Genomic DNA, 46978 nt, shown 5'->3' with positions numbered 1-46978 from the left:
CACGCCGCGCGAGCGCGTCGTTCTCGATCCGGGCGACAGCTGTCCCGACTGCGGCGGCCCGCTGCGCTTGGTGGGCGAAGACAGCGCCGAGATCCTGGAACTGGTCGCGGCCAAGCTGAAGCAGATTGAGACGCGCCGGCCCAAGAAGGCATGCCGGCGCTGCGAGACGATCCACCAGCACCCCGCACCGACCCGGCCGGTCGAGCGCGGTATGGCCGGCCCGGGCCTACTGGCGCACATCCTGGTCAGCAAGTACGACGACCATTTGCCGTTGTACCGCCAGGGCGAGATCCTGGCGCGGATGGGCGCGGACATCCCGCGCTCGACACTGATCGACTGGTGCGGCCAGGCCGCGACGGTGCTCAGTCCGCTCACCGAGCGGATCAAAGCGCACGTGATGGCGAGCGACCGGCTGCACGCCGACGACACGCCGATCCGGGTGCTCGATCCGCAGGGTCGGAAGGCGAAAGGCCGGCCGCGCCCCATCAAGGAAGGCCGGATCTGGGCCTACGTCCGCGATGACCGGCCGTGGGGCGGCGCCGATCCGCCCGGGGTGGCGTACTACTTCTCGCCCGACCGCAAGGGCGCGCATCCCCAGCGACACCTCGCCGCGTTCGAGGGCATCCTGCAGGCCGACGCCTACGCCGGGTTCCGCAAGCTCTACGAGCCGGGGCTGGACGACGCGTCGACGATCCGGGAGGCGGCGTGCTGGGCCCACCTCCGGCGCGACTTCCACGATGTCTGGAAGGCGACCGGCTCGGAGATCGCGCGGGAGGCGCTGGCGCGGATCGGCGTCCTCTACGACATCGAGCGCGCGATCAACGGTCAGGCCGCCGAGGCGCGGCGCGCCGTGCGCCAGGAGAAAAGCGCGCCGGTGGTCGAGGGGTTCCGTGCCTGGTGCGCACACCAACTGGAACGCATCCCTGGCAAGGGCGACCTCGCCAAGGCGATGCGCTACGCGCTGCGCCGCTGGGCGGCGTTCACCCTGTTCCTCGACGACGGCCGCGTGGCGATCGACAACAACCCGGCCGAGCGCGCGCTGCGGCCAGTGGTCCTTACCAGGAAGAACGCGCTGTTCGCGGGCTCGGACGCCGGCGGCGAGACATTCGCCGACGCCATGACGCTGATCGAGACGGCGAAGCTCGCCGGTCTGAACCCGGAAGCCTACCTCGCCGATCTCCTGGCCAGGATCAACGACCATTCGAACAAGCGGCTGGACGATCTGCTGCCGTGGAATTGGCAGCCAGCGGCCGCCTGAGCTCGCCAATTTCCGCGGCATCCAGCGATCGCAGGAGGGCGGTCTTGGCCGGCCGCTTACGATAATCGCTTCATCGCTCTCGTGGAAGCACTGCGGACGTAGTCGCGCTTGAAGGTTTTCACGAATGCTTCGCAGAGGCCGTTGGATTCGGGGCTGGCGACCGGCGTGAAGCACGGCGCGAGCTTGAGCGCCGCGGCGACGCCCAGCGTGTCCTTGGCCGTGTAGGCGCTGCCGTTATCGGACAGGTGCTCGATCGCGTGCGGCGCCCGCAAGGTTCCGAACCGGCTCTCCACCGCCTGCAGCATCATATCCCGCGCGTCTGAGCTGCTGATGCCGGCGCCGGCGCCGGCCATCCAGACCAGGATCTCGCGGTCGCAGGCGTCGATGATGAACGCCATCCGCACGATCCCCCCGTTCCAGCAGGTGAATTCCAGGCCGTCCGGGCACCAGCGGCGGTTCGAGCGCGTCACTCCAAGCGTCTCGGCCACCCGGCTCATCGGGAGCCGTCCTTCGGCAGCGATGACAGCCGCCAAGTCGGTTTTTTTTGACTCCGCCTTGTCGAGGGCGCTGCGTGAGTTGTCGTATTATCTTGCTCGAAATCAATTCATGTCAGGGATTTTTCGCGAGTTGCCCTGGATCGTGCATCCCACAAAATTGTGTCTCAGGGACCGCGGATAGACATTCGAAGGACTGGCTAGTGGCGGCAAAATCATCTGTATCGAAAGTGGTACTGGGGTCCGCGCCACTATTGGGTTGAAATAAGGAGGAAACGAAGACCTGCGGCAGGTGCGCAATGGCGGATTCCGAGAGTAATTTTTCCGCTGCAGGCGGCGACCGGGAACTTCGTGAAGCCGTTGGCGTGTTCCACGACGAACGCACGCTGGTCGACGCGGTGGACGAGCTGTTGGTTGCGGGCCTGGACCGTTCGCAGATCAGCCTTCTTGCAGGCCATAAGGCCGTTGAGGAAACCCTGGGCCATTACTTCAAGAAGGTTTCCGAGATCGAGGACGACCCTGATGTGCCGCGCATGGCCTATGCCGGGCCGGATTCCCGCACGGAGTTCGAGGCGTTTCTGGGCGGCGGGCTGGCTTATGTCGGGGCGGTGACGGCGGCCGGCTTCGTCGTAGCAAGCGGTGGTGCGGTCGGCGTGGCCATCCTGGCGGCGGCGCTGGCGGGTGGGGCGGGCGGCTTCGCCGGGGGTTTCCTTAAGCGCTTCATCGACCAGCACCACGCACACTATCTGCAGGATCAACTCGACCGCGGCGGCATCCTGCTATGGGTCCGTCTGGGCGACGCTTCGCAGGAGGATAAGGCCCTTTCGATCCTGCGCTCGCATTCGGCCGACGACGTGCATGTGCACGACCTCGGCCACCTCGACATCCCGACAACCGGCGGCGTTTCCTATGACATGAGCTTCATGAAGCTGCTGGGCCTCTGATTCGGTCCGGTCGGCGCAAGCAACCGGCCGCATCCCTTGCGCGTTCCAAGTGCACAGGCGGAACCGGCAGCCATCGCGCATTCCGCCTGAGCGACAGGAAGAGCGCAAGGAGGCGGTCATGAGAGCCGGGCAATATCTTGCAGCAGGGGGCATCGCGCTAATCCTGGCGGCTGCCAACATGTCGGCGCGCGCCGATACCACCGACGTCAAGGCATGGGACGTGCTGCGCATCGAGAAGACCGGGACGCATTGCGCCGACGATACCAACTGCATGAACCGCCTTCACCCGGCGATCGAACCGGTCGCGTTTGCCAAGCCGGGCCAGCACCTTGTCTTCGAAACGCGGGACGCCCTGGATTCCGACTTCGACCTGAACTCGCAGCCCGAGGACGTCACGGCGGCCGACCTGAATCTCGTCCATCCCATGACGGGTCCGGTCCATATCGAGGGCGCCAAGCGCGGCGACGTGCTGGCGGTGACGCTGCTGGACATCAAGCCCGACCAGTACGGCTATACCGTGATCGTGCCGGGCTTCGGCTTTCTGCGCGACCGCTACACCGAACCCTTCATCGCCAACTGGAAGCTGACGCGGGTGGAGGCGGTTTCCGACGAGATTCCCGGTGTCGCCATTCCGTTCAACGGCTTCATGGGCTCTGTCGGCGTTCTGCCCGGCGAGCCGGAACTGGAGAACATCCTGGCGCGCGAGGCGGCGTTGCAATCGGCGGGCGGCGTCGTCTTGACCCCGGAGCCGACAAGCGCCTTGCCCAGTGAGGTCTGCGGCCCCGAGGGCACCCATAAGGATGAGTGCCTGCGAACGATCCCGCCGCGCGAGAACGGCGGCAACATGGACGTGAAGCAGATGCAGATCGGCACCACGTTGCTGCTGCCGTGCTTCGTCGACGGTTGCGGGCTGTTCATCGGCGATGTGCATTACGCCCAGGGAGACGGCGAGGTCTCCGGCACCGCCATCGAGATGGGTGCCGAGGTCACGGTGGCGACTGAGATCCGCAGGGGCGAGGCCGCCCAGGTCAAGGTACCGCACTTCGAGGGGGGCGATGAGCTGAAGCGCCTGGCGCCGTCGGAATTCTATGCGACGACGGGTTTTCCGCTGAAGGAGCAGGGGGAGGTGCCGGTGTTCTCCACCTATCTGGACGGCGAGAAGATCGGGCCATTGGAAAACCTGTCGGAAGACCTGACGCTGGCGGCGCGTAACGCCCTTGTCGCCTTGATCGATTGGATGGTGGAAGAGAAGGGGCTGACACCGCAACAGGCTTACGTCGTGGCCAGCGTGGCCGCCGACCTCAGGATCGGGCAACTGGTAGACGTGCCGAACTACACGGTCTCGGCCATCATTCCCACCACGATCTTCCGCGAATGACGGGTCACATCAAGCTTGCGCCTGCAAGCCGGCGGGCCGTGCTGCGTCTTGCCCTTGGCGGGCTGATCGCGTTGCCGGCAACGGGCCATGCGCCCTATGGGCAGTGGGGCGTCTATCGAAAGCGCTTCCTGCTGATCCTGACGACGAAGGTGGACCCGCCGTCGTTCGCCTTGGGCCAGCGCCTTGCCGAGGTGCTGGCTGAGAGGCTGCCGGACAGCCGCGCGCGGGTCAGCCGGGCGCCGCACAAGGCACGCGTGGCAAGCTTGATCAGCACGGGACAACTGGACCTTGCCCTGATGCGCCCGGATGACGCCGCGGCTCTTCGGCGTGGCCTGCCCCCATTTGCCGATTACGGTCCAGTGCAGCTTCGAAGGCTCGTCGGCCTTGGTGATTTCCTGCTTGTTTGTCGGGCCGATTTTCCGGCGCGGCATGCGTGGTTGCTTGCCAGAACGATTGCTGAAGCGATTCGCGACCTGCCGGCACCGCTCACGCCGGTGCCAACCCTCGCGCAGAAACCGGATTCCAGTGTTCCGTTACACAAAGGCGCACGGGCATATTTCACTGGGGAGCCGATGCCCGACCGCGAACTCGAAGATGGCGCCGGTCATGGTCACGAACATGAGGCCGGTGGCTAATTCGCCTTTCGTCGCTTTCTTTACGTTCCTTGGCGTGCCGCGCATTCATAGATGTCGTTGATAGAAAAATTCGTGACGAAAATTCATATTGAATAAGGGCTCATCGCTTTGCTTCAGGTTCGCCTGGATGTGGTCGGCGTTTCATCGACCTCGACCGTGCCCGTCAGCGGAGGGTCCAGATCCACCATCGCCCGTCGCAGCTTGTGCGGCATCAGCCAAGCGCCCTTGTAGGGGCTCAGTCCCACCGTCGGCCAGAGTTGTATGGCCAGCACCCTCTCCAGGACCACTTGCCGCTTCCCAATTGCGAAGGCACAAGATATGGCGCTGTCTGATTGTAAAGGATGAGCTGTTATTTTATTATATCAGCACTATAATTTATAAAACTCTAATAATATTGAGCTATTTCGACATAAGGTGCGTATTGCACCAGTACATTCATGTCATTTATCTGGCCACCGTGAACTTAGGCGGAAGGGGAGCCGCCTTTGCTTGCCGCTCGGTGTCGACCATGTAGTCTCGTGTTATCGGGACGGCATCGATGCGCCGTGTGATCTGCATCTGGAAGACCATGTTTGTTCGCCGCCGGAAGCCGATCTCACAAAGCACGAGATAAAACTCCCACATGCGGCAAAAGCGCTCGTCGTAGAGCGCCGCGACCTCTTCCCACCGGTTCATGAAGCGCACGCGCCAGTGGCGCAACGTCTCGGCATAGTGCAGCCGCAGGATCTCCACGTCGGTGACCCAGAGGCCTGTCCGCTCGACTGCCGCGAAGACTTCGGACAAAGATGGCAAATCCGCGCCTGGGAAGATGTACTTGCGTATGAAGGGATTGATCGGCGCCGGATCGTCGGCATAACCGATCGAGTGGATCAGCGCGATGCCGTCGTCGCTGAGAAGCTCGCGGACCCGAGTAAAAAATTCGATGTAGTTTCTCTTGCCGACATGCTCGAACATCCCGACCGATACGATCCGGTCGAAGGGACCTTCCAACTCGCGGTAGTCCTGTAGCTCGAAACGCAAACGCGTGCCAGCCGGCGATTGCGACGCCCGCTCCATGCTAAGGCGGTGCTGTTCAGCGCTGAGGGTAACGCCGGTGACTGTGGCCCCGCAGGTCTCGGCGAGATAGAGGCCCAGGCCGCCCCAGCCGGACCCGATGTCCAGCACCTTCAATCCGGTCTGGTCCAGGCAGAGCTTCGCGGCGATGTGCCGTTTCTTGTTCTCCTGCGCCTCTTCCAAGGACTCGTCGGCATCTTGGAAGTAGGCGCACGAATACTGCCGGTCGCAATCGAGGAAGATGTCGTACAGTGCAGACGAGAGGTCGTAATGATGCGCCACGTTGCGCCTCGCCCGCCCAACGGGGTTGGCCTGCTTCAGCCTTTTGCCGAGCCGCTCGAGAAAGGCTAACCATGGGCTTGCCGTGGTGTCGTAGTTGCGTGCCATAACGTCCAGGAAGTCATAAAGGGTGCCTTCCTCGATCACCAGCCGGCCATCCATGTAAGCTTCACCGACCGAAAGCGCCGGATTGAGGGCGAGGGTGTATTCACTCGCCTTTGAGGTCAGCCGCAGTGTAACTTCCGGAGCCGAACCGTCGCCAATCGTCCGCCGCCGACCGGCTGAATCGATCACGCAAAGACTACCGCTGCGAACGATGGAACTGAGAAGCGCCGTGAACATCGTGAACCACCTCCTCCGCCTTTCCAGCGTCGAACAGGCCGGATTGACCGCGTGTCAATGTCGCGACGCATCTGCGTGGTCTATCCCACACAGGAGCATGAATACAGGATCAAGGAATTGCTGTAGTGCGTCAACAAAAGTGACCGGAGGGCGACAACCAGGATGGCCGGATTGAGGCTGCTGCGGTCGGCTGTCGTGGTGACGTCAGCCTCGGTGTGCCGGCGGTCTTAACCGTCCGTGTATCCCACCAAGACTTTAGAAGAGTAGAAGAGTTGTAATGTTCGCCTTGGGCGCGCTTCCGTCGTACAGCGTCGGCGGAGTATGCTACCGGTAATCCAGCCGAAAGATGCCGATTAAATGAACGCGATTGCAACCGGGCTGGCGGAGATCGCGGTAAGGGGACCATCCATGTGTCACGTTTTTGCGTCGATAGATCGAGGTGACTACGAAGGCGTGCCGCGCTCGCTCCGGCTGGGCGGGCATGTGACCAGTATTCGGCTGGAGTCGATCTTTTGGGACATCCTGGACGAGATCGCGGCCGCGCAGGACATGTCGACGCCGCGGTTCATCTCCCGCCTCTACGACGAAGTGCTGGAGACCTATGGCGATGTCGTGAACTTCACCTCGCTGCTGCGTATCGCCTGTCTGCGCTATGCCCAGGACCGCGAGCGCACGATGACCGCCTGCGCCCGCGAGGCGGCTGTCGTGGAGCAGGTCTAAGGACGTCCTCATAGATCTTCCGGGTGCCTGTAGTACCTATGTACTACCCACCTCATGCCCGCCCGTCCTAGCCTGCGATCAGGCAATTCATCGCGGACAATGAGGATGGGCGCATGGCGAAGGCCATTCATATGATGATCCGCGTCGTCGACATCGATCGTTCGATCGCCTGGTACGACAAGGCGTTCGGTCTGAAGCCGGCGAAGCGGATCGAATTCGAGAGTTTCGACCTCGTCTACCTGCGCAATGACGAGAACGACTTCGAGCTGGAGCTGACGGCCAACAAGGGCCGCACCGAGCCGTATCAGCACGGCGAGGCTTACGGCCATTTCGCCGTGTGCGTGGACGACCTGGACGCCGAGCACAAGCGCTTTCAGAGCGAAGGGCTGCAGCCGAAGGACATCAAGCAACTCGACCACAACGGCGAGAAGCTGGCCCGGTTCTTCTTCGTCGAGGATCCGGACGGCTACAAGTGTGAAGTGCTGGAGCGTTACGGCCGCTATCAATGAACGGCCGGGATCAATAAATGGTCGGTCATCCGGCCGAGAACGATATGGCAGATGGGAAAGGGAGAAACGCGATGTGGGGCAAGGCTTGGCCGGCTTCGGCCATGGCGGCCGCGCTTGCCGGCGTTCTGTTCGCCGGGACAGCGGCGGCGCAGGTGCCCGAGGGCGCGAAGATGCCGGTCGCCGAGGAGCACAACACCGTGACCCTTGGTGAGCCGGGCGATCACCGGGTCTATGTGCTTGATCCGGTGTTTCCGCATCTGATCGCGGGCAAGGTCTACGTCGTCGACGGCGACGAGCAGCAGGTCATCGGCACGATGAACGCCGGCTACGTACCCAACCTCGTGCTGGGTAAGGGCGGCAAGGAGCTGTATTTCGCCGAGACCTTCTGGTCGCGCGGCACGCGCGGCGAGCGCACCGACGTGGTGACGACCTATGACGCCAGCACGCTGTCGCCCACCGGCGAGGTGAAGCTGCCGCGAGGCCGTTTCCTCGTCGTCACCAAGCGCTGGGACGCAATTTCCACGCCCGACGGCCGCTTCCTGCTGTCCTACAACATGGACCCGGCCACCTCGGTCAGCGTCGTCGACCTGGAGAACGACGAATACGTCGGCGAGATCGAAACGCCGGGCTGCGCGCTGATGTATCCGATGGCGGACCGCCGCTTCGCCATGCTGTGCGCGGATGGCTCGCTCCTGACCGTGGATTTCGACGAGAACGGCGAGGCGGAGTTGTCGCGCGGCGAGCCGTTCTTCGATGCCCAGAACGATCCGGTTTTCGAGCACGCGGCTGTGTCCACCTCGGCGGAGATGACCTACTATATCTCCTATAACGGCATGGTTTATCCGACAGACATGAGTGGCGAGACGCCCGAGGTCGGCGATGCCTGGTCGCTGGTCAGCGAAGAGGACAAGGCCGAGAACTGGCGGCCGGGCGGCTGGATGCCGGCAAGCTATCACCCGGGCAGCGACCGCCTGTTCGTCCTGATGCACCAGGGCGGCGAGTGGACGCACAAGAACGCCGGCAGCGAGATCTGGGTGTTCGACGCCAGCGAGGGCAAGCGGCTGGATCGCATCGAGCTGGAGGAGCATGCCGCGTCGGTGGCGGTGACGAAGGACGACGAGCCGCTGCTCTATGCCCTGACCGAGGCCGCGAGCCTCAGCATCTTCGATGCCGCGAACGGCTATGCGCACAAGGGCACGATGGGTCAGCTGGGCGATTCCCCGCTCGTTCTGATGGTTCACGGCGAGTAAGCCGGAGAGACACGGAGGTACGTCGTGTCCATACTCGCCGATCCCACGCTCACCTGGATCGCGCGGCTGGTGCTGGCGCTGGTGCTGGGCTGGGCCGCTGTGGCCAAGCTCCGCTCGCTGGAGGAGTTCGTCGGGGTGGTCGGTAACTATCGGCTGTTGCCGGAGTTCCTGGTTCGCCCCGTCGCCTACCTCCTGCCGCCGGTGGAACTGGTGCTGGCCGTCGGCCTGATCGTTCCGGCCACCCAGACCCCGGCGGCCGTGGCGACGGCGGCCCTGCTTGTTGTCTTCGCGCTGGCGATGATCGTGAACATCAAGCGTGGCCGCACGCAGATCGACTGCGGCTGCTTCGCCTCCAGCCTGAAGCAGTATCTGAGCTGGACGCTGGTGGCGCGGAACCTGGTGCTGGTGGCGCTTGCCGCGCTTGCGGCGGTGCCCGCCGGCGGCCGCATGGTCACGTGGCTCGACCTCGCCACCATGGTCCTTGCCACCGTGGCCATCGCGATCGTGTACGCGACGATCAGCCGGTTGGGCAGCTTCGAGCCGGCCGGCGGTCGTCGGAAGGAGGCTTAAGCCTATGTTGGAAGCACTCGCCATCTCCCAGGCAGTCCTGCTGCTCCTGGTGATTGGCCTGGCTGTTGCGGTGTTCGGGCTGGTGCGCCAGATCGGCGTTCTGCACGAACGCGTCGCGCCGATGGGGGCGTTGATGACCGACCGCGCCGTCAGCGTCGGCGACGCCGCGCCGTCCTTCGACCTGAAGGACCTGAACGGCCAGGACGTGCATATCGGCGGCAAGCGGCCGCGCAGCCAGATGATGCTGTTCGTCTCGCCAAGCTGTCCGGTGTGCAAGAAGCTGTTGCCGCTGGCCAAGTCCGTGGCTCGCGGGGAACGCGGCGGCCTGGATCTTATCCTGGTCGGCGACGGCGATATCGCCGAGCAGAAGGCCTTCGTCGAGAAGCAGAACCTTCAGGACGTGCCTTACGTCGTCGCCGCCGAGGTCGGCATGACCTATCAGGTCGGCAAGCTGCCTTACGCTATCCTGGTCGACGATGAGGGCTTCATCCGGGCCAAGGGCCTGGTGAACAGCCGCGAGCATCTGGAAAGCCTGCTGGAAGCCAAGGAAACCGGCTACGGCTCGATCCAGGACTACCTGGACGCCCATTCCACTGGCCGCGCGCCCGCGCGCCCGAACGGCGCCGCCGAGGGCGAGCACGCCGGCGCGGGCACGCAGTGACACGATACGACAGACGGGGAGGATAAGAGATGAGCGACGTTCATTCCCAGGTGCTCGACCGGGTGTTCGAGCGCATGAGCCGCGCCATGGCGAACCATACCTCGCGGCGCAGCTTCCTGGCCCGCGTCGGCATGGCGCTGGTCGGCGGCGCGGTGCTGCCGATCCTGCCGGTGGACCGCACCGGCCGCACCAAGGAGGCGCAGGCGGCAGAGTTCGCCAAGACCGCGCAGACCGACGATCCCACGCAGTGCAACTACTGGCGGTATTGCGCGATCGACGGCTACATGTGCGGCTGCTGCGGCGGCGGTCCCAGCACCTGCCCGCCGGGCACGCAGCCCTCGCCGACGTCGTGGGTGGGAAGCTGCATAAACCCGGACGACGGCAAGACCTATCTGCTGGCCTACCGCGACTGCTGCGGCAAGGATAGCTGCGCGCGCTGCGCCTGTCTTGCCACCGAGGGGGAGATGCCGATCTACCGGCCGCAGCTCAACAACGACATCATCTGGTGCTTCGGCGCGCCCAGCATGGTGTACCACTGCTCCAGCGCAGCCCTGATTGGCGAGGCCTGATGGGCGTCTGGCGCAGGATTTCGCTTCTCCTGGCAACCGCCGCGGTCTCGCTGACGGCCGCGGCGGCCCAGGGAGCAGAGGAAGGACAGGCAGCGTTCGAGGCGAAGTGCGCGGCCTGCCATCGGCCGAACGGTCAGGGAGCGCCCGGGCTTTACCCGGCGCTGCTCGACCGGCTCGGCGGGTACGTTGAGCTGGAGGAGGGAAGGGACTATCTGGTCCAGCTTGTCTCCTACGGCATGTACGGCAAGGTCAAGATCGATGGCGTCGGTTACAACGGCATCATGCCGGCCTTCGCGAGCTGGCCGGACGGCAAGGTGGCGGATGTATTGAACTATATCCTCGACACCTTCAACGCCGACACGCTGCCGGCTGACTTCGAGCCCTTCACCGCCGAGGAGGTTGCCAAGCGGCAGGAGCCCAAGCGCACCCCGCGCGAAGTGCGCACCCAGGCGCGCGCGGCCTTGCTGAAGGCGCTTGAGGGCAAGCAGAGCGCGGCGGCCCATGTCCCCGTCATCAAGGGCGCCGTCGACGGCTTCGCCCGCAACTGCCAGGGATGCCACCGGGCCGATGGTGAGGGGGCCAGTGGTTCGGTGCCGCGCCTGACCGATTTCGTCGGCTATTACACGCAAATCGAAGGCGGCCGCGAGTACATCGCCAGCATTCCGGGCGTCGTCTACTCGATGCTGGACGACGCGGAATTGGCCAACGTGATGAACTGGATGCTAAAGACGTACGGAGAGGGGGAGCTGGCCGCCGACTTCAAGCCTTATACGGCGGCCGACATCGCCCGTTTCCGAGCGGACCCGATCGAGAACGTTCGCACGAAGCGGGCCCAGATGGTCCGGCGGCTCCAGGTTGCCGGCCTTATTCCGGAAAACGAAGACGGTCTCAACGACCGCTGATCTCCGCAACGTCGTGAACTGAGATTGCCCCGGACCAGTCATGGCCCGGGGCTTTGTTTTTGCGGTCGCGTCCCAGCCCAATTGCGGCGCGCTTACGCGTCGCGTACGTCAAGTATGCCCATCATGCCTTTGTCGCCGTGCTCGGCGATGTGGCAGTGGTAGACGGTCTTGCCGGTGTAGTGGCTCAGCGGAACCAGTAGCTCCACGGTGTCGCCGGGCGTCAGGTTGACTGTGTCGCGCCAGCACGAGTACGGCCACGGTTGCCCGTTCATCGTAAGCGGCTGGAAGTACCAGGTGTGCATGTGGAAGGGGTGGTCCATCGTCCCGACGTTCGAGACCTTCCAGATTTCAATGTCGCCGCCCCGCCCCACCTGATCGATGCGGTCCGGGTTGTAAGGCTGGCCGTTCAGCAAAAACATCGCCATGCTGATGAAGCGCCGGCGGACTGCGCGTGCGGGATCGGGTGCTGCGAAAGACTGAAGCATCTCCGGCACCGGGATCGAAAGGTGTTCCTCCGGCGGCCGTAGTGTCGCCAGGGTTTGTCGCCGCGAGAGGTGCGGCGAGCGGCGGTCGTACGGAAGGTGCAGAAGCTCGACCTCCGTATCCTTCGGCATTTCCACCAAGACGTCCATGCGCTGTGCCGGCGTCAGGAGTACGTCCTCAGCCGTACGTGTCTTGGCGAGTGTACGTCCATCCGTGGAGATGACGTGCAGAGGCCGCCCGTCCGCGCGGCCCACGCGCATATAGTGGGCATTGCTGGCATTTATCAGCCGCAGTCGCACCAGCGAGGCACGTGCCTGGATCGTCGGCGCGCTCTGGCCGTTGCAGAGGACAAGCCGTCCTTCCTTGCCGTGTGACCAGTCGTTGGGCCAGTGCCTTGTGGGGACGTCGCCCATGAACTCGATATCCCGCAGGAATATCGTGCGGTCATCGGCGGCGCGAAGCTCCGGCATGTCGTCGATACCGCCCTCGACGACGAGGGGGCCCGAGAGGCCGCGCCACATTTGCCTGGCGATCCGGCCGTGGGCGTGCGGGTGATACCAGAACGTCCCGGTTTCGCTTTCCGGGATCTCGAACTCGTAGCGGAAGCTCTCGCCGGGCGGGATATCGATCCAGATGTTGTCGGCCCGGCCCGTCGGCGGGATATGCAGGCCGTGAAAGTGCAGGTTGGTAACTTCCGGCAAGTCGTTGTGAAAGTGGAGCCTCAGGGTTTCCCCGGCGCGCAGCCGCAATTCGGGGCCCGGAAACCCACCGCCATAAGTCCAAAGCTCGGCATCGCGGCCCGCCACGGTGTGCCGGGTGGGCGCCGCCGTCAGATGAGCCTCGACCAGCCCCGGTTCAGGCCGGTGAACCGCGAACGGCCCGTTGCCGGCCCGCAACGGTGAAGCGATTCCGGTCAGCGCGCCTGCGCCGACCAGGGTCAGGAGTTCCCTGCGGTCGAATTTCATGCTTCTGTCGCGCCCATCCGGCGTTGCGTGGGTTGGCAGCTTCCGCCGGTCAAGGCCGTCGTCAATTCCACTTGTCTCATGGGGCGTACGGGTAGCACGATAAGGCCCGTACGTGTAGCCGAGCGGTCGATGCGCCGGGCGGGACACCTTCCCGCAATGCGCGCAGCCCCCTCAGTGCCGCCAATGGCCCGTCACCATCAAGCGCAGGCTGGCCAGATGCGGCGCGGCGGCAAACGCCAGATAGATGTGCACAAGCAGGAATATCAGCACGAAAACGGCTGCCAGCGTGTGTAAGGCCGCAACCGGCCACAGGCCCGCGTAGCCCATGATCGTCTTCGGCAAGGTTTGTGGGAACATGAAGGCTATTCCGGTGCCGAGCAGAACCGGAAGACAGACGACGAGCGTCGCGAGGTACACACACTGCTGCAAGGGATTGAACCGTTGCTCCCGCGCCGTGACCTTGGCCAGGTCCTGCCGCGGCAACCGAAAAGCGTAATAGCGGAACTGCTCGGCGAGGCTGCCAATCAGATGGCGTCGCGGCGGCAGGTAGCGCCGCCAATCGCCACTCGCGGCAAGCCCGGTCAGGCCCAGGGCGTAGATGACCCCGCCGGCAATCCCGGTGGCCTCATGAATGGCGACAACGGACGCAAGCCCATTGCCCGGCACCCATCCTCCGAAATGCACGAGCAGGCCGGTGAGCGTCAGTACGACAACCGTCAGCGCCATGCCCGCGTGCCACAAACGCAGCCAGCCCGGAACATGGACAGAGGATTCGCCGCGCTTATCCGACATTGCGCCGCCTCCGCGGGCGTTGGCGGAAATAGAGACCGAGCCCGCCGTGCGCCGCCAGCCCCAGCGTCACCGCGCCGACCGCCAGATAGCCAAGCCAGTCGATGACGACACTGCGCGTCGCGCCGAAAACGTAGGCGTGGCGCAGCAGGCCGGCATTCGTGAACCCGGCAAAGCCGCCACTACTGTCCTTCGGGTGGTGGCGGAGCAGCTTGGCGTTCAGGATGGTCTCGCGGGCGTGGCAATCGCCACATCGCGCAGGCCGGCCGTTGCGACCGCCAAGCCGGTGCGAGACCGCCGCATCCGCCGGTGCGTGACAGTCGATGCATCGCAGGCCATCAAGATGCAGCGCGGCATGCGGCAAGCCTGCGTGAACGGCTGGAAGCCCGCCTTCCGCCGGCGCCGCCAGGGGGCCTTCCGCCGCACTCTCCACATGGCATTCGCGGCAGATGGCATTCTGGGTTTCGATCAGGGTGGCGATGGGCATGCTGCCATCGGGCGGTTTTACGGCGTGCGGATCGTGACAGCTTTCGCAACGGAAGGCCTCGGGGTGGCTGGTATGGTGGGCGGTGTCGCGGAATTCCGCCCCGATCGCGTCGAAGTCATGGGCCCGATCCCGTTCCGCCGCGCCGCCTTCGCGCGGGTGGCACTCCAGGCAGGTGCGGGTTTCCGTGATTTCCATCGGATGCGGGAAGAAGGCAAAGCCGCGAACGTGGCATTGCTGGCAATCGACTTCGCCATGCTCGGACTGCCGCAGCCGCTCCATGCCGATTGCGATGACGCGGGTCTCGCCCGATTGCCGGTGGAAGGTCACCGGTCTGGCACCGTGGCAGCCCAGGCAGAAGTTAACCGGCTTTCGTGCCGACGCCGCATCGTGGCCGGCCGGGAGTAGCGTCAGGATCAAGTATGCAAGGCATATGATGCGCGCCCCGGACATCATGCAGGGCAGCATATATGAGTGTGCGCAAACCGGGCAACGGGGCCGCCGTCAGCCGCCACCCGTATTCCACAAGTATTTCGGGCGTTTATCCGCTGACTTCCACGCGCACGGGCGCCCCGGCCGAAACGCGGCTCAATTCCCGCACGTCGCCTGCCGCGTCGGCCCAGATGTTGGTTGGCGCGACAAGGCGGATCTCGTCGCCCCGCGAGGCCGGCGTGCGGCCGAAGCCGATGGCGATGGCGCCGCCCTCGACCCAGAGAGCGATCTCGCCGGGCTCGACCACGTCCTTGGCATCCGGCTCGCGCTGCACGTCGACCGGGGCGGTAAAATAGACCTCTTCGCCCCAGGTATTCGCGCTGGCCTCGATGGGGCAGGCAGCAACGATGGCGCGGGCCGTCGGCGTATCGCGGCAGACCGCTTCCAGCGTCACGTCCCCGATGCTGATGCGAACCTTGCTGGCCATGCTCTCGACCTCCCCCTTGTTTCGCGTGGCTTGTCGCGGCCGCGAATGCTGGCAGCCCATTGGACCTATCGGCAAGTCCCGTCGTCATCGCCCCAGTACGATAGCGCCGCGTCCAGTTCCCGGGCGTGCCACTGGCCCGCCTCCGGCCCGCTGTCGGGACCGTCGTAGCGGCCGAGCTGGCGCAGAAGCTGGAAGAAGCCGGGGCGGGGCTGGCCGGCCTTGCCGACGGCCACGGCGGCCAGAAGGGGGCGGCCCTCGGCATGGTCCTCGCGCACCAGGTCTTCCAGGGCCTCCGTCGTCTTGTGGATACTGTGCGGCGGCGGCACGCCGGCCCGCGCGGCCAGGTCGCGGTAGGTGAGGGTGCGTCCCTGGCGCGCGGCCTGCCGCAGGACCGGGCGCAGCAACTCCGCGATCTTCGCCGTTTCGTTGGTCATTTCCCGCCTTGGTCCCGCAGTAGTTCCCGCACGCTTGCCTCGTCCGCGTCGAAGGGGCCGTGCCGCGTTGCCTTCAGGCTGGCCACGGCTGTCGCGAAGCGGCCGGCCGCTGGCGGCGGATCCCCTCTGAGCCGCCGTGCCAGATAGGCCGCCACGAAGCTGTCGCCACAGCCGGTGGTGTCGACCGTCGGCCCGGCATCTACCCGGGGAATGTCGTAGACGCGTTCGCCCACGGCAACAAGCGCGCCGTCCCGTCCCAGGGTGACGATCCCCTCGCCCTGGCACCACAGGGCGACGCGGCGCGCCGCGGCGCGCGGGTCGGCAAGGCCGGTGACCAGCCGCGCCTCGTGCCGGTCGGCCTTCACGATATCGGCCTGACGCAGCAGGGAGGCATCCAGCGCGCGGCTGGGCCGGATGCGGCCGCTTGCCACCCGGCGCAGCAGGCCTTGAAGGTCCAGCGCCAGCCACCGGCAGCGCGCCCGCGCCGCCGCAACCGTCGCCGGGGGAATGTCTCCCGCCGTCAGCGGTCCAAGCTGTATCGCCGTCGCGTTCAGCGCCTGGAAGTCCACGGGCTGAATGGGCGGAGCGAGGCGGGTCGCCTTCTGACTGCGCACGCCATGCCGGTAGATGTTCTCGAAGGCCGTCGTGGCTTGTGCCGAACGGACGGCAAGACGCACGCCCAGCTCCGCCAGCGGACGGAGCAGGTCGGCACGGTCCCGCCCGGACATCCGCGTCAGCAGGGCTGTCGCCAGCCCCAGCCGGGCATGGACACAGGCGGCATAGAAGGCGGAGCCGCCGGGCTGTTCCCTGGCCGGCGCGTCGTCGATCACGATGCGGTCCCGGGTGACGTGACCCACCACGAGAACGTCGGCGCCTCCGGGTCCGTGGATATGCGATCCTGTCATTCGCGGGCGGCCAGCTCGCGCGCAGTGTGGCGGATGCGCTGTACCACCGTGATGGCGCTCAACACCAGGATGAGCGCAAGCGCCTCGACGACCAGGCCGGTCACGAGGCCCAGCACCAGCAGGACCACCCGTTCGCCGCGCGTGGCCAGGCCGACCGCGCAGGCCGCGCCCAGCGCCTCGGCCCGTGCGCGGGCGTAGCTCACCAGCACGCTTGCCAGTAAGGCCAGCATGGTGAGCGCCGTCTCCACCGGCTGGCTGTTGCTGGCGAAGACAGCCGCCAGGGCGGTGAAGACCACGCCTTCGGAAACGCGGTCGAGTGTCGAATCGAGGAAGGCACCGACACGCGAATCCAGGCGTCCCAGCCGCGCCAGCGTGCCGTCCAGGAGGTCGAGCGCGCCAGCCGCCAGGAAGACGAGAGCACCGGCAACAGGTTGTCCAGCCACGATCAGCCACGCCGCAACGATGCTGAGCGCCAGGGCGAGCAGGGTGACGACGTTCGGCGAGACGTTGAGGCGGAGTAGAATGCGGGCGAGAGGGCGCGCCGCGGCTTCCAGCCATGCCTTGCCCGCCGCGCGGGTCCGTTCGATCCACCCTGCTTCGTGCGCGCGCTGGCTCATTCCCCGGCCAGGGCTCTCCGCCGGGCGATGGCGGCCTCGCTTGCCTCCCGGATGAAAACGTCGGTCCGCTCGCGGGCCTCGCTGTCGCGCATCTGCACGGGCGGGTGTTTCATATAATAGGCCGAGACAGCCTCCAGCGGCCCGGCAACGCCCTGTTCCAGGGCCAGCTTCACACACCTGACCGCGTCGATGACCACGCCGGCGCTGTTCGGGGAATCCTGCACCGACAAGCGCAGTTCCAGGTCCACCGGCGCATCGCCGAAGCCACGGCCCTCCATGCGGATGAAGCAGACCTTGTTGTCGCCTTGCCAGGCGACATAGTCGGATGGGCCGACGTGGATGTCCTTCTCCGGCAGCGGCTCGTCGAGCTGCGATTGCACCGACTCGGTCTTGGAGCGGCGCTTGGAGGACAGCCGCTCCTTCTCCAGCATGTTCAGGAAATCCGTATTGCCGCCGGTGTTGAGCTGATAGGTGCGATCCAGGCGCACGCCGCGGTCCGCGAACAGCCGCGTCAGCGCGCGGTGGACGATGGTCGCGCCAAGCTGGCTTTTGATATCGTCGCCGACGATGGGCAGCCCGGCCTCGGCGAACCGCTTCGCCCAGAACGGGTCCGACGCGATGAACACCGGCTGGCAGTTGACCAGCGCGACACCTGCCTTCAGGCACGCCTCGGCGTAGTGCCGCACCGCCCGTTCCGCGCCGACGGGCAGATAGCACAATAGGACTTCGGCGTCGGATTCGCGCAGGATATCGGTGATATCGACCGGCTCGGCGTCGGCGGCGCGGAACGCCTGGTCGTCGGGGTACTCGTCCATATGCCGTGCGATGCCGTCGAGGATCGGTCCCATCCGGACCTCGACGCCGCTTTCCGGGATGTCCGCGGCGAAGGTGCGCGCGCAATTCGGCTTGGCGAAGATCGCCTCCTCCAGGGGGCGTCCCACCTTCCGCCTGTCGACGTCGAAGGCCGCCACGACATCAAGGTCCGCCGGGCGGTAGCCGCCGATATCGGGATGCATCAGGCCCGCCAGTTCGCGGTCGCTGGCGCCGCGATAGGCGTGGATGCCCTGAACCAGGGCGTTTGCGCAGTTGCCGACGCCGGCAATCGCCACCCGTATGTTGCGCATATGCTGTGCTCCGCGACACCCCTGTTGTGACGTCGGCAGCCTTCATCCTGCGTTTAACATACGGACTTGCGACAAGCTGAACAAGTCAGCCCCTGAGACCAGGGAGTTCGTGCAATCAGTCGTTCAGAATACTTTGCAGAGTCTTGAGCTCGGAAAGTGCCTTGCCCGCGCCGCGTACGCCGCACGTCAGCGGGTCCTCCGCGACCGACACCGGCAGGCCGGTAGCGTGACGGACGGCGTCGGGCAGGCGACGCAACAGGGCGCCGCCGCCGGTCAGGACCAGGCCGGTGTCCACGATGTCCGCGGCAAGCTCCGGTGCCGTACGTTCCAGTGCGCTCTTGATCCCTTCGACGATGGCGAAGACCGCTTCGGTCAAGCTCTCGGCGATTTCGGCCTCGCTGACGGAGATCGCCTTGGGCACGCCGCTGACGAGATCCCGGCCGCTGACCTGGACGACCTCGCCTTCGCCTTCATCGGGGATAAGCGCGGCGCCGACCTCGCGCTTGATGCGCTCGGCCGTGGATTCGCCGATGGCCACGTTGTGGACCCGGCGGACATAGGCGTGAATGCCCTCGTCGAAGTCGTCGCCGCCGACCGGCACCGAAACGGCGTTGACGATGCCGCCAAGGGAGATCACCGCGACCTCCGTCGTGCCGCCGCCCAGGTCCACCACCATCGAGCCGCGCGGGCTGGTGACCGGCAGGTCGGCGCCGATGGCGGCGGCCATCGGCTCTTCGATAAGGAACACGTGGCCCGCGCCCGCACCCTCGGCGGCCTCGCGGATGGCGCGCCGCTCGACCGGGGTGGCGCCCTGCGGCGTGGAGATCACCACGCGCGGACGGCGGAAGCCGCGGCGCCGCGCGGCCTGCCGGATGAAGTAGGAGATCATCGCCTGCGCCGCCTCGAAGTCGCCGATCACGCCCTTGCGCATCGGGCGGATGGCGCGGATCGACTCCGGCGTCTTGCCCAGCATCTGGCGGGCTTCCTCGCCGACGGCCAGTACCTGCGGGCGGCCCGCCTTCATGGCGATGGCGACGACCGAGGGTTCGTTGACGACGATGCCCTTGCCCTTGGCATAGACAAGCGTGTTGGCGGTGCCCAGATCGATCGCAAGATCGCCGGCGCGGGCGTTCAGGAAGTCGAATGCCATTGTCTTTCGATCTTTACCGCTTCGTGGTTGAGAGTCGGCCTGCACATGATCGCAGCCGCCACCCGCCCCGCCTCGTCGGCAGTCAATAGCGGTCCGGGCCCGGCGACGTCCAGCCCGAATGCGTGCCCAAGCTTTTCTCCGGCGTGGCGAATCGCGCCGACTCGGCCCACAGGTCGCATCGCGGATCCCCCGGCACGCTGTTCAGGGTGGGATGACGGCGAGACTAGCGCCCCAGCACCGAAAACGTAATGGTCAATTGTGGAGCTTTTTCGGCTTTAACCCGCGTCGAATGCGAAGCTGGCCATCGACAGACTGCCGTATTCGAAGCCGCGATGGAGCGCGCGTCCCGGATTTCCGGCACCGAATCCACCTGCACCGGCTGCCACGAACAGTGGCGTGAAATGCTCCTCGCTGGGATGCGCCATCCGGGATTCGGGGGCTTCGTCCCGCCAGTCCAGCAGGGCATCCAGGTCGCCCGCCTCTATGGTGGCCGCCAGCCAGTCGTCGAATGCTCGTGCCCAGGCAGGCGTTTCGTGCCGGTGCTGCCGCCAGGCGCGGAGATTGTGGACCGCCGTACCGGTTGCCATGACCAGGATGCCCTCACCGGATAGCGGAGCGAGTGCGCGGCCGATGTCGTAGTGCCGGCGCGGGTCCAGGTCGCCACCCAGCGAAAGCTGGATCAGCGGCACGTCGGCCTCGGGATACATCAGCATCGCCGTCTGCCACGCGCCATGGTCGCGCCCGCGCACTTCGTCGAGACGTGCGGGGATACCCGTCGCCCGCAAGCATTCCGCGGCGCGCTGCGCCAATCCGGGCGCACCGGGCGCGGGATAGCTCAGGCGATACAGCTCGGCCGGGAAGCCCATATAGTCATGGATGGTCTCCGGCTCCGCGGCAGCGGTGAGGTTGGGCGCCTGCTCGATCCAATGGGCGGAGATGCACAGGATCGCTTCCGGCCTTGGAAGTTCCTCGGCGATCTCCTTCAGGCGCCGGTTGGCCGCAAGGTCGTCGACGACCATGGTCGGCGGCCCGTGCGAGATGAAGAGGCTGGGGAGGTGCGTGCTCATGGCCCTATATGGAGGCACATGCGCCGCGTTTCGCAAGCTTCGCGTCCGCCGCCGGCTGTGATAGCTGTGTTGACCGGAAAGCTACAATTGCCGACCGCTGTAGGAAAGGCCGGCAGCAAGGACGGAAAGGACAGGCACCATGACCGCAACACTGACACATTTCATCGACGGTCAACGCATCGCGGACCCCGGTGGCCGTTCCGGCAAGGTCTACAACCCGGCCACTGGCGAGGTGGCGGCCACGGTGTCCTTCGCCGACAAGGCGCTGACGGAGCGCGCCATCGCCTCCGCCAAGGCGGCCTTTCCGGCCTGGGCGGCAAAGGCGCCGCTGGCCCGCGCGCGGGTGATGTTCAAGTACAAGGAACTGCTGGAGCGCAACCGGGACGAGTTGGCCCGCCTGATCTCCAGCGAGCACGGCAAGGTGCTGAGCGATGCCAAGGGCGAGGTGACGCGCGGCATCGAGGTGGTGGAATTCGCCTGCGGCATCCCGCATCTGATGAAGGGGGAGACCAGCCCCCAGGTCGGCACCGGCGTGGACAGCTTCTCGATGCGCCAGCCGCTGGGCGTCGTCGCCGGCATCACGCCGTTCAATTTCCCGGCGATGGTGCCGATGTGGATGTTCCCGGTGGCGATTGCCTGCGGCAACGCCTTCATCCTGAAGCCGTCGGAAAAGGACCCCTCCACGCCGCTGCTGCTGGCCGAGCTGCTGCGCAAGGCCGGCGCGCCCGAGGGGGTGCTGAACGTCGTCAACGGCGACAAGGAGGTCGTGGACGTCCTGCTGACGCATCCTGATGTGCAGGCCGTGTCGTTCGTGGGCTCCACGCCGATTGCCGAGCAAATCTACCACACGGGCTGCGCCCACAATAAGCGGGTGCAGGCCCTGGGCGGTGCGAAGAACCACATGGTGGTGATGCCGGACGCCGATTTCGACCAGGCAACCGACGCGCTCATGGGCGCGGCTTACGGCTCCGCCGGGGAGCGCTGCATGGCGGTCTCCGTCGCCGTTGCCGTCGGGGACGCCGGTGACAGGCTGGTCGACCGTCTGGCACCCAAGGTAGGTAATCTCCGGATCGGACCGTATGACGATCCGGAGGCGGACATGGGCCCGCTGGTGACCCGCGAGCATCTGGAGCGGGTGAAGGGCTATGTCGACCTGGGGGTCGAGGAGGGCGCCGAGTTGGTTGTGGACGGCCGCGACGTTCAGCTCCAGGGCTATGAGAACGGCCATTTCATGGGCGGCTGCCTGTTCGACCGCGTCACGCCGGACATGCGAATCTACAAGGAAGAGATCTTCGGGCCGGTACTGTCCGTGGTGCGCGCCGACGACTTCGATCAGGCCGTGGGGATGATCAATGACCACGAGTTCGGCAACGGCACCGCGATCTTCACCCGCGACGGCGACGCCGCCCGTCAGTTCACGCAGGACATCCAAGTGGGCATGGTGGGCGTCAACGTGCCGATCCCCGTGCCGATGGCTTTCCATTCGTTCGGCGGGTGGAAGCGCTCGCTGTTCGGCGACCACGCCATGCACGGGATGGAAGGCGTGCGCTTCTACACCAAATTGAAGACGGTCACCCAGCGCTGGCCCACGGGCATCCGCGCCGGGGCCGAATACACCATGCCGACAATGGGTTGAGGGGGACCATGCGACTTCTGACATTCGAGAAGGCCGGGCGGCCGGCCCTTGGCATCGCCCGCGGCGAGCGTGTCATCGACCTGGGCGCGCTGGATCCGGATACGCCCGCCGATTGGGCGGCGGTGTTCGCGGAAGGCGGGCTGGAGCGGCTGCGCGGGCTGGCCGCTAACGTGCCGGAAGAGCAGACGGTGCCGCGCGACGGCCTGCACCTGCTGCCGCCGATCCCGGCGCCGCCGAAGATCCTTTGCGTCGGCCTGAACTACATGGCACACGCCCAGGAAACCGGCAGCAGGCTGCCGACCGACCCGATCTTTTTCACCCGCTTTCCCTCCACCCTCGTCGGGGACGGCGAGGCGATGGTGTGTCCGCGCGCCAGCGAGCAGTTCGACTATGAGGGCGAGCTTGTGGCCGTGATCGGCCGCGAGGGCCGGCACATCCCGAAGGAGCGGGCGCTGGAGCACGTCGTCGGCTACTCGATCTTCAACGACGGGTCGCTGCGCGATTTCCAGAAGAAGGGCCGGCAGTGGACGCTGGGCAAGAACTTCGACGCCACCGGCGGCTTCGGCCCGGAAATCGTAACCTCGGACGAGCTTCCGGCGGCCGCGTCGGGGCTGTCGATCCAGACCCGCCTGAATGGAGAGGTGGTGCAGGACGGGCGCACCGACGACCTGATCTTCGACATCCCGACGCTGATCGCGACGGCCAGCGAGGTCATGACCCTGCAGCCGGGCACGATCATCGTCACCGGAACGCCGCCGGGCGTGGGGATGGCGCGCGAGCCGCAGCTCTGGATGAAGGCCGGCGACGTCGTCAGCGTCACCATCGAGGGTATCGGCACGCTCAGCAACCCGATCATCGACGAGCACGTGGCGGGTTAGGGCGCGGCCCTGCTGCTCGTCAGCGCGGGCGCGTGGCGGCCTTCGCGATAGGGGCGACGGCCTGCGGCTCGGTGTCCCAGGGGAACAGGATCCAGGTGTCCTGGCTGACCTCGGTGACGAAGGTGTCGACCAGCGGCCGTCCGGCGGGCTTGGCGTAGACCGTGGCGAAGTGCGCCTTGGGCAGGCGGTCACGCACCGCCCTTGCGGTTTTTCCCGTGTCCACGAGGTCGTCGACGATCAGCCAGCGCTCGCCATCGCCGACGTCCTGCTTTACGTCCTTCAGGATCTGCAACTCGCCCTGCGCCATCTCCTCGTAGCTGGCGACGCACAGCGTATCGATGACGCGCAGATCCAGTTCGCGCGCGATGATCGCGGCCGGCACCATGCCGCCGCGGGTGATGGCGATCAGGCCCGACCAGGGCCCACGCTCGATCAGCCGCCAGGCCAGCGCCTTGGAATAGCGGTGGAGTTCTTCCCAGGAGACGGGGAAGGGCTTATAGACCGGCGGTTCGCCGCCGCCGTATGGATTGATGTCGTTCATGGCACCTCGCTTGGCGAGGCGGTTTAGCCCAAGGTCCGGGGGTTCGCAAGGCTGCGAGAACGCACCCCGGCCCGGTGTCCGCCGGGCCGGGGGCCTTGCAACCTACCTGACGTAGACGTGAACCTCGTTCGAGTCGGCACCCTGGCTGGTGGTCGCGGCCAGGGAAACCCGATTCGGCGGTAGACCCATGTCGTTTAGGGAGCGCAGCACCCGCTCCGCATAGCGCCGCGCCTTGGCCCGGTCGAGCGCCGCCTCTGCCTTGTTCCCCGTCTGCGGGGCCACGGCCACCACGTCGAACGCCGCCTGCGGGCGCCGGTCGAGCGCGCGGCTGACAGCGTTGTAGAGCGCCTGCTCGTACTTCACGTTGTCCTGGCCGAATCGGATGACCACCAACGGTTGGCTGCTGCCGACGAGTGAGGCGGGATCACGATTCGAGGACGGCGGCTGCGGCGCGCCGTAGGCCTGATTAGCGAGGCTGCCGCCGTAGAACTCGCCGTTCTTGATGGCGAGCGACAGGGTGGAGAGGTTTTGCCGCTCCCGCCCCAGATAGCTGTTCTGGCGGGCCACGTCCTCCGACAGCTCGTTCAGCAGCCGGTCGATCAGGACAACGGTGCGGTTGGTGGCGTCCTCCAGGATGGCCAGATGCTCGTGGTCGCGTTCGATCGCGCCGGACAGGCTGTAGGCCGCCTGCACCGACTCCAGCAGATAGGCTGCCAGCGCCGAGGTGGAGGATACATCGTTCGCCAGCTCGTTCATCCGGCTGGCGACCTGGTCGACGCGCGCCAGTTCCGCCTGCGCCCGATTCCACTGCTGCACCATCTCCGGATTGCCCGGGGTGGTGCCGATCTGCAGACGTGTGTTCATGGTCGCGACCAGGCCGTGGTAGGCACGCGCCGAGGACCGCGTCTGCCCGCGCAGCTCCTGCAGGCGGCGGTTATGCTGGCTGATGTTGCCGCGCAGCTTGCTCAGATCCTTGCGCAACTCGCCGACCTTGTTGCCGACGAAGGTGCCGGTGGGTTCGAAGCGCGGCAGCTCGCCCGGTTCGAAGACCGTGGTGCCGAGCGATGGGATGCCGCGAGCCGCCCCGCCGACGGCGCCGTTCGTGCCTTGCACGACGCCGGTATCGCCGGACATACCCGTGGTGCGGGCCGATGCGGCGCCGCTCCCGGCTTGGCCGTCGCTGTCCCGCGAAGCCTGCGACTGCTCCGCCTCGTCCGAAGGTGCCTCGCCGGTCACCGAGGGCATCAGTGCGTCTTCCGTAAAGCCGCATCCCCCTAACAAGACGACGGTGGCAACCAGGGCCACCGTTCGACGAATCATCACCATGCGCGTCTCGCCGGTTGGAACGTCATTATGTGTGCAGGCGGCGAATCTCTTTTTTGTGTTATTCCGCAACGGAAAGCACCGCCCGTCCCCCAAATTTGTCGCGCAGATACTACTTGATGCGACTCCCGCGAACAAGTCGAATTCCCCAAGGGATTCCGCGCCTTGCGCCGAGACGTCCCCTTGCGGACGCCTGCGGGCGCACCATTTTGCGGAACATCGCAACCACGCCCTTGCCAAGCCATGGGGCTTTGAGTATGGTCCGCGCGCTTTCGCCGGAGCGCTGTTTCGGCAAGGCCGACTTCGCATCCGCGCGCCGGTAGCTCAATCGGATAGAGCACCTGACTACGGATCAGGAGGTTGGGGGTTCGAATCCTCCCCGGCGCGCCATTTTTCTCCGGTCCTTTCCGGACACAGGGGTAACAGGCTCGGGCCGAATGGGTTGTCTATTGGCTCCAGCCGGCAGCTCTCCTCGTCGAAATATCCCAGATCGTAAGTCATGAAGCTGGCCACGGCCCTGGGCCGCGTCGGCCGCTCGGGCGTCGAGATTGCCAAGCGCGCCGACACCGCGAAGGGCTTCGAGGTTCTGCCGCGGCGCTGGCTCGTCGAGCGCACCCTGGCCCGGCTCAACCGCAACCGACGCCTCGCCAAGGACTTCGAGACCACCATCCCCACCGCCGAAGCCCGGCTCTACCTCGCAAGCGTCCAGCTCATTGCTCGCCGCCCCGCATGAGCTTGAAATGTCCTGGTTCACTCGCGGCCAGAGTCATAAGTCCATGCTCTACCGCCGCGCCCGGAAGAATGCCCTCAGCACCTCGCCGCATTCGGCTTCGTCAATGCCGCCGACGACCTCGGGGCGATGGTGGCAGGTCGGCTGCTCGTAGAAGCGGGCAGCGTGGACCACCGCGCCGCCCTTGGGGTCGTAGGCGCCGAAATAAAGGCGTTTCAGCCGGGCGAAGGAGATGGCCGCCGCGCACATCGTGCACGGTTCCAGCGTCACGTAGATGTCGCAGTCGACCAGCCGCTTCTCGCCCCGCCGCCGCGCCACCTCGCGAATGACCAGAATCTCGGCGTGCGCGGTGGGGTCGGTATCGGCCTCCACGCGATTATGGGCGCGGGCCAGCACCTCTCCGGTCTCGGAATCCACCAGGACGGCGCCCACCGGCACCTCGCCCCGTTCGGCGCCGATGCGCGCCTCTTCCAGGGCAAGGCGCATCAGGTTCCCGTGATCGGCCGTCGGCTGTACGATGGTGCCCTCCCGTGCGGCAATGCCGGCCCGTGCTATCCATCGTGTGTGTGACCGATGGGGGCCGGGCGCGCAACGTTGTTGATCGCAAAGGCCGAACCAAGTAGCAACGGGGCGCCGCGCAGATGAGGAGGAGTGGCCCGCATGCTCGACATGGACCTGGAGACCGTCTGCTGGCTGATCGTCAAGATGCGCGAGTTCGAGGTGGAGGACGCGCTGCCCGTCAACGCCAGGGACGACGACGAAAACCTCTCGCCCGACCAGCTCAGCGAGCAGGAGGAGATCCTCGACAAGTATCTCGAACGCGTGCGCGAGGATCCGCTATATGAAGACGCCAAGCGCGTCATCGACGAGTTGAACGAGGACGCGCAGGTCGAGCTGGTCGCGCTGGTCTGGATGGGCCGCGGCGACTACAGCGGACCGCAGGAGTGGCCGGAGGCCGTGCGCGAGGCACGCGGACGGCGCAACGCCTACACGGCCGATTACCTGCTGGGGAACCCGCTGGTGGCGGATTACCTTGAGGAAGGGCTGTCGCAGCTTGGCCTGTCCTGCGAGGGCACGGACGCCTGGTCGGTGTAGCAAGCCACAAGGAACGAACCATGCGAACACGCCCCGTCATCGGCGTGACCCTGGATAGCGAGGAAGCCGGCGGCTGGTCGAAGCTGCCGTGGTACGCCCTGCGCCAGAACTACTGTGCCGCCGTCGCGGCGGCCGGCGGCCTGCCCGTGGCCCTGCCGCACGAGCCGGAATGCGCGGGCGACTACCTGGAGACCCTGGACGGGCTGGTGGTCACCGGCGGCGCCTTCGATGTGGACCCGTCGCTGTTCGGGGCTGAGACCCGGCACGACACGGTGAAGACGAAGAGCCGCCGCACCGAATTCGAGCTGGCCGTCCTGCAAGGCGCCCTCCAACGCGACATGGCGGTGCTGGGCATCTGCGGCGGGCAGCAGCTCTTGAACGTCGTCCTCGGCGGCACGCTGGTCCAGCACATCCCGGACGAGGTCGAGGGCGCGCTGGCGCACGAGCAACCGAACCCGCGCACCGAGCCCGGCCATGCCGTCAACGTGGTCGCCGGCACGCTGCTGCACCGCGTCTGCGGCGGGCTGGGCGAGCTGCACGTCAATTCGGCGCACCACCAGGCGGCGAAGGATGTCGGCGACGGCGTCATAATCAACGCCACCGCCGCCGACGGCGTGATCGAGGGCATCGAGCATCCAGGCTATCGCTTCTGCCTGGGCGTGGAGTGGCATCCCGAGTTCCATATCAGCGACGGCGACAGCCGCATCTTCGACGCCTTCATCGAAGCGGCCCGTTCCGCGCCCGGACATTAGAGACATGAGCGAACCCAAGGCGGAGCGCGTGGCCAAGCTGATCGCGCGCGCAGGTATCTGCTCGCGCCGGGAGGCCGAGCGCCTCATCGAGCAGGGCCGCGTCGCGGTGGACGGCGAACCGATCGATACGCCCTCGCTGACCCTTGACGATCCGGGCCGCATCACGGTGGACGGCGAACGCCTGCCCGCGCCCGAGCCGGCCCGGCTGTTCCGCTATCACAAGCCGCGCGGCGTGCTGGTGGCAGAGCGCGACCCGCACGGCCGGCCGACGATCTACGACCGCCTGCCGCAATCGCTGCCGCGCGTCATGCCGGTGGGACGCCTCGACGTGAACTCCGAAGGGCTGCTGCTGCTGACCAACGACGGCGAGTTGAAGCGACGGCTGGAATTGCCGGCAACGGGTTGGATCCGCCGCTATCGCGTGCGCGTCTTCGGCGAGGTGGACGAGGCGGCGCTGGCGTCTCTCAACGCCGGGATCACGGTCGAGGGCGTGCGCTATGGCCCGATCGAGGCACGGCTCGACCAGCGCACCGGCAGCAACGCATGGCTTACCGTCGCGCTGCGCGAGGGCAAGAACCGCGAGGTGCGGCGGGTGATGGAGCACCTGGGCCTGAAGGTGAGCCGCCTGCTGCGCATCGCCTATGGCCCGTTCCAGCTTGGCGCGATGCGCCCGGATCAAGTGTCCGAGATTGCGCCGAAGGTACTGGCGGAGCAACTTGGCACGAAGCCGCCGGAGGCCACCGGGACCGGCACCGCGAAATCGAAATGCCAACCACCGAAATCCCAATCGAGGTCCAAGCGCAATGCGAATCGTCGCCGGACGGCATAGGGGCCGGCGCCTCAGCGCGCCGGGCGGCGAGGAAGTGCGCCCGACAAGCTCGCTGACGCGGGAGTCGCTGTTCAACGTTCTCACCCACGGCCGCTTCGCCGCCGACGGCAGCCCGCTGGCCGATGCCGTGGTGCTCGATGCCTTCGCCGGCAGTGGCGCCAACGGATTGGAGGCGCTGTCGCGCGGCGCGGCGCACGCGATTTTCATGGAAAGCCAGGCGGTGGCCATCAGCGCGCTTCGCCACAACGTGAAGGAGCTGGGCGAAGGCGAGCACGTCACCGTGATCCGCGCCGACGTGACGCGGCCGCCACGGGCGACGCAGGCGTGCGACCTCGTCATCCTCGACCCGCCCTACGGTCAGGGACTGGCGGCGCCGGGTCTTCAGGGGCTGGCGGCGGCGGGCTGGCTGAAGCCGGGCGCGCTCGTCGTCGTTGAGTTGATGAAGACGGAGGACATGCCCGTTCCCGAAGGCTTCGAGGTCCTGGATACCCGCCGCTACGGCAAAGCCAAGCTGATATTCCTGCGCGCGCCGGAAGGATAGAGCTGGCCTGAATCCGGCCGATATTCCGGGTCTTCTTCCTTTTTGCGGTTGCGAAATCTTGGGCTCGCCGCCACATGACGACACGGGCGGCCGAGCACGACTTTCAATGCCAAGCGAAAGAGGAGATCGGACGCATGCTGGAGACGACACGGGTTCCCGGCACGGACCTGAAGCCGACACGCATCGGGCTGGGCACCTGGGCCGTTGGCGGCTGGATGTGGGGCGGCAGCGACGAGGCGGAATCGATCAACACTATCCGCGCCGCTATCGACCGGGGGATCACCCTTGTCGACACCGCGCCGGTCTACGGCATGGGCAGGTCCGAGGAGATCGTCGGCAAGGCGCTTGCCGAGGCGGGGCTGCGCGACGGCGTCGTGCTGGCCACGAAGGTCGGCCTGGACTGGGAGGGCGAGCAGCCGTACCGCAACGCCGGCCGCGCGCGCATCCACCAGGAGATCGACGATTCGCTACGGCGCCTGCAAACGGACGTCATCGACATCTATCAGGTGCACTGGCCCGACCCCGCCGTTCCGGTCGAGGAAACCGCGCGGGCCATGAAAGAGCTTTACGACGCCGGAAAGATCCGCGCCATCGGCGTCAGCAATTTTACGCCCGAGCAGATGGACCGCTTCCGCCACGAGGCGCCGCTGCACGTCGTGCAGCCGCCCTATAACCTGTTCGAGCGCCAGGCCGAGACGAGCGTCCTGCCGTACGCCCGGACGAACGGCCTCACCTCCCTGACCTACGGCGCGCTGTGCCGGGGCCTGCTGTCGGGCCGCATGGACCGGGAGACGGTCTTCCACGGCGACGACCTGCGCAACCTGGACCCGAAGTTCCAGCAGCCGCGCTTCGCCCAGTATCTCGACGCGGTCTATCAGCTCGACCAGCTTGCCATGGATCGCTTCGGCAAGCGGGTGATCCATCTGGCTCTGGCCTGGGTGCTGGCGCAACCGGGCGTCGGCGTCGCCTTGTGGGGCGCGCGGCATCCCTACCAGCTCGATCCCGTGCGAGAGCTTGAGGACATCGAACTCGACGCCGATACTCTGGCCGTCATCGACAGCATCCTGGCCGAGACGATCACGGACCCCGTCGGCCCGGAATTCATGGCGCCGCCGTCGCGGGAACAGGTGCCGGCTTAAAAGGCTGCGGCCCTACCGGCGGCCGAAGAGCTTTTCGATGTCGGCCAGTTTCAGTTCGACGTAGGTCGGCCGGCCGTGGTTGCACTGGCCGGCGTAGGGCGTGGCTTCCATCTGCCGCAGCAGGGCGTTCATTTCCTCCACCGTCAGGCGGCGGCCGGAGCGCACGGAGCCGTGGCAGGCCATGGTGGAGCAGACCTCTTCCAGCCGCTCTTTCAGGGAGAGCGTCTGGTCCAGTTCGGCCAGCTCGTCCGCCAGGTCGCGCAGCAGGCCCTGCACGTCGGGCTCGCCCAGCAGTGCCGGCACTTCGCGCACGACAAGCGCGCCGCCGCCAAAGGATTCGATGACGAGGCCCAGGTCGGCAAGCTCCCCGGCGCGCGCGGCGAGGCGTTCCGCCGCCGGCTCGTCCATCTCCACGACCTCGGGAATCAGCAGCATCTGTCGGGCGACGCCACGCTCGGCAAGCTGGCTTTTCATCCGCTCATACACCAGACGCTCGTGCGCGGCGTGCTGGTCGACGATGACGATGCCGTCGCCGGTCTGCGCGACGACGTAGTTCTCATGCAGTTGCGCCCGTGCCGCACCCAGGGGATGCGCGGTGACGTCCACGGCGCCCTCCGCCACAGCCTGCGCCGCCGCATCCGGCTCCACCTCCGCCCGCGCCGAGGGCTGGGCATCCAGGCCCGGCAGCGGCGCGTGGTAGGCCGCCGCGGCCTCCGCCATCCCCGCACCCGCATAGCCGCCGGAATAGGGCTGCGCCGGGCGGTAGGCGTAGGATGGACCAGCGCCTCCCCCACCACCGGCCTGCGGTCCCTGGCGCGGCTGGAACGCGCCGAGCGCGGCCTCGCCCACCGTCGTCGAGGCGCGGTGCCCGGCGCCCGCCAGGGCGTGCTTGCAGGCGCTGACGATCAGGCCGCGCACGAGGCCCGGATCGCGGAAGCGGACTTCCGCCTTCGCCGGATGGACGTTCACGTCCACCGCCGCCGCCGGACACGCCAGGAACAGTGCCACCAGCGGATGCCGGTCGCGCGCCAGCAGGTCTTGATAGGCGCCCCGGATGGCGCCGTGCAGCAGCCTGTCCTTCACCGGGCGGCCGTTGACGAAGAGGTACTGCATCTGCGCATTCGCGCGGTTCAGCGTGGGCAGCGCGATGTGCCCGGTGAGGCGCAGGTCCTCCCGCGTGGCGTCGATGGCCAGGGCGTTCTGCGCGAATTCCCGGCCTATGACGCCGGACAGCCGCGTCAGCCGGGCCTCGAACAGCTCGCCGTCGGCGGACGGCAGGCGCAGCAGCGTTCGCTCGCCTTCCTTGACGGTGAAGCCGACGTGCGGGTGCGCCATCGCCAGTCGCTGCATCGCGTCGACGACGTGCTGCGTCTCGGTACGCGGCTGCTTCAGGAACTTCAGGCGCGCGGGCGTGGCATAGAACAGATCCCGCACCTCCACCCGCGTGCCCTTGGGAAGGGCCGCCGGCGCCGGTTCGCCCTTGGCGCCGCCTTCCACCGCGATCTGCCAGGCCTCGTTGGCGCCACTGGCACGGCTGGTCACGGTGAGGCGCGCGACCGCGCCGATGGACGGCAGCGCCTCGCCCCGGAAGCCCAGGGAGGCGATGTTCACCAGATCGTCGCCGTCCAGCTTCGACGTGCAATGCCGCTCGACCGCGAGGTCCAGTTCCTCCGGCGTCATGCCCCGGCCGTCGTCCTGCACCACGATGGCCGCCCGGCCGCCGTCGCGCAGGGAGACGTCCACCTGCCGCGCGCCGGCGTCCAGCGCGTTTTCCACCAGCTCCTTCACCGCCGCCGCCGGCCGCTCGACAACCTCGCCGGCGGCGATGCGGTTGATCAGGCCGTCGGGCAGGCGACGCAGGCTCACGACACGCCCTCTCCCTGCAGGTATCGGCGCGTCAGGCGCTTGCCGTCCTCCACCGCCGGCTGGTCATAGGCATTGACGCCCATGAGATGCGCCGCGATGGCGGTTTCCAGCATGAAATGCATGAACAGCGCGCCCAAGGTGCCCTCGTCCAGCCGCTCCACCCGGATCTGGCGCACCGGCCGGCCGTAGCCGATCAGGGTCTCCGCCGTCGCGCGCGACTCGGCGGTGAACAGCTCGCCCATGGTGCGACCCTGCAGATAGCCCGTCTCCGGGTGGTCGAGGATATCCGGATCGACCGGGCGTCCCGCCTCGGCCATCCCGGCATCGACAAGGGTGAAGAGCTTGTCCGCCGGACCGTCCAGGTAAAGCTGCAACTGGCTGTGCTGATCCACCGTGCCCAGCGCATCGACGGGCGTCGTGCCGTTGCCTTCCTTGCCCAGGCTTTCCGCCCACAACTGCCGGTACCAGCGGGCAAACCAGAACAGCCGGTCGCAATAGGGCATCAGCACCGACTGCGAGACCATGCGCTCGTTGGCAAGGCCCACCTGGATCGCCGCGCCGACGGCGGGTGCCGCGCCGGCCGCATCCTTCGCCTCCAGGGCCTGTTCCAGCACCGCCGCCGCGCCGGTGCGCAGCGCCGCCGTGTCGAGGCCCAGCAGCAGCGCCGGCAGCATGCCCGTGGACAGCACCGAGAAACGCCCGCCCAGGCCCGGATCGTGGTCGATATGCGGCAGGCTGAAACGCTCGGCGATGCGGGAAAGCGGGCTGTCCTTCGGCTCCGTCATCACCGCGACGTGGCGCTTCAGCGCGTCCTCGCCCAAGGCCGCGCGCAGACGATCGATGACGACGGCAAGCTGACACAGCGTCTCCGCCGTCCCGCCGGACTTCGAGATCGCGAAGACGCCGGTGCGGGCGGGATCGACGGCGGCAAAGAGCGCCTGGAAGGTGTCCGGGTCGACGTTGTCCAGGAAGTGCACGCGCGGGCTGCCCACCGGCGGGCCGAAACCCCGGTCGGCCAGCGCCGCGATGGCTTGCCCGCCCAACGAGGAGCCGCCGGTGCCCAGCACGACGACGTCGTCGAACGCGCCGCGATACCGTGCGGCAAGCGTCGCCAGCGGCCCCAGGTCGTCGCGCCGGGACGGAAGTGTCAGGAATGGCAGCGCGCCGTCCGCACGCGCCCTGCGAAGCTGCTCCAGCGCAGGGCCGCAGCCGTGCAGAAGGCGCGCATAGGCGTCTTTCGTCAGACCGCCCTCGCCGATTCGTTCGGCGAAGCAGGCGGTCACGTCATGGAGATACGGTGCGCTCACGATGCCGCCCAATCTACCAGAGTCGCGCCCGCCGCTCCATGCGGGTGCGGCGCGGAATGGCTAACTTCTCCCGCCGGGTGCGGGACGCGTGGCCTCGACGCCCTCCGGCTTTCCGACAACGACGACCGCAAGATTATCGGGGTTCAGAAGCTCAGAGGCGACGCGGCGTGCCTGCTCCAGTGTCACCTTCTCGATCAGCTCCTTGCGGCGGTCGATATAGTCGATGCCGAGATTCTCAAGCTGCATGGCGGTCAGGATGCCGGCGATGCTGCCGGTGCTCGACAGGCGCAGCGGGAACGAGCCGGTCATGTAGGTCTTGGCATCCGCCAGCTCTTCCGCCGTCGGGCCTTCTTCGGCCATGCGGCGCCATTCCTCACGCACCACGGACAGCGCCTGGCCCACCGAGGCGTTGGACGTGCCAAGCCCCCCGGCGACCAGCGCACCGTGGTCCATCGGCTGCAGGTAGGTATAGATCGAATAGACCAATCCCCGCTTTTCGCGTACCTCTTCGTAGAGGCGCGAGGCGAAACTGCCGCCGCCAAGAACATACTCCACGAGGTTCGCGGCGTAATAGTCCGGGTCGTCGCGGCGGATGCCGTTGTGGGCGAAAGCGATCCAGGACTGCGGCACCGGCTCCTCGATCACCACGATATCGCCCTCGCCCCTGGCCTCGACCTCGGGCACGGGCGGCAAGTCGCCGTTGCTTTCCGGCAGGTCGCCGAAAGCCTTGTCCAGCAGGGGCTTCAGTTCGGCCGGCGTGATGTCGCCGGCGACGCCGACCACAAGCCGGTCGCGGGCGAAGCGGGTGGCGGCGAATTCCTGCATATCCGCACGGGTCACCGCCTTTACGCTGTCCTGCGTCCCCTCCACGGGCCGGCCATAGGGATGGTCGGGAAAGACGACGCGGTCCAGCGTCCGGTTGGCGATGGACGAGGGGTCCTGCGACTTGCGCGCCAAATTTGCCAGGATTTGGCTCTTGATGCGGCGGATCGGCTCCTCGTCGAAGCGGGGTTGCGCCAATGACAGGGAAAGCAGCCCGATCGCCTTGTCCAGGTTCTCCTTCATCGTCTGCAGGGACCCGCGGAAGGAATCCCGGCCGACGTCGAATGACAGCTTGATGGCGTCCTCGGCCAGCTTCCGTTGGAATGCCTGGCTGTCCAGGTCGCCGGCCCCCTCGTCCAGCAGGCCCGATACGACGTTGGCAAGGCCGGCCTTGCCCTCCGGGTCCAGCGATGCCCCGCCCCGGAACGCGAGCTCCAGCGACACGATGGGGTTGGAGTGGTCCTCCACCAGCCACGCCTCGATACCGCCGTCGGAGACGACACGCCGCACCTCGACGGCGCGGGCGGAGGTTGCGGCGAATGCGGCCAGGACCAGCCCCGCGATCAGGGCGGTCGCGCGAATGCGCAAGCTCATTTCTCGCGGCTCCCTAGCTTGTCGGCTTCGACTTGAGTACGGAGGTGACGGAGTGATCGGGCCGCAGCACCTGCCGGGCCGCCTTCTCCACGTCCTCCGGCGTCACCTCGGCGATGCGTTCCGGCCACGCCTCGACGTCGGCCACGCTTTGCCCGGTGGTGAGCGCGCGGCCGAAGATGCGCGGCGCGTTGAACACGCTGTCGCGGGCGTAGACCGCGTTGGCGCGCAGCCGCTGCTTGGCGTCCTCGATCTCCTCGGCGTTCACGCCGTCCTTCAGCAACGCCTCGATCTCGGCGCGCAGGGCGTCCTCGGCCTTGTCGATGTCAATGTCCTGACGCGGCGTGATGTAGAAACCGAAGTTCGTCGTGTCCCATCGCTCGGGGCTGTACCAGCTTCCGGCGGACGCGGCGACGGCCTGCTCGACCACCAGCGCGCGGTAAAGACGGCTCGTCGGACCGCCGCCCAGAACCTCGCTCAACACTTCCAGCGCATAGGCGGAGCCGTCCTCGTCGGTGCGATAGCTGGGTGCGAGATAGCGGATGGCGACCTGCGGCTGCCCGACCTGCGCGCTTTCCAGCTCGACGCGGCGCGGCGCGCTCTGCTCCGGCTCCTGCACACGCTGGCGAGCAGGTGTATCCGCGCGCGGGATCGGCCCATAGTACTTCTCGGCGAGCGGACGCACCTCGTCCGCGGTCACGTCGCCGGCGACGATCAGCACCGCGTTGTTGGGGGCGTACCAGCGCTCATAGTATGCTTTCGCGTCTTCCAGCGTGATGCTCTTCAGCTCGTTCTCCCAGCCAATGATCGGCGTGCCGTAGGGATGGTGAAGGTAGAGCGAGGCCGAGGTCATCTCCGAGAGCTTGGAGGCCGGGTCGTTGCCGACGCGCTGATGGCGCTCCTCCAGCACCACCATGCTTTCGGTGCGCACCTGCTCGGGCGTGAGCGCCAGGTTCTCCATGCGGTCGGCTTCCAGCTTCATGATCAGCTCAAGCCGGTCGCGCGCCACGCTCTGGTAGTAGCCGGTGTAGTCATAGCTGGTGAAGGCGTTCTCCCGCCCGCCGTTGCGCGCGACGATTTCGGAGAACTGTCCGTCCGGATACTGCTCCGTGCCCTTGAACATCAGATGTTCCAACACGTGCGCCAGCCCGGACTTGCCGCGCGGCTCGTCGGCGCTGCCGACCTTGTACCACAGCATCTGGGTCACGATCGGTGCGCGGCGGTTGGTGACCACCACGACCTGAAGGCCGTTGTCGAGGGTGAAAGTGGTGGGGTCGAATATCCGGGCGCGCGCCGCCTGTGGCGCGGCAATGGAGAGCACGACCACGGCCAGCGCCACGGCCACCGCGGTCACACTGGCCGGAAGCAAGCGAATTCGCGGCATCGGAACTCCCGTTTCGCGCATGATGAAAGCACCGCCACCGGCAATATGGCGCCGACGGCGGCAAAGGGCAACGCGGCAGCAGGCCACGAAACCAAGGCAACTTCATGACGAAGCGTTCGTGGATGGCCGCCCGCCGGCAAGCGCCGGCGGAACCAGCCTGGCGAAAGCGGCTAGAAGATGCCTTCCAGCAGGCCCCGCTCCTTGCGCTCGATGGTCGGCGTGTCGCCCTGGGTGACGTTTTCGCCCAACGCGGCATTCTCCTGCAGGCGGCGGGCCTCCTCCTGGGCATCCACGAGCTCTTCCGGCCGTTGCGGATCGCGCCAGAACACCAGCGTGTCGACGAAGCTTTGCGCCTCCTCGTTCATCTGGCGTGTCTCGGCGTCGACAAGCTGACGGATGTCGTTCGGCGCATTGTCGGCACCGGCGCGGCCAAGCAGAGCCTTCTCGCCCTGGGACAGGCCGGGTGCGTCCTGATAGGAGGGTCGGTTCGAGTCGTCGTCGCGGCCGAACACGGTCTGCGAGGCCTGCTGCCGCGGCGTGCCCTCCTGCGGCCTGGTCGAGCCGGGCTGCGGGGGCCGAAGCTGATACTCCGGCGGCAGGCTGAGCGGAGCACGAGAGACCACCCGGAACTCATCGGGCGGGTTCTTGTTCATGCCAAGCTGATCGCGAACCTTGTCGCAACCAGAGACGGCCAGCGCCAGGCAGCCGACAGCCACAAGGGCCGTGTGTCGCAATCGCACCGAAATCATTCGCCCGTCATCCCCAATACAAGGCTGGACATATTTATGCTTTTTCCGCCCGATCGTGCAAGATGGCGTCCAATACAAGCATCGCGACACCTATCGTGATGGCGCTGTCGGCCACATTAAAGGCCGGCCAATGCCAGCCGCCCACGTGGAAATCCAGAAAGTCCACCACCGCGCCGAACCGCAGCCGGTCGATCACGTTGCCGAGCGCGCCGCCGACAATGAGGCCTATGCCCAGGCTCGGCAACAGCCCTTGCACCGCGCGATGCAGCCACACAAGAAGACCCCCGGCGACCACAGCGCCGAAAGCCGCCAGCACCCAGGACTGCCAGCCCGCCGAATTTCCCAGCAAGCCGAAGCTGATGCCGCGGTTCCAGACCAGCACGAGGTTGAAGAATCCGGTCACCTCGATGATGCGTGGTGGATCCATCACCTTGGCCAGGATCAGCCACTTCGTGACTTGATCCGAAACCAGAACCGCCCCCGCGACGATAAGCGCCAGACGTAGCATCCCGCCGGCCGGCCTTACCCGACCGCCACGCCGAGATGCTTCACCGCATCGGCGCAGCGCCCGCAGGTGTCGGGCGCCGCCGCATCCCGTCCGACATCCGGCAGGACCTGCCAGCAGCGCTGGCACTTGCTGCCCTCCGCCAGTTCCGGCACCACGGCCACGCCCGGCACGTCGTCCAGGGTGAAGGCGCCGGCGGGCGCCGGCTCGCCGGACACCGTCACAGCCGAGGTGATGCAGATCTCGGCCAGGTCGACATCGGCCACCGCCTCCGCCAGTTCGGAATCGGCGATATGAACCGTCGGGTGCGCCTGCAGGCTGGAGCCGATGCGCTTCTCCGCCCGCTCCAACTCCAGCGCGCCGGTGACCACGCGGCGCACGCGGCGCACCTTGTCCCACTTCGCCTGCAAGCCGGCGTCGCGCCAGCCCGCCGGGACTTCGGGGAAGGTGCGCAGGTGCACGCTTTCCTCCGGTCCGCCGCCGCGCGCCCACCAGGCCTCTTCGGCGGTGAAGCAGGTGATCGGTGCAAGCCACGCCGTCAGGCAGTCGAACAGCTTGTCCAGCACCGTCCGGCAGGCCCGGCGGCGCGTCGAATCCGGGCGGTCGCAGTACAGGCTGTCCTTGCGGACGTCGAAGTAGAAGGCCGAAAGGTCGACGGCGCAGAAGTGATACAGCTCCCGGTAGATGGTCATGTAGTCGTAGCGGCGGCAGCCCTCGCGCACCACGCTATCCAGCTCGGCCATCCGGTGCAGGACCCAACGCTCCAGCTCGGGCATCTCCGACTCCGGCAGGCGCTCCTCCCCCGCGAAATCGGCCAGGTTGCCGATCAGGTAGCGCAGCGTGTTGCGCAGTCGGCGATAGGCGTCGACCTGATAGCGCAGGATCTCCTCGCCAATGCGCAGGTCCTCGCTGTAGTCCGAGGCGACGACCCACAGCCGCAGGATGTCCGCGCCCTTCTCGCTCATCACGTCCTGCGGGGCGATCACGTTGCCCAGCGACTTCGACATCTTGTGACCCTTGGCGTCCAGCACGAAGCCGTGGGTCAACACCCCGTCGAAGGGTGCGCGCCCGCGCGTGCCGGCCGACTCCAGCAGCGAGGTATGGAACCAGCCGCGATGCTGGTCCGAGCCTTCGAGGTAGAGCGAGGCCGGCCACTTCAGTTCCGGCCGCGCCTCCAGAACGAAGGCGTGGGTGGAGCCGCTGTCGAACCAGACCTCGACGATGTCGCGCACCTGCTCGTAGTCGGCCGGGTCGTAGTCGTCGCCCAGGAAGCGCTTCGGATCGCTGTCGAACCAGGCATCGCCGCCTTCCTGCTCGAACGCCTGGGCGATTCGCTCGATCACTGCCGGATCGCGCAGCGGCTCGCCGGTCTTGCGGTCGACGAACAGCGGCAGCGGTACGCCCCACCAGCGCTGGCGCGAGACGCACCAGTCCGGGCGGGTTTCGATCATCGAGCGCAGCCGCGCCTTGCCGGCCGGCGGATAGAAGTCGGTCTCGTCGATGGCCGCCAGCGCCTTGTCGCGCAGACCGTTCGTGTCCATCGAAATGAACCACTGCGGCGTCACCCGGTGGATCAGCGGCGCCTTGGAGCGCCAGGAATGCGGATAGCTGTGGCGCTGCCGGCCCTGCTGCATCAACGCGCCGGCGCCCTTCAACACCTCGATGATGCGGGCGTTGGCGTCGCCTTCCTTGCCGTCGGGCTTGTAGATCCGCGTCCCGGCGAAAAGCGGGACGTTGTCGCGGAAGACGCTGTCGTCGTCCACGTTCTCGGGGATTTCCAGCCCGTGCTTGCGCGCAAGCAGCCAGTCGTCGGTGCCGTGGCCCGGACCGACGTGGACGAACCCGGTGCCCTGTTCCATCGTCACGAAGTCGCCCGGCAGCACCGGCACGTCGAACTCGTAGCCCTGGCCGCGCAGCGGGTGGGCGCAGACCGTGCCCTCAAGCTCGGCGGCCGACAGCTCGGCGACCACCTCGTAATCCGTCAGCTTCGCGTCGTGCGCCACCTGCTCCAGCAGGTCTTTCGCCACCGCCAGCCGCTCGCCGGGCACAACCAGATCGTTCTCGCCGGCAGCCTTCACCTGGATGACGACGTAGGTGGAATTCGGCGAGAAGGCGACGGCGCGGTTGCCGGGGATGGTCCACGGCGTCGTCGTCCAGATCAGGATCCTGGCGCCGTCCAGCGCCGGCGCACCGGCCTGCACGACCGGGAAACGCACCCAGATCGTGTGGGAGGTGTGGTCGTGGTATTCTACCTCCGCGTCGGCCAGGGCCGTCTTCTCCGCCACCGACCAAAGGACCGGACGGGCGCCGCGATAGAGGCCGCCGCCGACCAGGAACTTGCCAAGCTCGCGCACGATCTGCGCCTCGGCATCGTAGCTCATGGTCGTATAGGGCTTTTCCCAGTTGCCCAGGACGCCCAGGCGCTTGAACTCCTCGATCTGGATGCCGATCCACTTGTCGGCGAACTCGCGGCACTCGCGCCGGAACTCGGTGACGGGCACCTTGTCCTTGTCGCGGCCCTGCGCGCGATAGCCTTCCTCCACCTTCCACTCGATGGGCAGGCCGTGGCAGTCCCAGCCGGGCACGTAATGGGCGTCGTAGCCCAGCATTTGCATGCCACGGTTGATGACATCCTTCAGGATCTTGTTGAGCGCATGGCCCATGTGCAGATGGCCGTTCGCGTACGGCGGGCCGTCGTGCAGGATGTATTTCTCGCGTCCCTCGGACACCTCCCGCACCTTTGCGAAGAGGTCCATATCCTCCCACGCGCGCAGGGTTTCCGGCTCGCGCTGGGGCAGGCGCGCGCGCATCGGAAAGCTGTCGGCGCGTGGCAGGAAGACGGTCGATTTATAGTCGACGCTCATGACGATTCACCTTGAATGCGATCCCGCACGATCGAAAAGCCGGCCGACGCACGGAAAAACGCGTCCCGACGGCGGGCCGCGCGAATGTAGCAACGCGCCGCCCACGGTCAAGGCAAAGGCTTGCGGGCAACACATTTCCGTCTCTTGACGGCCAGTGTCATACTGGTGAAATCAATATCCCTAACTATGTATGCAGTCGTCACGTCGTTGCGAACCGCGCCTTTCGCTGCATTCTTCCGGGGGGCATGTGATGACCTCGCAGACCACGGAGATCGGCCTTTTCCTGCGCCGGTGGCTGGCCCATCCGTTGCGCGTCGGGGCGATCATGCCAAGTTCACGGGCCCTGGCGCGCCTGGTGGCGCGGAACGCGGTCACCTCGCCGGACGACACCGTGGTCGAACTGGGCGCGGGCACCGGAACCGTGACGCGTGCACTTGTGGAGGCCGGCCTGGACGAGGGCCGGCTGGTCCTGATCGAGCTGGACCGCGACCTTGTCGCCTATCTACGCCGACGCTTTCCCAGCGCGACGGTGATCGAGGGCGACGCCAGCCGCCCGTACGACATTCTGCCGCGTGACTCGATCGGCAAGGTGGATACGGTGATCTCGGGCATTCCCGCCCTGCAGTTCCCCCTGGAAAAGCAGCGGCAGTTCATCGGCCAGTGTTTCGCCGCCATGCGCGCGGACGGCCAACTCCTGCAGTACACTTACTCGCTGGCCTCGCCACTGCCGACGGCGCCGCTGAAGCTCTCGGGCAAGCGCCTCGGGCTCGCCTTCGCCAACGTCCCGCCAGCCCATCTATGGGGTTACACGCCGCTGGAAGGCAGCGGCATCGGCGAAGCGGCCGCCGGGGAAGCAGCGGAGTAATGTGCGGCCTGCACCCCCGCGCGCCCGTCAGCACCGCGTCAGCGCATGGTAGAACAGGCCGTTCAGGCCCAGCACCTCGAACAGGTCGCCGCCGCGTTCCTCAAGCCACCCGGCCTGTGCCTCGTAGGCCACGCGTTCACGCGCCCCTCGGCACGGGTACCGCCGCCCGGATGTCGCCTGCATGTGGTGCACAAGCTCATGCACCAGGATGGAGCGGTCGCGCAGGTCGCCCGCGTCCCAGCCGTGGCGCAGCAGGATGGTGCCCGACTTGGCGTGATAGAGAGCAAGATAGCTGCGCGCCATCGTCGAATCGTAATTGCCTTCCGGGTGAGCCAATGTCGCCATCTCGCGCGGCGTGACGTGGACTACCTCCGGCACGGCATTGGGAACGGGAAGTCCCGTCGCCCCCGAGATCCAGACCATGGCGGCAATCAGCAAAGCCTGCATGCCAGCCGCTCCGGCATGATACCGTGGCCGGCGATGGATGAACGTAAGCCCGGCAAGGCTTCAACGATCGGCCGACCCATCTGGAATTATAACCAGACCAGCAGGCGCGACGACGACTCTTTTCTTCGATGATTCTCACGCAACGCCGCGATCAGGTGGCGCCGGCGGCGAAACCTGCCCCGGCAGGGCCCTCCGGCCTTGGTTCCGCGGCCAGCACCCGGCGCGCGGCGGCGCAGTCCTCGGCGATCCGGGCCTGCAGCGCCTCCAGGCTGTCGAAGGTATGGTCGCCGCGGATGAACTCGAACAGGCGGACCCGCAGGTGCTGTCCATACAGGTCGGGGCTGACGTCGAACAGGTAGGTCTCCAGCAGAACGCCCTCGCCCGCGACCGTCGGGCGGCGGCCGACATAGGCGACGCCGTCGAGCCAACGGGTCGCCGTGCCCTCGTCCACGCCGGCACGCACGGCATAAATGCCGTGGGCCGGCTCCAGATAATCGGCGAGCGCGACGTTCGCCGTGGGAAAGCCGATGTCGCGGCCAAGCTTGGCGCCGTGATCGACGCGTCCTTCCACCTCCCACGGGCGGCCGAGCAGGCGGGCCGCCTCGCGCGGCTGTCCCTCGCGCAGAAGCTGGCGCACGCAGCTGGAGGAGATGATCCGGCCGTTCTCGTCGGCCACCGGACCGAGCGCGCTGACGCCGAATCCATGGCGCTCGCCCATCTCGCGCAGGAACGCAATGTCCCCCTTGCGCTTGTGCCCGAAGCGGAAATCCTCGCCGACGACCACGTGGCACGTCGCCAGATCGCGCACGAGGATTTCCTCGACGAACTCTTCCGCCGTCTTGCGGGCGAACGACAGGTCGAAATGCAGGACGAAAAGGTGCTCCAGTCCCAGGCCCTCCATGACGCGCGTGCGCGTGCGCAACGAGGACAGCCGGAAGGGCGCGAGGTCCGGCTGGAAGACCTGGCGCGGGTGCGGCTCGAACGTCAAGACCGTCGCCACGGCGCCGCGCCGGCGGGCCTGCTCGCCCGCGTGCGCCAGGACGGCCTGATGGCCGCGATGGACGCCGTCGAAGTTGCCAATGGCGACAACGCTGCCGCGCGCGTCGTCGGGAAGATCGTGCGTGTGGCGGAAAACGGCCATGACCTCGGCTTGCAGCTATCGTTCCATGCGCCGGCGGAAAAGCGGGCTGGCCGTCGGGCAACGGTGCCCGCCGTGCGCCGGCGGCGCTACGATAGCGTTGACGGAGCCGCAAGAGTAGGGGCGAAGCCGCGAATATTGTCCCCCGGAAAACGCGCGGCGGGGACGAATGCCTTGCCGCCCGGCCGTCGTCGCGGCCAGGCTACCCGGCGACTTCGGGCTGCTGCGAACGCGATCCGGCGGCCGGCGGCACCGCACCCGCCTCGGCGTCGGCCTTCGGCTTGCCCTCGACAGCGGCGCGGCTGTTCAGCATCAGCTTGGCCTCGCCGTCCAGGACGACGTTGTCGTCGACGGTGCAGATGGTCTCGACCTTGATGCGCTTCTTCTCGCGGTCGACCTCGGTCACGGTGACGCGGGCGCGGACGGTGTCGCCCACCTTCACCGGCGCACGGAAGTTCAGCGTCTGGCTCATGTAGATGCAGCCCGGACCTGGCAGGCGGGTGCCCAGCACGGTGGAGATATAGCTGGCCGCCAGCATCCCGTGCGCGATACGACCCTTGAAGCGGGTCTGCTCCGCGAAGGCCTCGTTCAGATGCACGGGGTTGGTGTCCCCCGAGATGCCGGCGAACATCACGACATCGGCGTCGGTCACCGTCTTGCCGTAGCTGTCGGTCATGCCGACCTCGATGTCCTCGATGTAGTAACCATGCAGTTCCTGCATGTTCACACTCCCTCCACCATTGCGCCCTACGATAGTGTCCCGCACGCAATAATATTTCGGCATTGCTGCGCTGCGACATCATTTGTGTTGCACACGCTAACGTGCCGCCGATGGCCCCACAAGTGCTTTTTTGCAGCGCGAAGACGCGCATGGCGCGCATTCGACCCCTTCACAGCACTGCGTGCTTGCTGCCATATTCCCTCGCAACAGTTCGGGAGGGGAGCCGGACGGGAAGGGAGGGCCGATGAAGACGCTTCGCCGCCATGCCATCGAATGCGCCGCCGCCGCGGCGGTGCTGGCGACGGCGGCCTGCGGAACGCCGGACGGTCCCGCCATCGAATCCGCGCCCGCCGCGCTGGCGCCGCCGCCGGCGGGGCTGGGGCGCATCTACTTCTACCGGACGGCAAACCCGCTGCTGGCGATGGTGACGCCCGAGGTCGTCGTGAACGGCGCGCAGGTCGGCGTCCTGCACCCCGGCGAAGTGTTCTACCGCGATGCGGAACCGGGGCGTTACGAGGTCCTGGTCGATACCGCGGCGGAGGACGGCGTCGATTTCCGCCTGAAGGCGGGAACGCGGCGCTTCGTGCGGGTTGCGCCGTCCTGGGACTTCCTGGGCTGGAACCTTTCCGCCGGGCTGATCCCGCGCGCGAGGGCGGAGGACGATCTGCGCGGCCTTGCCGTTACCGACGGTTTCCCTGCCGATTCGGACACGGATTCGCACAGCGCGCGGGTCGAATGACGCGGGATGGGGGAGAACGTCGCCGGACGGGGGCCTGGCGTCCATATCGAGCGGAGGGAACAAGCATAGTCGCCTTTTCCGCACGCTTCGGACCTCACGCGCAAAGAAAGGCTATGAAATCGCACCTTGTCCCGACACGTCGCAATTTGCCAATCCAAGGTCTCCACGGCTAAACTGTTTGCTGAATTCGGGCCTTATCGTGCGACCCTGTGCGGAATATGCGGATCGTATCAAAGGACTTCCGCACACCCCGAAGAGGCGCCCCGGCCCCGTTCATGACGGTCGGGCGCGAGCGGATGCGGGTCAAGCCGTATCCACAACGGGCGGCAGCCGAGGATCCGGGGTTCAGCCCGGTCCGTCATGGGCGGTTGCCGTCAGGAACGCAACCGGCGGGCGCCGGCCGTGGGGGGGGGTTACAGGTCGTTTCCCGCGGGCGTCGTCCCCACGCAAGCAATGACGCAAGGGAGGGGGACCGATGATTGCCGAAAAAGGCTTTCTGAAAGGGCTCAACCCGACCGTCGCCGTGTGGTCCAAGTTCATCGTGTTCGCACTGGTGATCTTCGCGGCCGTATGGACGGAGACGGCGGGCGGCGTATTCTCGGCGGTCAAGGATTGGATGATCCATGCGCTCAAGTGGTATTACCTGGGCATTGTCGCGATCTTCCTGTTCTTTACGATCTATCTGATGTTCTCCCGGTTCGGGAACATCCGGCTGGGCGACGACGACGAACGACCCGAGTTCGGTTATTTCTCGTGGTTTTCCATGCTATTCGGCGCGGGCATGGGTATCGGCCTGGTGTTCTGGTCGATTGCCGAGCCGATCTATCACTTTCAGGGCAACCCTTTCATCGGCGACGGCATGTCGATCGCGGCGGAGACGCCGCGCGCGGCCCAGGTGGCGATGCGCCTGACGTTCTTCCACTGGGGTCTGCATCCCTGGGCGATCTACGTGATCGTCGGGCTGGCCCTGGCTTACTTCGCTTACCGGCGTAAGCTGCCGCTGACCATCCGTTCGTCGCTGTATCCGCTGATCGGCGAGCGGATCTATGGCCCCATCGGCCACGCCGCCGACATCCTGGCGATCTTCGGCACGGTGTTCGGCGTGGCGACCTCGCTGGGCCTCGGCGTGCAGCAGATGGCCACCGGCCTTTACGAACTGACGGGCGTCGGATTTTTTGTCACCGAGGTCACGAACGATGCCGGCGAGATAACGCGATCGCCGAATGACATCGCGATGCTGCTGTTGATCGCCATCATCTCGGCGGTGGCGACGCTCTCGGTGGTTTCCGGCGTCGGCAAGGGCGTGAAGATCCTGTCCGAGCTGAACCTGTGGCTGTCGATCGCCATCCTGGTGTTCCTGATTGTCTTCGGGCCTACGCGTTACCTCTTGAACCTGTTCCTGCAGTCCACGGGCGATTACCTGGCCCATGTGGTGCCGCTCAGCATGTGGGCGGACGCCAACCTGGACCGGCCTTGGCAGGGCTGGTGGACGGCCTTCTACTGGGGCTGGTGGATCGCCTGGGCGCCGTTCGTGGGCATGTTCATCGCCCGGATCAGCCGCGGCCGCACGATCCGCGACTTCGTGATCGGCGTGCTGATCGTGCCGACGCTGCTGGCGTTCGTCTGGATCACGCTGTTCGGCGGTACCGCGCTGCACATCGAGATCTTCGGCGAGGGCGGCATCTCCGAGGCGGTCAGCCAGGATCTGACAAGCGCTCTGTACGTCACCTTCGACAAGATGGACGTCGGGGTTGTCGGCACGATCTTCTCAGCCGTGGCGACGCTCCTGATCGCGACCTACTTCGTGACCTCGTCCGACTCCGGCACGCTGGTGGTGAACACCCTGCTGTCGATGGGCGATCCGGAGCCGCCGATGGTCCACCGCATCATCTGGGGCCTGTCGGAGGGCGCCGTCGCCGCCGTGCTTCTGTTGGCCGGCGGTCTCTCGGCGTTGCAGACCGCCTCGATCACCGCGGCACTACCATTCTCGGTGATCATGATCTTCATGTGCATCGGCTTGATGCAGTCGCTGCGCACTGAAGTGCCTGGACCGCAGTACGCCGGCACCGGCGTGCGTGTCAGCGGCGGCCTGGACGAACAGGCCGATCAGCCGCGCCGCGGCTGATCCGCGATAGCGGCTTCAAATCCGCCGACGGGAAGGCGTCGGGACTCCGGTCCCGGCGCCTTCGCTTTTCCGGGAAACCGCCGAACTGCGGCTGGCGCACCGGCACGCGAAAACAGCCCGGCGCGCGTCGCGGGCCGGGGATTCAGTGTCGAGGCTTACAACGAAAGCTTACTGGAGGGGTGGCGCGTGGCCGCACCAATCGTCGGCCGGGCGGCGCTGGAAAGGCCGAAACCGGCGCGGCCACGCGACGGGCTCGCTTACGCGGCCCCACTCATCCGGCCTGCTTCTTCCGGGCCAGATTCTCCAACAGGTCGGCATGCTGCGCCAGCAGACTGCTCCGCGACTCCTCGCCCCGGAAGAAACCGTCCCGGACATTTGTGCCCAGAAGCGCGGTACGCACCACGGTCTCGCCAAGCAGCGGATCGAAGAGTGTCATTGCCGGCATCGTCATGCGACTCCATCATCCAGTGTCGAGGGTAAGATGCCTTCACCGGACGCCAATCACATTGACCCACGTCAAAACCGACGCAGGGCGGACGTAAAACGGACGGAAACGAGGCGGCCACCCCGTGACATCATGTTGACGGATGATGACGAATGATGACGTTTGCATACGGTAACGGAATCTCCCGCGGCGGCGTCGGTTCCTGGTTCATGCATCGCTCCCGTCGGTTCGTCGTGGAAAGTCGGACGGGCAGCGTAGCGGGGTTTGCGGAATAGGGCAATATTCCTAGTTCTTGAGTTCGTTCATTCAGGGGCGGGGAAGCTGCCCGCGTGAGCGGGGTGAGCAACTGTCTTTCATCATGCCGCTTTTGGCTGCCAGGGCGTGTTGTCGCGAAGCATGGCGTTGAGGATGGTGATCATCTTGCGCATGACGGCGACAATGGCGA

Annotated in this window: 46 protein-coding genes, 1 tRNA gene and 3 pseudogenes; 23 read left to right on the top strand and 27 right to left on the bottom strand. The window is 66.6% G+C overall.

Going from position 1 to position 46978, the window contains the following annotated elements:
* The coding region (tnpC, locus tag DRB17_RS17740) for an IS66 family transposase (protein WP_114583567.1) at positions 1 to 1258 on the top strand (1258 nt) is incomplete at its 5' end.
* A 92-nt stretch (positions 1259 to 1350) separates the two neighbouring features.
* Here the strand turns inward: tnpC and DRB17_RS17735 are convergent.
* A pseudogene (locus tag DRB17_RS17735) lies at positions 1351 to 1830 on the bottom strand (DDE-type integrase/transposase/recombinase); the annotation flags it as partial.
* Between the two features lie 221 nt (positions 1831 to 2051).
* Here DRB17_RS17735 and DRB17_RS17730 point away from each other — a divergent pair.
* From DRB17_RS17730 to DRB17_RS17720, 3 genes are all read left to right on the top strand, one after another.
* Positions 2052 to 2696 (top strand): hypothetical protein, encoded by a 645-nt coding sequence (locus DRB17_RS17730; protein WP_193725750.1) that lies wholly within the window; start codon positions 2052 to 2054, stop codon positions 2694 to 2696.
* A gap of 118 nt (positions 2697 to 2814) precedes the next feature.
* Positions 2815 to 4074, top strand: a complete 1260-nt coding sequence (locus tag DRB17_RS17725; protein WP_206607937.1) for an acetamidase/formamidase family protein — start codon at positions 2815 to 2817, stop codon at positions 4072 to 4074.
* 38 nt (positions 4075 to 4112) lie between these two features.
* Positions 4113 to 4709 carry a TAXI family TRAP transporter solute-binding subunit gene (locus DRB17_RS17720; RefSeq protein ID WP_147274944.1) on the top strand — a complete coding sequence of 199 codons (597 nt, stop codon included), beginning with the start codon at positions 4113 to 4115 and terminating at the stop codon, positions 4707 to 4709.
* A 113-nt stretch (positions 4710 to 4822) separates the two neighbouring features.
* On the opposite strand, the gene DRB17_RS21020 is transcribed toward DRB17_RS17720, so the two are convergent.
* Both DRB17_RS21020 and DRB17_RS17715 read right to left on the bottom strand, forming a co-directional pair.
* Positions 4823 to 4996: a hypothetical protein gene (locus DRB17_RS21020; RefSeq protein ID WP_153242384.1), complete on the bottom strand. Its 174-nt coding sequence runs from the start codon at positions 4994 to 4996 to the stop codon at positions 4823 to 4825.
* 157 nt (positions 4997 to 5153) lie between these two features.
* The gene (locus tag DRB17_RS17715; RefSeq protein WP_114583564.1) at positions 5154 to 6383 is read right to left on the bottom strand and encodes an SAM-dependent methyltransferase; all 1230 of its coding nucleotides are present in this window, start codon (positions 6381 to 6383) and stop codon (positions 5154 to 5156) included.
* Positions 6384 to 6740: 357 nt separating this feature from the next.
* Here DRB17_RS17715 and DRB17_RS17710 point away from each other — a divergent pair, with 357 nt between their 5' ends.
* The 7 genes from DRB17_RS17710 (at position 6741) to DRB17_RS17680 (ending at position 11564) form a co-directional block, all read left to right on the top strand.
* The gene (locus tag DRB17_RS17710) at positions 6741 to 7103 is read left to right on the top strand and encodes a ribbon-helix-helix domain-containing protein (RefSeq protein WP_241503883.1); all 363 of its coding nucleotides are present in this window, start codon (positions 6741 to 6743) and stop codon (positions 7101 to 7103) included.
* Positions 7104 to 7216: 113 nt separating this feature from the next.
* Positions 7217 to 7612 carry a VOC family protein gene (locus tag DRB17_RS17705; RefSeq protein WP_114583563.1) on the top strand — a complete coding sequence of 132 codons (396 nt, stop codon included), beginning with the start codon at positions 7217 to 7219 and terminating at the stop codon, positions 7610 to 7612.
* A gap of 71 nt (positions 7613 to 7683) precedes the next feature.
* Positions 7684 to 8862 (top strand): amine dehydrogenase large subunit, encoded by a 1179-nt coding sequence (locus DRB17_RS17700; protein ID WP_161958883.1) that lies wholly within the window; start codon positions 7684 to 7686, stop codon positions 8860 to 8862.
* A gap of 24 nt (positions 8863 to 8886) precedes the next feature.
* Positions 8887 to 9432, top strand: a complete 546-nt coding sequence (locus tag DRB17_RS17695; RefSeq protein ID WP_206607936.1) for a MauE/DoxX family redox-associated membrane protein — start codon at positions 8887 to 8889, stop codon at positions 9430 to 9432.
* Between the two features lie 4 nt (positions 9433 to 9436).
* Positions 9437 to 10093, top strand: coding sequence for a methylamine dehydrogenase accessory protein MauD (gene mauD, locus DRB17_RS17690; protein ID WP_206607935.1), 657 nt, complete (start codon positions 9437 to 9439; stop codon positions 10091 to 10093).
* A gap of 29 nt (positions 10094 to 10122) precedes the next feature.
* Positions 10123 to 10662 carry a methylamine dehydrogenase (amicyanin) small subunit gene (gene mauA / locus DRB17_RS17685; RefSeq protein ID WP_114583561.1) on the top strand — a complete coding sequence of 180 codons (540 nt, stop codon included), beginning with the start codon at positions 10123 to 10125 and terminating at the stop codon, positions 10660 to 10662.
* Entirely contained in the window at positions 10662 to 11564 is a 903-nt protein-coding gene (locus DRB17_RS17680) for a cytochrome c (protein WP_114583560.1), read from the top strand. The genes mauA and DRB17_RS17680 overlap by 1 nt, the downstream gene beginning before the upstream one ends.
* 92 nt (positions 11565 to 11656) lie before the next feature.
* Here the strand turns inward: DRB17_RS17680 and DRB17_RS17675 are convergent, their stop codons facing one another.
* From DRB17_RS17675 to DRB17_RS17630, 10 genes are all read right to left on the bottom strand, one after another.
* Positions 11657 to 13012: a multicopper oxidase family protein gene (locus DRB17_RS17675; RefSeq protein WP_114583559.1), complete on the bottom strand. Its 1356-nt coding sequence runs from the start codon at positions 13010 to 13012 to the stop codon at positions 11657 to 11659.
* A gap of 171 nt (positions 13013 to 13183) precedes the next feature.
* Positions 13184 to 13804, bottom strand: coding sequence for a cytochrome b/b6 domain-containing protein (locus DRB17_RS17670; RefSeq protein WP_114583558.1), 621 nt, complete (start codon positions 13802 to 13804; stop codon positions 13184 to 13186).
* Positions 13794 to 14615 carry a cytochrome c3 family protein gene (locus DRB17_RS17665; RefSeq protein WP_161958882.1) on the bottom strand — a complete coding sequence of 274 codons (822 nt, stop codon included), beginning with the start codon at positions 14613 to 14615 and terminating at the stop codon, positions 13794 to 13796. Before DRB17_RS17665 ends, DRB17_RS17670 begins: the two co-directional genes overlap by 11 nt.
* Before the next feature lie 211 nt (positions 14616 to 14826).
* On the bottom strand, positions 14827 to 15204 hold the full coding sequence (locus tag DRB17_RS17660) for a cyclophilin-like fold protein (RefSeq protein ID WP_114583570.1): 378 nt from the start codon (positions 15202 to 15204) through the stop codon (positions 14827 to 14829).
* A 65-nt stretch (positions 15205 to 15269) separates the two neighbouring features.
* Complete coding sequence (locus tag DRB17_RS17655; protein ID WP_114583556.1) at positions 15270 to 15638, bottom strand: hypothetical protein; 369 nt, start codon at positions 15636 to 15638, stop codon at positions 15270 to 15272.
* On the bottom strand, positions 15635 to 16543 hold the full coding sequence (locus DRB17_RS17650; RefSeq protein ID WP_114583555.1) for a PfkB family carbohydrate kinase: 909 nt from the start codon (positions 16541 to 16543) through the stop codon (positions 15635 to 15637). Before DRB17_RS17650 ends, DRB17_RS17655 begins: the two co-directional genes overlap by 4 nt.
* Entirely contained in the window at positions 16540 to 17160 is a 621-nt protein-coding gene (locus DRB17_RS17645; protein WP_114583554.1) for a CDP-alcohol phosphatidyltransferase family protein, read from the bottom strand. The genes DRB17_RS17650 and DRB17_RS17645 overlap by 4 nt, the downstream gene beginning before the upstream one ends.
* On the bottom strand, positions 17157 to 18284 hold the full coding sequence (locus DRB17_RS17640) for an inositol-3-phosphate synthase (protein WP_114583553.1): 1128 nt from the start codon (positions 18282 to 18284) through the stop codon (positions 17157 to 17159). Before DRB17_RS17640 ends, DRB17_RS17645 begins: the two co-directional genes overlap by 4 nt.
* Before the next feature lie 115 nt (positions 18285 to 18399).
* Positions 18400 to 19434: a rod shape-determining protein gene (locus DRB17_RS17635; RefSeq protein ID WP_114583552.1), complete on the bottom strand. Its 1035-nt coding sequence runs from the start codon at positions 19432 to 19434 to the stop codon at positions 18400 to 18402.
* Between the two features lie 275 nt (positions 19435 to 19709).
* Positions 19710 to 20501, bottom strand: coding sequence for a dioxygenase family protein (locus tag DRB17_RS17630; protein WP_114583551.1), 792 nt, complete (start codon positions 20499 to 20501; stop codon positions 19710 to 19712).
* Positions 20502 to 20640: 139 nt separating this feature from the next.
* Between DRB17_RS17630 and DRB17_RS17625 the strand changes: the two genes are divergently transcribed.
* Positions 20641 to 22137, top strand: a complete 1497-nt coding sequence (locus DRB17_RS17625) for a CoA-acylating methylmalonate-semialdehyde dehydrogenase (protein ID WP_114583550.1) — start codon at positions 20641 to 20643, stop codon at positions 22135 to 22137.
* An 8-nt stretch (positions 22138 to 22145) separates the two neighbouring features.
* Positions 22146 to 23015, top strand: coding sequence for a fumarylacetoacetate hydrolase family protein (locus DRB17_RS17620; RefSeq protein ID WP_114583549.1), 870 nt, complete (start codon positions 22146 to 22148; stop codon positions 23013 to 23015).
* 19 nt (positions 23016 to 23034) lie between these two features.
* Here DRB17_RS17620 and gpt read toward each other — a convergent pair whose 3' ends face one another.
* Positions 23035 to 23556, bottom strand: a complete 522-nt coding sequence (gene gpt, locus DRB17_RS17615) for a xanthine phosphoribosyltransferase (protein ID WP_114583548.1) — start codon at positions 23554 to 23556, stop codon at positions 23035 to 23037.
* A gap of 102 nt (positions 23557 to 23658) precedes the next feature.
* The gene (locus tag DRB17_RS17610) at positions 23659 to 24882 is read right to left on the bottom strand and encodes a hypothetical protein (RefSeq protein ID WP_114583547.1); all 1224 of its coding nucleotides are present in this window, start codon (positions 24880 to 24882) and stop codon (positions 23659 to 23661) included.
* Positions 24883 to 25192: 310 nt separating this feature from the next.
* On the opposite strand from DRB17_RS17610, the gene DRB17_RS17605 reads away from it, so the two are divergent.
* Together DRB17_RS17605 and DRB17_RS17600 are read left to right on the top strand one after the other, a co-directional pair.
* Positions 25193 to 25269, top strand: a tRNA-Arg gene (locus DRB17_RS17605).
* A 112-nt stretch (positions 25270 to 25381) separates the two neighbouring features.
* Positions 25382 to 25612 (top strand): annotated as a pseudogene (locus tag DRB17_RS17600) (IS5/IS1182 family transposase); the annotation flags it as partial.
* 48 nt (positions 25613 to 25660) lie between these two features.
* Here the strand turns inward: DRB17_RS17600 and DRB17_RS17595 are convergent.
* The gene (locus DRB17_RS17595; RefSeq protein ID WP_421779197.1) at positions 25661 to 26128 is read right to left on the bottom strand and encodes a nucleoside deaminase; all 468 of its coding nucleotides are present in this window, start codon (positions 26126 to 26128) and stop codon (positions 25661 to 25663) included.
* 141 nt (positions 26129 to 26269) lie between these two features.
* On the opposite strand from DRB17_RS17595, the gene DRB17_RS17590 reads away from it, so the two are divergent.
* From DRB17_RS17590 to DRB17_RS17570, 5 genes are all read left to right on the top strand, one after another.
* Entirely contained in the window at positions 26270 to 26704 is a 435-nt protein-coding gene (locus DRB17_RS17590; protein ID WP_114583544.1) for a DUF3775 domain-containing protein, read from the top strand.
* Between the two features lie 20 nt (positions 26705 to 26724).
* Positions 26725 to 27456, top strand: a complete 732-nt coding sequence (locus DRB17_RS17585) for a gamma-glutamyl-gamma-aminobutyrate hydrolase family protein (RefSeq protein ID WP_114583543.1) — start codon at positions 26725 to 26727, stop codon at positions 27454 to 27456.
* 4 nt (positions 27457 to 27460) lie between these two features.
* Positions 27461 to 28285 (top strand): pseudouridine synthase, encoded by an 825-nt coding sequence (locus DRB17_RS17580; RefSeq protein WP_114583542.1) that lies wholly within the window; start codon positions 27461 to 27463, stop codon positions 28283 to 28285.
* Complete coding sequence (gene rsmD, locus DRB17_RS17575) at positions 28260 to 28826, top strand: 16S rRNA (guanine(966)-N(2))-methyltransferase RsmD (protein ID WP_114583541.1); 567 nt, start codon at positions 28260 to 28262, stop codon at positions 28824 to 28826. The genes DRB17_RS17580 and rsmD overlap by 26 nt, the downstream gene beginning before the upstream one ends.
* A gap of 134 nt (positions 28827 to 28960) precedes the next feature.
* Entirely contained in the window at positions 28961 to 29965 is a 1005-nt protein-coding gene (locus DRB17_RS17570; protein WP_277738583.1) for an aldo/keto reductase, read from the top strand.
* Positions 29966 to 29977: 12 nt separating this feature from the next.
* Here the strand turns inward: DRB17_RS17570 and mutL are convergent, their stop codons facing one another.
* From mutL to ileS, 7 genes are all read right to left on the bottom strand, one after another.
* Positions 29978 to 31831 carry a DNA mismatch repair endonuclease MutL gene (gene mutL / locus DRB17_RS17565; RefSeq protein WP_114583540.1) on the bottom strand — a complete coding sequence of 618 codons (1854 nt, stop codon included), beginning with the start codon at positions 31829 to 31831 and terminating at the stop codon, positions 29978 to 29980.
* Positions 31828 to 33138, bottom strand: coding sequence for a glucose-6-phosphate isomerase (locus DRB17_RS17560; RefSeq protein WP_206607933.1), 1311 nt, complete (start codon positions 33136 to 33138; stop codon positions 31828 to 31830). The genes mutL and DRB17_RS17560 overlap by 4 nt, the downstream gene beginning before the upstream one ends.
* 60 nt (positions 33139 to 33198) lie before the next feature.
* The gene (locus tag DRB17_RS17555; RefSeq protein ID WP_114583539.1) at positions 33199 to 34554 is read right to left on the bottom strand and encodes a M16 family metallopeptidase; all 1356 of its coding nucleotides are present in this window, start codon (positions 34552 to 34554) and stop codon (positions 33199 to 33201) included.
* Between the two features lie 13 nt (positions 34555 to 34567).
* Positions 34568 to 35935, bottom strand: a complete 1368-nt coding sequence (locus DRB17_RS17550; protein ID WP_114583538.1) for a M16 family metallopeptidase — start codon at positions 35933 to 35935, stop codon at positions 34568 to 34570.
* Between the two features lie 170 nt (positions 35936 to 36105).
* Entirely contained in the window at positions 36106 to 36684 is a 579-nt protein-coding gene (locus DRB17_RS17545) for a DUF3035 domain-containing protein (RefSeq protein WP_114583537.1), read from the bottom strand.
* 34 nt (positions 36685 to 36718) lie between these two features.
* Positions 36719 to 37192: a signal peptidase II gene (gene lspA, locus DRB17_RS17540; RefSeq protein WP_114583536.1), complete on the bottom strand. Its 474-nt coding sequence runs from the start codon at positions 37190 to 37192 to the stop codon at positions 36719 to 36721.
* 14 nt (positions 37193 to 37206) lie between these two features.
* A complete protein-coding gene (gene ileS, locus DRB17_RS17535) occupies positions 37207 to 40053 on the bottom strand; it encodes an isoleucine--tRNA ligase (RefSeq protein WP_114583535.1) in 2847 nt (948 codons plus the stop codon).
* A 250-nt stretch (positions 40054 to 40303) separates the two neighbouring features.
* On the opposite strand from ileS, the gene DRB17_RS17530 reads away from it, so the two are divergent.
* Positions 40304 to 40918, top strand: a complete 615-nt coding sequence (locus DRB17_RS17530; RefSeq protein WP_161958881.1) for a class I SAM-dependent methyltransferase — start codon at positions 40304 to 40306, stop codon at positions 40916 to 40918.
* A gap of 27 nt (positions 40919 to 40945) precedes the next feature.
* On the opposite strand, the gene DRB17_RS17525 is transcribed toward DRB17_RS17530, so the two are convergent.
* The 3 genes and pseudogenes from DRB17_RS17525 to DRB17_RS17515 all read right to left on the bottom strand — a co-directional run.
* Positions 40946 to 41365 carry a DUF6647 family protein gene (locus DRB17_RS17525; protein ID WP_114583533.1) on the bottom strand — a complete coding sequence of 140 codons (420 nt, stop codon included), beginning with the start codon at positions 41363 to 41365 and terminating at the stop codon, positions 40946 to 40948.
* A 151-nt stretch (positions 41366 to 41516) separates the two neighbouring features.
* A complete protein-coding gene (locus DRB17_RS17520) occupies positions 41517 to 42506 on the bottom strand; it encodes a bifunctional riboflavin kinase/FAD synthetase (protein WP_114583532.1) in 990 nt (329 codons plus the stop codon).
* 295 nt (positions 42507 to 42801) lie between these two features.
* Positions 42802 to 43224 (bottom strand): annotated as a pseudogene (locus tag DRB17_RS17515) (MaoC family dehydratase); the annotation flags it as partial.
* Between the two features lie 244 nt (positions 43225 to 43468).
* Here DRB17_RS17515 and DRB17_RS17510 point away from each other — a divergent pair.
* Both DRB17_RS17510 and DRB17_RS17505 read left to right on the top strand, forming a co-directional pair.
* Positions 43469 to 43963 (top strand): DUF2846 domain-containing protein, encoded by a 495-nt coding sequence (locus tag DRB17_RS17510; protein WP_114583530.1) that lies wholly within the window; start codon positions 43469 to 43471, stop codon positions 43961 to 43963.
* 475 nt (positions 43964 to 44438) lie between these two features.
* Positions 44439 to 46088: a BCCT family transporter gene (locus tag DRB17_RS17505; protein ID WP_114583529.1), complete on the top strand. Its 1650-nt coding sequence runs from the start codon at positions 44439 to 44441 to the stop codon at positions 46086 to 46088.
* Between the two features lie 271 nt (positions 46089 to 46359).
* Here the strand turns inward: DRB17_RS17505 and DRB17_RS17500 are convergent, their stop codons facing one another.
* On the bottom strand, positions 46360 to 46539 hold the full coding sequence (locus DRB17_RS17500) for a hypothetical protein (RefSeq protein WP_114583528.1): 180 nt from the start codon (positions 46537 to 46539) through the stop codon (positions 46360 to 46362).
* Between the last annotated feature and the right edge of the window lie 439 nt (positions 46540 to 46978).

Source organism: Ferruginivarius sediminum (genome assembly GCF_003344765.1).
Classification (GTDB): domain Bacteria; phylum Pseudomonadota; class Alphaproteobacteria; order Kiloniellales; family Rhodovibrionaceae; genus Ferruginivarius; species Ferruginivarius sediminum.
This window is presented reverse-complemented; position numbering and strand designations above follow the sequence as displayed.

Bases quoted from the DNA above. Each gene is read 5' to 3' on its own strand.
- DRB17_RS17705 (WP_114583563.1), top strand. From the start codon at position 7,217: ATGGCGAAGGCCATTCATATGATGATCCGCGTCGTCGACATCGATCGT.
- DRB17_RS17715 (WP_114583564.1), bottom strand. From the start codon at position 6,383: ATGTTCACGGCGCTTCTCAGTTCCATCGTTCGCAGCGGTAGTCTTTGC.
- DRB17_RS17620 (WP_114583549.1), top strand. From the start codon at position 22,146: ATGCGACTTCTGACATTCGAGAAGGCCGGGCGGCCGGCCCTTGGCATC.
- mauD (WP_206607935.1), top strand. From the start codon at position 9,437: ATGTTGGAAGCACTCGCCATCTCCCAGGCAGTCCTGCTGCTCCTGGTG.
- DRB17_RS17725 (WP_206607937.1), top strand. From the start codon at position 2,815: ATGAGAGCCGGGCAATATCTTGCAGCAGGGGGCATCGCGCTAATCCTG.
- DRB17_RS17670 (WP_114583558.1), bottom strand. From the start codon at position 13,804: ATGTCGGATAAGCGCGGCGAATCCTCTGTCCATGTTCCGGGCTGGCTG.
- DRB17_RS17730 (WP_193725750.1), top strand. From the start codon at position 2,052: ATGGCGGATTCCGAGAGTAATTTTTCCGCTGCAGGCGGCGACCGGGAA.
- mauA (WP_114583561.1), top strand. From the start codon at position 10,123: ATGAGCGACGTTCATTCCCAGGTGCTCGACCGGGTGTTCGAGCGCATG.
- DRB17_RS17700 (WP_161958883.1), top strand. From the start codon at position 7,684: ATGTGGGGCAAGGCTTGGCCGGCTTCGGCCATGGCGGCCGCGCTTGCC.
- DRB17_RS17520 (WP_114583532.1), bottom strand. From the start codon at position 42,506: ATGGCCGTTTTCCGCCACACGCACGATCTTCCCGACGACGCGCGCGGC.
- DRB17_RS17640 (WP_114583553.1), bottom strand. From the start codon at position 18,284: ATGCGCAACATACGGGTGGCGATTGCCGGCGTCGGCAACTGCGCAAAC.
- DRB17_RS17610 (WP_114583547.1), bottom strand. From the start codon at position 24,882: ATGGTGATGATTCGTCGAACGGTGGCCCTGGTTGCCACCGTCGTCTTG.
- DRB17_RS17680 (WP_114583560.1), top strand. From the start codon at position 10,662: ATGGGCGTCTGGCGCAGGATTTCGCTTCTCCTGGCAACCGCCGCGGTC.
- DRB17_RS17525 (WP_114583533.1), bottom strand. From the start codon at position 41,365: ATGCAGGCTTTGCTGATTGCCGCCATGGTCTGGATCTCGGGGGCGACG.
- DRB17_RS17650 (WP_114583555.1), bottom strand. From the start codon at position 16,543: ATGACAGGATCGCATATCCACGGACCCGGAGGCGCCGACGTTCTCGTG.
- rsmD (WP_114583541.1), top strand. From the start codon at position 28,260: ATGCGAATCGTCGCCGGACGGCATAGGGGCCGGCGCCTCAGCGCGCCG.
- DRB17_RS17585 (WP_114583543.1), top strand. From the start codon at position 26,725: ATGCGAACACGCCCCGTCATCGGCGTGACCCTGGATAGCGAGGAAGCC.
- DRB17_RS17550 (WP_114583538.1), bottom strand. From the start codon at position 35,935: ATGCCGCGAATTCGCTTGCTTCCGGCCAGTGTGACCGCGGTGGCCGTG.
- DRB17_RS17675 (WP_114583559.1), bottom strand. From the start codon at position 13,012: ATGAAATTCGACCGCAGGGAACTCCTGACCCTGGTCGGCGCAGGCGCG.
- DRB17_RS17710 (WP_241503883.1), top strand. From the start codon at position 6,741: ATGAACGCGATTGCAACCGGGCTGGCGGAGATCGCGGTAAGGGGACCA.
- DRB17_RS17660 (WP_114583570.1), bottom strand. From the start codon at position 15,204: ATGGCCAGCAAGGTTCGCATCAGCATCGGGGACGTGACGCTGGAAGCG.
- gpt (WP_114583548.1), bottom strand. From the start codon at position 23,556: ATGAACGACATCAATCCATACGGCGGCGGCGAACCGCCGGTCTATAAG.
- DRB17_RS17545 (WP_114583537.1), bottom strand. From the start codon at position 36,684: ATGATTTCGGTGCGATTGCGACACACGGCCCTTGTGGCTGTCGGCTGC.
- DRB17_RS17555 (WP_114583539.1), bottom strand. From the start codon at position 34,554: ATGAGCTTGCGCATTCGCGCGACCGCCCTGATCGCGGGGCTGGTCCTG.
- DRB17_RS17580 (WP_114583542.1), top strand. From the start codon at position 27,461: ATGAGCGAACCCAAGGCGGAGCGCGTGGCCAAGCTGATCGCGCGCGCA.
- DRB17_RS17625 (WP_114583550.1), top strand. From the start codon at position 20,641: ATGACCGCAACACTGACACATTTCATCGACGGTCAACGCATCGCGGAC.
- DRB17_RS17500 (WP_114583528.1), bottom strand. From the start codon at position 46,539: ATGACGATGCCGGCAATGACACTCTTCGATCCGCTGCTTGGCGAGACC.
- DRB17_RS17530 (WP_161958881.1), top strand. From the start codon at position 40,304: ATGACCTCGCAGACCACGGAGATCGGCCTTTTCCTGCGCCGGTGGCTG.
- DRB17_RS17645 (WP_114583554.1), bottom strand. From the start codon at position 17,160: ATGAGCCAGCGCGCGCACGAAGCAGGGTGGATCGAACGGACCCGCGCG.
- DRB17_RS17635 (WP_114583552.1), bottom strand. From the start codon at position 19,434: ATGGCATTCGACTTCCTGAACGCCCGCGCCGGCGATCTTGCGATCGAT.
- lspA (WP_114583536.1), bottom strand. From the start codon at position 37,192: ATGCTACGTCTGGCGCTTATCGTCGCGGGGGCGGTTCTGGTTTCGGAT.
- DRB17_RS17505 (WP_114583529.1), top strand. From the start codon at position 44,439: ATGATTGCCGAAAAAGGCTTTCTGAAAGGGCTCAACCCGACCGTCGCC.
- ileS (WP_114583535.1), bottom strand. From the start codon at position 40,053: ATGAGCGTCGACTATAAATCGACCGTCTTCCTGCCACGCGCCGACAGC.
- DRB17_RS17655 (WP_114583556.1), bottom strand. From the start codon at position 15,638: ATGACCAACGAAACGGCGAAGATCGCGGAGTTGCTGCGCCCGGTCCTG.
- DRB17_RS17630 (WP_114583551.1), bottom strand. From the start codon at position 20,501: ATGAGCACGCACCTCCCCAGCCTCTTCATCTCGCACGGGCCGCCGACC.
- DRB17_RS17590 (WP_114583544.1), top strand. From the start codon at position 26,270: ATGCTCGACATGGACCTGGAGACCGTCTGCTGGCTGATCGTCAAGATG.
- DRB17_RS17570 (WP_277738583.1), top strand. From the start codon at position 28,961: ATGCTGGAGACGACACGGGTTCCCGGCACGGACCTGAAGCCGACACGC.
- DRB17_RS17510 (WP_114583530.1), top strand. From the start codon at position 43,469: ATGAAGACGCTTCGCCGCCATGCCATCGAATGCGCCGCCGCCGCGGCG.